Origin of the sequence: Polynucleobacter sp. UK-Kesae-W10, from assembly GCF_018881575.1 — a bacterium.
Classification (GTDB): domain Bacteria; phylum Pseudomonadota; class Gammaproteobacteria; order Burkholderiales; family Burkholderiaceae; genus Polynucleobacter.
On the sequence record NZ_JACVQB010000006.1, the window covers coordinates 57,672 to 114,912 of the forward strand.

A 57,241-nucleotide genomic window follows, 5' to 3' on the forward strand; every position below is an offset into this window, starting at 1 on the left:
CGGTGGTATTGGCTGCAAGCTACAAACTATTTCAGCGCAGCAAAACATAAAGCTAGCAATCTCTACCAGCTCAACGAAGCACTGTATTTTTTAATGTAGCTTGGTTTGGCTCTCGAGGGTGGCGATATGCTCACGAATATCGCTCGCATCTTCCGCCTCGGGCATCTCGCTGAGGTAGCGATGCATATCAGCGATTGCGGGCCGTAGGTATTCCAATTGCGCAAAAATCAAACCCCGATCACGCACTTCCTCAATTGAATCGGGCAGGAGGATAACCAAGCGCTCCTGAATGCCTAGCAGACGCTCCCAGCGCTCATGCTCGGAATAAATCATTTTCAGGTTGCGCAGGAAGCGCGAGAGAATTTCTCTTGAACTAGATGCGCGCAAGAAGACGTTTAGCGGTAGGCTCAACTCCCCGCGATAGCCTTTGGCATCTAGGTAAGGGTCAAGCATCTCCTGCAATTGATTCTTGGAGAGTGATTCACCTGTGAGCGGATCCATGATGACTTCGCCTTGCTGCAAGGAGATGCGCATCATGAAGTGATTTGGGAAAGAAACCCCCCGAATCTTTAAGCCAATTTGCTGACCCAGCTCCATCATCAAAATAGCTAATGAGATTGGGATGCCCCTGCGATTCTCGAGCACATAGTGCAAGTATGAATTTTCGGGAGCATAAAAATCATTTGGATTTGGACCAAAGCCCAATTCGTTATAAAAGAAGTGCTTCAGAATTTGTAAGCGCTGTACTGGAGAAGTATCTGGGGTGATGCGGGTTTTTAATTTGTTGCCAAGTTCGTCAAGCTGATCGAGTACGCCTTGCACGTCTAAATCAGGATAGGCATGTTGTGCTACAGCGATCGCAGCTTCCGTTAATGGAAAGTGCTCGTCTTCAGTAACTAGGGAAGTGAAGTAGTCGAGTTGTTGTGTTGGCATACACCCTATTTTGCATGACGCAAGAATTTTTGCCAGCGAATTCCAACCAAAGCCAGCGAACCAAAGTAAACCATTGCAGCAACTCCAAGCCAAAGGGCAACAAATCCAATGCGTGTCCAAGGCTGTGCTTGTAAAGCAATCCAATTATGTGCATGAGCGGCATAGAAAAGGACTGCGGAGAAGGGAATTAAAGCGAGTAGGAGCTGGCCCAAGTACTTGCTCCATGCGGCGTTCGGTAGGGCGCCACGTCGATTTAGGCCAAGCCACAGTAGGGCTGCGTTTAAGCAGGCACCAGTACCTACCGATAGTGCTAGGCCGGCATGTCCAAACAAGGGCACGAATATCAAGTTCGCCAATTGGGTTGCTACCAGTACGATCAAGCCAATCTTTACTGGCGTACGAATATCTTGACGTGAATAAAACCCGGGTGCCAAAATTTTGACCAAGATCAGGCCAATCAATCCCACGCCGTATGCGGCTAATGCGCGCTGTGTCATCAATACATCTAGGGCATTAAATTTACCGTAGTGATACAGAACAGCGGCCAATGGTTCGCCAAAAATAAAGAGTGCAATGGCCGATGGCGCCGCCAGTAAAAAAGTCAGTTGCAAGCCCCAAACCAAAAGCTCGCCTGCGTGCTCTAAATCATTCTTGGCATTGGCTTTACTTAGGCTTGGTAGGAGCACAGTTCCCAGTGCCACGCCTAAGAGCGCAGTTGGAAACTCCATTAAACGATCGGCATAGGAAAGCCATGACACGCTACCTGCTTGTAAGCGTGAAGCAATATTGGTATTGATGATGAGTGATATTTGTGCAACTGATACTGCAAACACTGCAGGCCCCATCAGTTTTAAAACACGTCTTGCATCGGGATTGGTGACGGCAGCCTTGAGAGCGCCAGGCAACAAACCAATGCGAGGCAAAAGACCCAGACGAGAAAGCGCCGGCACTTGAATGGCGAGCTGCAGAACGCCGCCAAGTAAAACGCCGATGCTCAGGGCGTAAATAGGTTGCTCTAAGTGGGGCGCTAAAAAGATGGCACTAGCGATTAATGCCAGGTTGAGCAAAACAGGGGTAAAGGCGGGGATGGCGAAGCGATGGTAGGTATTTAAGATCCCCGCGGAGAGTGAAACCATCGAGATCAGTCCAATATAGGGGAACATGATGCGGGTCATGACGACGCTAGCCTCGTAGGCTGGCCCACCACTAAAGCCCGTAGCAATGAGCAAAATGAGCAATGGAGCGCCGATAACCCCAAGTGATACCGTTAGCAGTAAAGCCCAAAATAAGAGCGTGGCGACCGCATTAATGAGGATTTTGGCCTTGTTTTGGTCCTGATTGGTAGAAATTTCTCCCAAAATGGGCACAAATGCCTGGGAAAAGGCCCCTTCGGCAAACAGCCGGCGCAGTAAATTGGGTAGCCTAAAAGCCACATTAAAGGCGTCAGTCCACTCTGAGGCCCCGAAACTACGGGCAATCAGGGTCTCCCGCAGCAGGCCCGTAATACGGGACAACATGGTGAAGGAGCTGACCTTGGCGGCGGCAGAAAGCAGGTTCATGAGCCGATTTTCACCTATTTATGGGTGGACTGGGCTTTTTTGCCCCTTTAAGGTAAAATCTTGGGTTTTGGCGAGCTTGCTTATGAATCTGGCAAGTCCGCGAGATTTTTAACTAATCGCATTTTGCAATTTATAGAGGCAAGGTTTAAAGATGGCCAATACAGCACAAGCGCGTAAGCGCGCACGCCAGGCAGTAAAACAAAACGAACACAATTCCAGTTTGCGTTCAAAGCTCCGTACTTCCATCAAGGCAGTTCGTAAGGCGATTGAAACTGGTGATAAAGCAGCAGCGGCAAAAGTATTTACAGCAGCTCAAGCAACAATCGACAAGATTGCTGACAAAAAGATTGCTCACAAAAATACTGCAGCTCGTCAAAAGTCACGTTTGTCTGCAGCTATCAAGGCGATGGCAGCGTAATTTAGTACAGGTTTTAGGCTGGTCGAATAATGCTTTCGACCTAAGCCCGCTCCTCACCAGAGCGGGTTTTTGTTTTTAGGGCTGGGTTTGGTTTTTGGGTTCAAACTCACAGGCCTCTTCAATCGGTAGGCTGTTGTCTTTGGCAAAGTTCATGACAAAGTCGAGCGCTCTTGGATCGAGGTCGCCTAGTCTGGTATCAATAACAACGCATTTCACTTTTGCGATAAGCACTGGTCTGACATAGGGCGAATAAGTGAAGCGGGGGTCTCCAGAATCACCTGGTGGACGGAAAGTAGCCATCACTCCGCACAGACGCTCCGCCCAATCGCTGGGTCGAAATGGTTTGCCAGAAGTGGTAATGCCTTGAATGAAAAGCTTTTTGTGGTTCAAGTTGGCGTTAAGAAGTTCGTAAGAATCAGTATTACTAAGCCCTCTAGCTTAACAGCCTGAGGTGGCCGTAAGATGGCTTTATGTTCTATTTTCGTGCAGTTGAATGATTTAAGAAAAAAATGCAAGCCAAAACTTTAGTAGAAAGCTCAACTATGACGTCTCTGGCAAAGCCTCAGGTGCCTGGACAGGTAAAGCACTACCTGCAGTTTTCCGACCTCACTCGGGAGGAATACGATTACTTACTCAAAAGATCTGCCTGGCTCAAGGCGAAATTCAAAAGTTACGAGACTTGGCATCCCTTGCATGACCGTACTTTGGCCATGATTTTTGAAAAGCATTCCACACGTACCCGCCTATCCTTTGAGGCGGGCATCCACCAGCTCGGTGGTCATGCGGTATACCTGAACACCCGTGACACGCAATTGGGCCGTGGCGAGCCTGTAGAGGACGCTGCGCAGGTGATTTCCAGGATGACTGACATCATCATGATTCGCACCTTTGGTCAGGAGATCATTGAGCGCTTTGCGGCAAATTCGCGTGTGCCCGTCATTAATGGCCTAACGAATGAATACCATCCTTGCCAAGTCTTGGCCGATATCTTTACGTTCGTCGAGGCGCGTGGGCCTATTCAAGGTAAAACAGTAGCCTGGGTGGGTGATGCGAACAATATGGCCTATACCTGGATTCAGGCGGCCGAGTGTTTGGATTTTCAATTGCGCTTCTCTGCACCCAGCGGCTATCAGTTAGATCCCGCCTTGTTGAGCAAGGGAGCGCAACAGCACTTAACGATTTGCGCTAATCCGGAACAGGCTTGTAAAGGCGCTGACCTGGTGACAACTGACGTTTGGACCAGCATGGGTTATGAAGATGAAAATACTTCTCGCATGAACGCGTTTAAAGAGTGGATGGTTGATGAAGAGTTAATGTCTCTGGCCAAGCCTGATGCTTTATTTATGCACTGTTTGCCAGCCCATCGCGGCGAAGAAGTCTCTGCAGGCGTGATTGATGGTCCTCAGAGCATTGTTTGGGAAGAAGCCGAAAATCGTTTGCATGTACAAAAAGCCTTGATGGAGTATTTGCTCTGCGGCCGTTTGGACTGATTGAGCAAGCGCAAGCAATAAAATATTGAGTAATTTACTGAATTAAGTTTTTAATTAATTTTTTGATTGAATAAGAAAACATGTCTGATATTAAAAAAGCCGTACTAGCCTATTCAGGCGGACTCGACACTAGCGTGATCTTGAAGTGGTTACAAGATACCTATGGCTGTGAGATCGTGACCTTTACAGCAGATTTGGGCCAAGGCGAAGAGCTTGAGCCTGCACGTGCTAAGGCCCTGCAGTTCGGTATCAAACCGGAAAATATTTTTATCGATGATTTGCGTGAAGAGTTTGTGCGCGACTTTGTATTCCCTATGTTCCGCGCTAATACAATCTATGAGGGTGAGTATCTATTAGGCACGTCTATTGCCCGCCCTTTGATTGCAAAGCGTCAAATTGAAATTGCGCGTTTTACAGGTGCCGACTCTGTATCGCATGGCGCTACTGGCAAGGGTAATGACCAAGTCCGTTTTGAACTCGGTTACTACGCGCTTGAGCCAGGAATCAAGGTAATTGCTCCATGGCGCGAGTGGGATTTGCTCTCGCGTGAAAAGCTGATGGCCTACGCTGAAAAGCACGGTATTCCAGTTGAGATGAAACATAAACAGGGCGGCTCACCTTATTCAATGGATGCCAACTTATTGCATATCAGCTATGAAGGTCGTCACCTTGAGAACCCAAATGCTGAGGCTGAAGAGTCTATGTGGCGTTGGACAGTATCTCCAGAGAAAGCTCCAGACGCAGCAGAAATTATTGAAATCGAATTTAAGGCTGGTGATCCTGTAGCGATCAACGGTAAAGCCTACAAGCCACATGAATTACTGGCTGAGCTCAATCGCGTTGGCGGTAAGCACGGCATTGGTCGTCTTGACTTGGTTGAAAACCGCTTTGTGGGTATGAAGAGCCGCGGTTGCTATGAAACTCCTGGCGGCACAATTTTGCTCAAGGCGCACCGCGGTATTGAGAGTATTACCCTAGACCGTGAAGTAGCGCATCTGAAGGATGACTTGATGCCACGCTACGCTAGCCTGATCTATAACGGTCTATGGTGGTCTCCAGAGCGTCTCGCTTTGCAAACCTTAATCGATCATACCCAGCAGATGGTTAACGGCGTAGTGCGCTTGAAGCTCTACAAGGGTTCTGTATCCGTGATTTCACGTGATTCAGCCAATACCTTGTTTGACCAAAATATTGCTACCTTTGATGATGATGGCGGCGCTTATAACCAGGCAGATGCTGGTGGGTTTATCAAGCTCAACGCCTTGCGTATGCGTATTGCAGAAATTGCAAAGCGTAAGCGCGTCACCAAATAATCCAAACTAGAACCAAACAAAATAGAAAGAACTCAGATGCAATTTGATCAAGTTTCAGTCGGCAAAAAAGCCAATGTATTTTTTGATGGCAAGTGTATTTCTCATACCGTCACGCTACCCAACGGAGTACGTAAATCTGTTGGCGTCGTATTACCAAGCACCTTGCGTTTTGACCTCAGCACCAAGGAAGTTATGGAAGTAGTCGATGGTGCTGCTTTTGTCAGCATTAATGGCGCACCTGAGCAAGAGTTCAAAGCAGGCCAAAGCTGGGAAGTAGAAAAGGGCGGATATTTCATTATTCGCGCTGAGCAACCAGTGCACTATGTTTGCCACTTTGAATAAGCACTGCATCGCTTAAAGAAAACGCAGACCTCGGTCTGCGTTTTTTATTGGTTCACTTGCTGGGGCTTAATAGGCTTTTGGTAAGCCAGTGATGCTGCTGCCTGGCACGATCACTCTTTCTGAGAACCATTGCTTATTCATTTCTAGCGCGTAACGTACCGCAGCTTTAGGGCAGTGGTTATTGGTAGTTTCAGCTTGCATCTCTTCAATATTCACAATCTTGCCATCGTCTGCAATAAATGCAATGGACAGAGGAATCTTGGTGTTGTTCATCCAGAAGCAATGCCCCGCTTTCTGTTCAAAGATAAACAGCATCCCCGAGTTGCTTGGCATGCTAGTGCGATTCATAAGGCCGACCTCTCTAGCCTTGGGCGTATCTGCTATCTCCGCCTGGATCCGATAGATGCCAGTCTTGAGCTCAACGGTAGGTAAGCCAACATTGACTTGAGCCCATGCAAGGGTGGCGCTGATCAGTAGGCTGATAGCGAATAATTGCTGAAGGAGTTTTCTGTGGATATACATGGTCACTATTTTAAGTGAGGCAATTTCTAGACGAAAAAAAACCCAGGAACAAGTCCTGGGTTTCTCATAATGATCTAAGGACTATTAAGCCGCTTGGATATTGGTAGCTTGCTTGCCTTTAGGACCTTGGGTAATGTCAAACGTTACCTTTTGGTTTTCCTTGAGGGTTTTGAACCCAGGCATAGTAATTGCGCTGAAATGCGCGAACAACTCTTCTTCACCATCATCAGGTTTGATAAAGCCAAAACCTTTTGCATCATTGAACCACTTAACAATTCCGGTCGCCATGCGAACTCCATTACATAAACTTAAAACAACCGTGATGAGGGTAAATACTTTTTAATCAGTCTCAATCCACAACACGCCTAAATAGAACCTCTTTTGAAGCCTACCCCCTGATTGTTTGCCCTTTTTGTAGGGGTGTCAAGGAGTTATATGCACTTACCCCCCAGTAATTACCCCTTTTTTTATCGAAAAATGCCCCAATATGGGTTAAACAGGGGTTTTTGCGTGTTTTTCGCAACAAGACCCCAGTTAAATCAAGTTTAGATATCTGTGTTTAGAATGTTTCTCATGAGTCGCACACCTAAGAATCCCACTACCGGCACCCCTGCCAATCCCTATGTTGAGGACACCCTCCTGCTCGAAAAACAAGTCGAACAGGTCAAGGCTCCATCAATGTACAAAGTTTTGTTATTGAATGACGATTACACGCCGATGGAATTTGTGGTGATGGTGATTCAGGAGTATTTTAATAAGGACCACGAAACAGCAACTCGCATCATGTTGCAGGTTCATTTAGTTGGCAAAGGCGTATGCGGAATATTTACTCGCGATGTCGCTGCAACTAAAGTGCATCAAGTAATCGAATTATCCCGTGAAGCGGGTCACCCACTACAGTGCACTATGGAGGAAGCATGATTGCCCAAGAACTAGAAGTGAGTTTGCATATGGCGTTTGTTGACGCACGGGCATCGCGACATGAATTTATTACGGTCGAGCATTTGCTTGCTGCCTTGCTTGATAACGCTACAGCGGTTGAGGTGCTGAAGGCTTGCGCCGTCAATATCGCAGAGTTACGTACGCAACTCAAAAACTTCATTAACGACAATACCCCAGTGGTACCAGGCAATGATGAGGTCGACACTCAGCCGACGCTGGGATTCCAGCGCGTGATTCAACGTGCCATCATGCATGTGCAGTCCACATCGAATGGCAAGAAAGAAGTGACTGGCGCCAATGTATTGGTTGCGATCTTTGGTGAAAAAGATTCGCACGCTGTGTATTTCTTGCAGCAACAAGGTGTAACCCGTTTAGATGTTGTGAACTTTATTAGCCATGGTGTACGCAAAGATCAAGCGGAGCATGTCAAGCCTGCGGATCCTGCGCAAGAGACTGAAGAGTCTGCATCCTCTGGAAAAGAGAGCCCGCTAGATCAATACACTCAAAATCTCAATGCCATGGCACGCCAAGGCAAGATTGATCCATTGATTGGGCGCGAGAGTGAAGTGGAGCGCGTGATTCAGGTGCTTTGCCGTCGCCGTAAAAATAATCCATTGCTAGTCGGTGAGGCTGGAGTTGGTAAAACCGCAATCGCTGAAGGCCTTGCCTGGAGAATCGTGAAGGGTGACGTACCCGACATTTTGGCTAACGCTACAGTCTATTCACTGGATATGGGTGCTTTGCTTGCTGGCACCAAGTACCGTGGCGACTTTGAGCAGCGTCTCAAGAGCGTCTTGAAGGCACTCAAAGACCATGCGCATGGCGTTTTATTTATCGATGAGATTCATACGCTGATTGGCGCTGGTGCTGCATCTGGTGGAACCTTAGACGCTAGCAATCTGTTGAAGCCTGCCTTATCAAATGGCCAGCTCAAATGCATTGGAGCGACTACCTTTACTGAGTACCGGGGTATTTTTGAAAAAGATGCTGCTTTGTCACGTCGTTTTCAAAAGGTCGATGTGGTTGAGCCAACCGTAGATCAAACAGTACAAATTTTGCGCGGTCTTAAATCTCGCTTTGAAGAGCACCACAGCGTGAAGTATGCTGCCGGCGCATTGGTTGCAGCTGCGGAGCTTTCTGCGCGCTATATCAATGATCGTCATTTGCCCGATAAAGCAATTGACGTAATTGATGAGGCTGGCGCTGCACAGCGCATCTTGCCAAAGTCCAAGCAGAAGAAGACGATTGGTCGCCCTGAGATTGAAGAAATTGTTGCGAAAATCGCGCGCATACCGCCTCAATCCGTGACGGTGGATGATCGCAGTAAATTGCAGACCCTGGATCGCGATATTAAGAGCGTGGTCTTTGGTCAAGATCCTGCGATCGAGGCCTTGGCGAGTGCTATTAAGATGACCCGTGCTGGTCTTGGCAAGATTGATCGTCCGATTGGCTCTTTCTTGTTCTCAGGCCCTACAGGCGTGGGTAAGACTGAGGTTGCCAAGCAGCTTGCATATATCTTGGGTATTGAGCTGTTGCGTTTTGATATGTCTGAATACATGGAACGCCATGCGGTAAGCCGTTTGATTGGCGCGCCTCCAGGTTATGTCGGCTTTGATCAAGGTGGTTTACTTACAGAGGCTGTGAATAAGAAGCCACATTGCGTTCTATTGCTCGATGAGATCGAAAAAGCACATCCAGATATTTTCAATATCCTCTTGCAGGTGATGGACCATGGCACTTTGACGGATAACAATGGTCGTAAGACTGATTTCCGCAATGTGATCATTATCATGACCACCAATGCTGGTGCTGAAGCAATGCAGAAATCCACCATCGGCTTTACCAACGCTCGTGAGTCAGGCGATGAGATGGCCGATATCAAGAAATTCTTCACACCTGAGTTCCGCAATCGCTTGGATGCCATTGTTTCCTTCAAAGCTCTTGATGAAACCATCATCATGCGTGTGGTCGATAAATTCTTGATGCAGTTAGAGGAGCAATTGCATGAGAAGAAAGTGGATGCCACATTCAGCCCGGCTTTACGTGCGCATCTAGCCAAGCATGGTTTCGATCCATTGATGGGTGCTCGCCCTATGCAGCGCATCATCCAAGACACCGTGCGCAAAGCGCTTGCCGACGAGTTACTCTTTGGTAAGTTGGCTCAAGGTGGGCATGTAGATGTTGATATTGACGAAGAGGGTAAAGTACAGCTCAACTTCGAAGCTCCAAAACTACCTGGGAAAGCTGCCAAGATTGATATAGCTCCAGCAGAAGAAATTTAATTAGCGATTTACCAACAAAAGGAAAATATGTCTCATCATCACGATAAATTACTCGAAGCTTTTGAAACTTATAAAGCGGAAAATGAAAAGTTCCAGGGCAAAGGAATTAAAGCTTCTGCTGCACGCGCTCGCAAAGCCCTCCAAGAAATTGCTGGTTCATGCAAAGAGCGCCGTAAAGAAATTACCGCTGAAAAAGAGTCTCGCGAGGGTGCTGGTGCAGGAATGTCGCAAGATGCTGCCCGTCACGCGCATGTTCGCAAGTAATCTAGTTTAAGATTCTGATGAAATAAAAAGGCCACCCTTGGGTGGCTTTTTTATTGAGTGAGATTTAGGCCCTCTGTCGATTCATAAATAATGCGTTGCATTCACTTTCGAGAATCCCACCCAATAGTTGGGTTTGACTAAAACCGCTACCTTGATTCATCTGATTGGCGCTGAAAGAAAAAATATCGATTCCAGATGCCTGAATTGTCTTGGCTGAGCTTCCATAGACAACCCCACCAATACCAGCCCAAATCAAAGCGCTCATGCACATGGGGCAAGGCTCGCCCGTTGTGTATAGGATGCAATCTCCCCAGTTTTTATTTCCTTGTTGGCTAACATAGTCGTTGATACAAACCATTTCTCCATGAAGAACGGGATTTTGAAAGGTTTGATTAACTCCCTTGCCGAGAATGGTTCCAGATACAGAGTTGGTAATCACTGCGCCAAAGGGGTAAGCCGCATTTTGTCTGCCCATCGCAATCGCTGTTCGCATTGCTAGTTCATGTTGCTTCCTGGGAATAGATGCAAGATCGGTTTTGGCAATCGCGCTACGACCCAGGCTTGCAAGCCCAATGCCGCATAGACAAATTAAAGCATGGCGGCGATTCATCATTTAGGCTCTGCCAGTGCTGCCAAAACCACCAGCGCCGCGACTGCTTTCTGTAAATTCTTCTACTACCTTCAGTTCTACTTGCTGCACGGGCATCACAACCAATTGCGCTAAGCGTTCCATTGGCTCAAGCTTAAATGGGGTGGAGCCGCGGTTCCAGGTGCTCACCATCAACTGACCTTGATAGTCTGAGTCAATCAGGCCCACTAAGTTGCCCAGGACAATCCCGTGCTTATGACCTAGGCCTGAGCGTGGCAGGATAAAAGCGGCATAACGCGGATCTTCGACGTAGATTGCTAAACCTGTGGGCACTAATACAGTTTGCCCTGGAGCAATTTCAATGGCTTGATCAATGCAGGCACGCAAATCAAGACCTGCGCTACCCGGAGTGCCATAGCTTGGTAACTGATCGCGCATACGTTCATCGAGAATTTTGACTTGAAGTGCTTGCATGAATGTTCCTAAAACGGGGAAATAGAAATCGAGAGACTTAAATCTTTTTAGCGAGCAGTTGAATCAACTGGCGAGCGAGGTGTAACTTTTCTGCTTTGGCAATTTTTTTACTACCAGCCGAGTCAATCACCAGTAGCTCATTGAGATCACTACCAAAGGTATCAGGGCCAATATTGCCCACAATCATTGGAATGCCTTTGCGCTTGCGCTTTTCATCCGCATACTTTTCTAATTCCGTTGATTCGGCTGCGAAACCGACACAGTATGGATGTGGCTTGCCACCTTTGGTTTTGACTGCTTTGGCAACATCGAGAAGGATGTCTGGGTTCGCTACAAATTCAATGCTAGGAGCAGCTGCACCCTGACGCTTCATTTTTTCTTTTGCGGGATTGGCGATACCCCAGTCGGCTACAGCTGCGACTGCAAAGAAAATATCGCAATCTATTGCAGCAAGGGTGGTGGCGTGCATTTCCTTGGCGCTGGTTACATCGGTGCGCGTAATCATACCGCTCGCCGCTAGCGGTGTTGGGAGGCCGCAGGGGCCTGCAATGAGGTGGACTTGAGCGCCAGCCTCTAATGCTGCGCGCGCAATGGCAAAGCCCATCTTGCCAGAGCTGTGATTAGTAATGCCGCGGACCGGATCAATGGCTTCAAAAGTAGGACCAGCGGTGATCAGTACTTTTTTGCCTGCTAAGCTTTTCTTCTGAAAAAAGGCGATGACTTGCTCGGCAATTTCTGCGGGCTCTAGCATTCTGCCCATACCGACTTCACCGCAAGCCTGGAAGCCACTGGCAGGGCCAAGCAATGTGACACCATCTTTTTGTAGTCGTTCTACGCTTCTTTGGGTTGCGCCGTGCTCCCACATTTGCTTATTCATTGCAGGAGCAAGTAATAGCGGGCAATCTCGCGCCAAGCAAAGCGTGCTTAATAAATCGTCCGCTAAGCCCAAAGAAAGTTTGGCCATCAGATCGGCGCTCGTAGGTGCAATCAAGATAGCGTCAGCAGCTCTCGATAATTCGATATGCGCCATATTGTTTGGAATGCTGTTATCCCATTGGCTGGTGTAGACCGGATTGCCTGTAATGGCTTGCATGGTCACCGGAGTGACAAATTGTCCTGCAGCTTCAGTCATGACTACTTGAACGGAAGCCCCTTCTTGGATGAGGAGACGCGCCAGCTCTGGTGATTTATAGGCTGCAATGCCGCCAGAAATGCCCAGAACGATTTTCTTATTCAAAAGTGATTGCATGGCGCCAGCTTAATGGGATTGAGGAGTTTTGCCAAATGACTTGCGTAATTCACCCCAAATAATGAGGGCGGCACCAATGCAGATGGCGCTATCTGCAATATTAAAGGCTGGCCAGTGCCAACTGCCGTAGTGGAAATCAATAAAATCGACCACTGCGCCATACATGAGCCTATCCAGAACGTTGCCTAAAGCACCACCTAAAATCAGACTCAGCGCTACGCAGAGTAAGTGTTCATTCTGATGCTTACGCAACATCAGAAGAATGTAGGCGCATGCCACTAATCCCAGAATTGTAAAGAACCAGCGTTGCCAGCCAGAGCTTTGGGCAAGGAATGAAAACGCAGCGCCAGGATTAAAAAGTAGCAACCAATTTAAAAAAGGGAGCACCGGCTCTGGAGCACCCATTTGCAAGCTGCTCAGCGCCAACCATTTGCTTGCTTGATCTAAGAGTAGGGTGATCGTAGCAATGGCTAGGCAGCGCAGAAAAGAAATGCTCATGAAGTATTCGCTTAGGCAAACAAGCGATGGTCACCATCGCCAAAGAGGTTGCTGATACAGCGACCACAGAGCTCTGGATGATCAGTATTAGCACCAACGTCTTTCGTGTGATGCCAGCAGCGACCACATTTTTTATATTGACTTCCGCGCACCAGAACCTCTAGGCCTGAATTGCTTAATTCAATATTGGCACTTGAGGTGATTGTGACAAATCGCAAGTCATCTTCTAGTGAATGCAGGATTGCAAAATCAACATCACCTAATTTAATAGTCAGCTCAGCCTGAAGTGATGAGCCAACATTGCCAGCCTCACGCTCAATCTCGATTGCCTTAGTCACTTCAGAACGGATTTCGCGGATTCGATTCCATTTAGCGAGCAACTCGCCAGCATCGGCAATTTGAGGGAAGGCGCCAAACTCTTCCATAAAGATGGATTCGGATGGCTTGCTGCCGGAGCCATGTGGAAAATCTTGCCATGCTTCTTCCGCAGTAAAGGAAAGGAAGGGCGAGAGCCATTTCAATAGATTGCGCGTAATGTGGAAAAGCGCGTTCTGTGCTGCACGACGATCTGCTGAATTAGGCGCGCTGGTGTAAAGACGATCTTTGAGGATGTCCAAATAGAACCCACCCAAATCTTCGGAGCAGAATGACAGCATGCGAGACACGGCTGGATGAAATTCGTATGCTTGGTAGTGCGCTTCAATCTCACCTTGTAGCTGATTGGCTAGAGCGACTGCATAGCGATCAATTTCCAACCACTGATCTGCAGGCATGGCATGCTTGCTAGGATCAAAATCTGACAGATTGGCAAGCAAGAAGCGCAAGGTATTGCGAATACGGCGATAACTTTCGGTCACGCGCTTGAGAATCTCGTCAGAGATGGTCATCTCACCGGAGTAATCGGTAGAGGCAACCCAGAGGCGAATAATTTCAGCGCCCAACTTATCGGCTACTTGTTGTGGGGCGATCACATTACCAACGGACTTACTCATTTTGCGGCCTTGGCCATCAACGGTAAAGCCATGCGTTAAGAGCGCTTTGTAGGGCGGCTTACCATCGAGCATGGCACCAGTCAGAAGGGAAGAGTGGAACCAGCCACGGTGTTGGTCCGAGCCTTCTAAATATAGATCGGCTAAGCGCCCATTGGGAGTTTGTGCGGCGGCAGTGAGTAGCTCATCGCGATGTGAACCGCGAATCACATGCCAGTGGGTAGTTCCGGAGTCAAACCAGACATCGAGGGTATCCCGATTCTTTTCATACTGAGCAGCTTCAGTGCCCAGTAATTCGGAGACCTCTAGTTGCTGCCAAGCTTCGATGCCACCCTGTTCTACGCGCTTAGCAACTTCTTCTAGCAACTCAACGGTGCGTGGGTGAGGATCACCAGTTTCTTTATGAACAAAGAAGGCCATCGGTACGCCCCATTGGCGTTGGCGCGAGAGAGTCCAGTCAGGGCGATTAGCAATCATGCTGTGTAAGCGTTGCTTACCCCAAGCAGGAAAGAAGTCGGTCTGATCAATACCAGCTAATGCGGTTTCACGTAAGCTGGCCTTGCCATCAGATGGTTGCTTGTCCATGCTAGCAAACCATTGTGAAGTAGCGCGATAAATAATCGGTGACTTATGGCGCCAGCAATGCATATAAGAGTGGGTGTATGTTTTGTCACGCAGCAGGCTGCCTGCTTCACGCATTGCTTCCACAATTTTGGGATTGGCTTTCCAAATATACTCATTTGCAAATAGCGGCAACCAAGAGGCATATACACCATTACCCATCACTGGATTCAGAATATCTTTATCTGCTAACTGATTGGCTTTACAAGATTTAAAGTCTTCCTCACCATATGCAGGTGCTGAGTGAACAATGCCAGTACCAGTATCGAGCGTGACGTATTCTGCAGGATAGATAGGTGATAAACGCTTGTAGCCTTCATGTAAGGATGCTAGTGGATGCCAGAAAGAAATATTCGCTAACTGCACACCTTGGCAGGTAGCAATCACTTTGCCTTCCAGGCCGTAATCTTGTAAACAGGTCTCAACGCGATCCTTGGCAAGAATCAAGAGCTTGTCGCCCACATCAACCAAAGCGTAGGTCAATTCAGGATGCACATTCATTGCCTGGTTGGCGGGAATAGTCCAGGGCGTTGTTGTCCAAATGACAATCTGTCCAGGCTTATTGGGCAACTCGCTAAGTCCAAATGCTTTTGCCAGTTGAGGGCGTTGCGCATCATCGAAGGCAAATCCAACATCAACCGTTGGATCGGTCTTGTCCTGATACTCCACTTCTGCTTCCGCTAGAGCCGAGCCACAATCAAAACACCAGTTCACTGGCTTTAAGCCACGGAAAACATAGCCTTTTTCCCAGATCTTGCCCAAGGCGCGGATTTCATCGGCCTCATTGCGGTAATTCATGGTGAGGTAAGGGTTGTTCCAATCCCCCAATACACCTAGACGCTCAAAATCTTTCTTCTGCTTATCCACTTGAACTTGGGCATAGGCGCGGGCTTTAGCCTGCACTTCAGCAGTTGGTAAATTTTTGCCAAATTGCTTTTCAATCTGAATTTCAATTGGCATGCCATGGCAATCCCAACCGGGTACGTATGCAGAATCAAATCCCATGAGCCAACGAGATTTAACAATCATGTCCTTCAAAATCTTGTTAACCGCGTGACCAATATGAATGTCACCATTTGCATAGGGAGGGCCATCATGAAGAATGAACTTCGGTTGATTGGCATGTGCTGCACGAATTTTTTCGTAGAGCTTATTTTTTTGCCATTGGGCAACCCATTGTGGTTCACGTTTAGCTAGATCTCCACGCATCGGAAAGGAGGTGTCTAATAAATTGACGGGATAAGAGTTTTCTTTTTCAGACATAAGCTTTTTTCTGGAAATAATTTCTGGCGTGCTCTGCATCTGCTGCAATAGCTTTGGTAAGGGTGTCGAGGTCATCATACTTGGCCTCATCACGAATTTTTTCTAAGAGCTCTACGGTGATAATTTTTCCGTAGACATCTTGTTGATAATCAAAAATATGTGTTTCTAGTAATACGCGACCTTCATCTTCTACCGTGGGCCGCACGCCCAGGCTAGCCACGGCCGGCAAGGCTTTATCACTCAGTCCCAACACTCGTGCAGTAAAAATGCCAGTGGTCGCTGGCTTGCGATGATGTAAATGATTAGCAACTGCTAAGTTCAATGTAGGAAAGCCTAACTGACGACCTAATTGCTGTCCATGAATCACGTGACCAGAAATTCCATAAGGGCGACCTAGTAATTTCTCAGCCTGTTTCATATCCCCATGAGCAAGTGCAGCGCGCAATGCTGAACTAGAAATGCGCTCGCCATCTTCTAAGATGGTTTGTAAGCTGGAAACTTCAAAACCATATTTTTCACCAGCTGCTTTGAGGCTAGCAAAATTGCCAGCACGTTTTGCGCCGTAGCAAAAGTCATCACCAATCAAAATCCACTTGGCATTTAGGCGCTTCACAATAATTTCAGAAACAAATGCTTCTGGAGTGAGACGCGCAAATGCGGTGTTGAAGTGTTCTACGACTACCCGATCAATTCCGATTTGGGCCAGCGCAGCTAATTTGTCGCGCAAGTTCAAAATGCGAGGAGGCGCCTGATCGGGGGAAAAGAATTCTTTGGGATGTGGCTCAAAGGTCATGACGCAGCTGACAAGATTGCGTTCCTTGGCGCCCTCTGCGAGTTGCGTCAGTAGGGCGCGATGACCCCTGTGCACGCCATCGAAGTTACCGATGGTTAGGGCACAAGCAGGTCCTGCAGAAAACTGGGTCGGGCCACGGAATACGTTCACAAAATCGCTTTCAGGGTAGCCATCAATTATATTGTGGGCATGCTTTCTATCGTTACCTTAATCTCAGGCCGCGGATCCAATTTCGAGGCCATCGTTAAAACTGCTCAAAAAGAGCAATGGCCAGTCAAATTTGCTGGGGTGATAGCCAATCACTCTGCGGCTAAGGGCCTTGATTTTGCTCGCTCGCAGGGTATTCCAGCCTTTGCTATTGAACACAAGGAGCACCCGAGTCGTGAATCCTTCGATGCCGCCCTCATTGCGAAAATTGATGAGTTGGGGGCTGATTTGGTTGTATTGGCGGGATTCATGAGGATTCTGACCCCCAGCTTTATTCGCCATTTTGAAGGCCGTTTGATCAATATTCATCCCGCCCTGCTCCCCGCATTCCCGGGTTTACATACGCATGAGCGCGCCTTGGAGGCCGGGGTCAAGGAGCACGGTGCTACCGTGCATTTCGTGAATGAGGGTGTTGATGAGGGGCCAGTGATTTGCCAGGCCTCTGTGCCAGTGCTCGCAGACGATACGGCCGACACGCTCGCTGCTCGTGTTTTGACTGCCGAACATCAGATTTACCCGCGGGCCGTAAAATGGTTCCTTGATGGACGATTGCGAATAGAAGGTAATCAAGTGAAGTTACAACCCCCAGAGTCGCAATTTTTTAAATTATGAGCGCAGAACGTCCGCCGCGGAAATCTGGCAACAGATTGGCTCCGCATAAAAGTTACGCAGCGAAATCGAGAGATCCTTTGCGTCGTCCTGAGCGACGCAATGCCAGTGGTAATTTGATCGCGCCTGAAGGTCAAAAGAATTTTTCAAATGCAAAAGCACTGCCTCAGCATGCGATTCACCTAGAGCGCTTACTGCCTGAGTTGCTCAGCTTTGAGCAGCCGGCTGATCGTGTAGTCAGTCGTTATTTCCGCGCAGAACCCCAGTTAGGAAATCGTGATCGCGCCTTAATTGCGGAGAGCGCTTTTGCAATTTTGCGTCGTAAAAATGAGTTCTCACAATTTGCCGTGAGCGGTGAAGGCTCCCAGGCTAGACGCTTAGCCCTATTGGGTTTGCTGTCTGCGCTCTCTGAAGGTGGCTTGGGCTCGGCTAACCGTCCTGAAAGCGCTATCGCTGATTTGGCGCACGTGCTAAAGGCAGGTGAATATGAGTGGTTGCAACGTTTTGCCACGATCGATGCTGCCGCATTAAATCCATTGGTGCGTAACAATTTACCCGAGTGGTTGTGGGATGCATTTGGAAAATATCCCGGCGAAGAGACACGCGAAGCGTTAGCAAAATCATTAATGCATCCGGCACTTTTAGATTTGCGTGCGAACACCATGAAAACTAATCGCGAAGATTTGCTTGCGCAAATGAATGCATTGGGTGGACGTTATCAAGCAATTCCAACTCCATATGCACCCGATGGTGTGCGCATTATGGGTAAGCCTGCATTGCAAAATACCGCCGGCTTTAAGGCGGGTATGTTTGAGGTGCAAGATGAGGGTAGTCAGCTGTTGGCTTACTTACTTGCCCCGAAGCGTGGCGAGATGGTGGTTGATTTCTGTGCTGGCGCTGGTGGCAAAACCTTGGCTATTGGCGCCTTAATGCGCTCCACAGGCCGTTTGTATGCATTTGATACATCTGAGCGCCGTTTGGCTAATTTGAAGCCAAGGCAGGCTCGTAGCGGTCTTTCAAATGTGCATCCGGTATGGATAGATAGTGAGAACGACGCCAAGATCAAGCGCTTGGCTGGAAAAATCGATCGCGTCTTGGTTGATGCCCCTTGTAGTGGCATGGGTACCTTACGTCGCAATCCAGACCTCAAGTGGCGCCAAACCCCCGCTGGGGTCCTTGAGCTGAACCAAAAGCAGATGAGCATTCTGGCTTCAGCAGCACGTTTACTCAAGCCAGGCGGTCGGCTGGTATATGCCACTTGCAGCCTATTACCCCAAGAAAATCAAGCAATTGCAGAGGATTTCCTGGCGAAACACCCGAATTTTGAGGCGGTTCCGGCTGCTGAAGTTCTTAAGCCATTGTTTCCAAAGGATAAATTGCCACTAGGATGTTCTGTTGACAATCCTTGGTGGCAGTTATGGCCCCATATTCATGGTACCGATGGCTTTTTTGGGGCAGTCTTCCAGAAAAAAGCGGCTACGAAGAGCGAAGACTCTGAAAAAGAGGCGGTAAAGACGGCAAAAGTCAAAACCAAGAAAGCTGCAGACGAACTAAAATAAGGGTTTAGACCTCTTTAGGGACTCCCTTTTGAATACAGCTTCAGGTTTTGATTTATTCCTCAATTGGCTAGCCAATGGTTATTTAGATTGGTCGTGGTGGCAAATCACCTTATTTACCTTGGCCGTGACTCACGTGACCATTGCTGCCGTCACCATATTTCTTCATCGTTGTCAGGCCCATCGTGCTTTAGACCTGCATCCGATTGTTTCCCATTTTTTCCGTCTTTGGCTGTGGTTAACCACCGGCATGGTGACAAAGGAGTGGGCCTCCATTCATCGCAAACACCATGCTAAATGTGAGACGGTGGATGATCCGCACAGCCCGCAAATTCTCGGTATCACTACGGTTTTATCGCGCGGTGCTGAGCTCTACAAACAAGAAGCGAAAAATCAAGAGACGATGGACAAGTTTGGCCATGGCACTCCAGATGATTGGCTTGAGCGCAATGTGTATTCCAAGTTTTCTTGGCAGGGTGTTGCCATCATGCTCATCATTGATGTGTTTTTGTTTGGGGCAGTTGGTTTGACAGTCTGGGCAGTACAGATGTTGTGGATTCCGATTACTGCTGCTGGAGTGATCAATGGTATTGGCCACTTCTGGGGCTATCGCAATTTCGATTGTGAAGATGCTTCAAGGAATATTTTTCCGTGGGGAATTTTGATTGGTGGCGAAGAGCTACACAACAATCACCACACCTTTGCCACGAGCGCTAAGCTCTCTAACAAATGGTACGAGTTTGATATTGGTTGGCTCTACATTCAGATGATGAGCACTGTAGGTTTGGCGACAGTGAAGAAGACGCCTCCTAAGCCCGTATTGAGTGATTTGCGTCCTGCTGATCAAAATACACTAGAAGCCATCATTGCGAATCGTTATGAAATCATGGCGCGCTATAGCAAAACCCTGCGCAATTTCTTTAGCAATGAAGTGCAGCACATGCAGGTACTTGCCACTCATTTGAGTGATGCACGTAGCTGGTTGGTAAAGGATGAATCTCGCCTGAGTCATGAGGAGAAAGCCAAGCTCGAAGAACTGATGGCGAGCAATGCCCAGCTGCGTAAGATGATTGAGATGCGTCGCGACCTACAGGCTATCTGGGGCCGCTCTAATGCAACGCGCGAGCAATTGCTTGCGCAACTTCATGCATGGTGTCAGCGTGCGGAAGATAGTGGCTTAACGAGCTTGCGTGAATTCTCATTACGGTTGCGTCGTTACGCATAAACAAATACGAGTTACAAGCGACCTGAAAGAAAATTGAGACAACAAAAAACCCGCTGATGAGCGGGTTTTTTTGTTTGCTACAAACAGGTATTGAATCAATACTTATTTGAGCTTGGTTTCTTTATAAGCAACGTGCTTGCGAATGGTTGGATCAAACTTCATGATCTCCATTTTTTCAGGCTTTGTACGCTTGTTTTTTGAAGTTGTATAGAAGTGACCAGTACCAGCTGATGACTCTAATTTGATTTTTTCTCTGCCGCCTTTAGCCATTTGTGCGCTCCTTAAATTTCGCCACGTGCACGAAGATCAGACAAAACAGCATCGATGCCATTCTTGTCGATAACGCGCAAACCAGCATTGGTTAAGCGCAAGCTAATCCAACGGTTTTCAGATTCAACCCAGAAACGACGGTTTTGCAAATTCGGCAAAAAGCGACGCTTCGTTTTATTGTTTGCATGGGATACATTGTTGCCAACCATCGGCTTCTTCCCAGTGACTTGGCAAACTTTTGCCATGACATAACTCCATTAATTGCGAAAAAAGAAGATTGTATCAGCCTAGGCCTATTTTGGGCTAGCCCTAATTGGCTTTAGTTTTGGGGCAATAGGCAAAAATGGGTAGAAATTGGCTAAAACGCCCTCAAAATAGCTATAAAGTTAGTAATTGCTATCATTTATTACCAATATTCATCAGGCCAGCCTCAGAAAAAGAGAAAAATCCGCTCTGACTAACGATGCAGTGATCTAAAAGGGGAATATCAACCAATTGAAGGGCGCTTTGCAGGGTCTTGGTTAACTCTTGATCTGCCTGGCTGGGTAGGGGGTTCCCGCTGGGGTGGTTATGGGCCACGATTAAGGCGCTGGCATTTCTGCGAAGAGCCTCTTTGAGGACTTCCCGGGGGTAGATGGCGGTCTGGGCAATTGAGCCCCTAAAAAGCTCGTGGCACTCAATCAGGTGCAGTCGGGAGTCAAGGTATAGGCACAGAAAGACTTCATGCGGCAGGCCGCCAATAGTGGTTTGCAAGAACTCTTTGACGTGACCTGGGGAGGAAAAAATAGAGTCCTGGGCAAGACTGTCTTCAAGGCTGCGCTTAACCAGCTCGTAGGCTGCTTGAATCTGCGCCCATTTCGAGAGTCCCATGCCATGAATGCAGATAAATTCCTCTGCGGGGCTGGCGAGTAAGCGCTGTAGGCTGCCAAAGTGATGGAGTAAATCGTGGGCAAGCGTGACGGCGCTTTTCCCTTGGATGCCGACCCGCAAAAAAATAGCCAACAATTCGGCGTCACTCAAGGCTTTAGCACCATACCTGCGGAGCTTTTCTCGAGGTTGCTCCATTTTGGGCCAATTTGGGATTGGGGATTCCATGATTGCCGTTGGCCTAGATACAATCACCTTATGACCAAGCTTACTGTTTTGCCTAACTCTTACTTGACCCTCAACTATCGGCTGACTTTGCCCAATGGGGAGGACTACATCAATACGTTCGTTGATCGTCCTGCGACGGTGTTGATGGGATCTGGACAATTTGCACCTTGCTTTGAAAAAGTATTATTGGGTTTAGGTGTGGGCGATAAAAAGAGTGCCTTACTTGCTCCGGATGAAAGCTTTGGAGAGCGCAAAGAAGATTTGGTGCAGTGGGTTTCTTTGAAAGCTCTCAAAGAAGGTCGTGATGACGATGTGGAATTCAATCCCGGTGATGTGATTGAATTTAATGCGCCCGGAGGCGCGCAATATGCTGGTGTACTGCAATCGATTAATGAGGAGGGCGCCTGGTTTGATTTCAATCACCCCTTGGCAGGTCGTGAGGTTACTTTTGAAGCGCAAATCGTTGCCATTTTGTAAAGCATGAGTACGCTTGATAACGCTGAAATCTTGATGGCTCAACCCCGTGGCTTTTGCGCGGGAGTCGATCGTGCCATCAATATCGTGAATGAAGCACTGGTTCGCTTTGGTGCTCCAATTTATGTGCGACATGAAATTGTGCATAACGCTTATGTAGTCAATGAATTGCGCAACAAGGGTGCCGTATTTGTAGAAGAGCTGCACGAGGTTCCTAAAGGCGGCATTGTGGTGTTTAGTGCGCATGGCGTTTCTCAGGAAGTGCGCAAAGATGCTCAGGAGCGTGGTCTGCAGGTATACGATGCCACTTGTCCACTGGTAACGAAGGTCCATCTTGAAGTGATCAAGATGTGCAAAGAGGGTTTTACGGTATTGATGATTGGTCATGCTGGTCACCCTGAAGTTGAAGGCACTATGGGGCAAGTCAAAGAAGGTGTTTTCTTGATTGAAAAAGTAGCGGATGTTGCCAAGCTCACTTTTCCAGCGGATGAAAAAATTGCGTTTGTTACACAAACCACTTTATCGGTTGATGAAACCAAAGAAATTGTGGAAGCGCTCACCAAAAAATTTCCAAGCATTGTTCAACCTCGCAAACAAGATATTTGTTATGCCACCCAGAATCGCCAAGATGCCGTGAAATTTATGGCACCTCAAGTGGAGCTTGTTATTGTGGTTGGTAGCGCAACGAGTTCGAACTCGAATCGCTTGCGTGAATTGTCTGAAAAGTTGGGCGTTCCGTCTTATATGGTCGATGCCCCAGAGCAATTGAAACCAGAGTGGTTTGTAGGAAAAAAACGCGTGGGCTTAACGGCGGGCGCATCAGCCCCGGAGAGCTTGGCGCAATCCATTGTGGCGCGTATTCAAGAATTCGGTCCACGGTCCGTGCGCGCTTTGTCAGGGGTGGTAGAGGATGTTACTTTCTCTTTGCCTAAAAATTTAGTCGACTGAAGTATTGATTCATAACAAAGGAGCTGTAGATGAGTAATTCAAAGGCGTCAAAAGTGATTTTTATGAAAACTGCTATCGCTTTATCTGTCACAGCCTTGATTCTGGCTGCTTGCGGTAAAGGTGACAACAAGTCTGCTGCCGTTGCTGCGGATGGCGTTGAAGTCAAGATTGGGCATGTAGCGCCACTGACTGGTCCAATCGCCCACTTAGGTAAAGACAATGAGAATGGCGCGCGTTTAGCGCTTGAAGAAATTAATAAAGCCGGACTCACTATTGATGGTAAAAAAGTGGTGCTTACTTTAGTTCCCGAGGATGATGCAGAAGATCCTAAGACAGCCACTCAGGTTGCGCAAAAATTAGTGGATGCAAAAGTGGTTGGTGTAGTTGGCCATCTGAATTCTGGAACCAGTATTCCTGCTTCAAAAATTTATAGTGATGCAGGCATTACCCAGATCTCTCCATCTTCAACAAATCCGGATTACACCAAGCAAGGCTTTAAAACGACTTATCGCCTAGTAGCGACTGACGCGCAACAAGGCCCAGCACTTGGAAATTACGTTGCTAAAACGCTCAACGCGAAGACGGTAGCCATCATTGATGATTCTTCTCAGTACGGCAAAGGTCTGGCTGATGAGTTTGAGAAAACAGTCAAAGCTGCTGGTGTGAAGGTTGTGACTCGTGAAGCCAGCAATAACAAGGCTACCGACTTTAAGGCGATTCTCACGAAGGTTAAGGGTAGTAAGCCAGATGTCATTATGTATGGTGGTATGGATGCAACCGGTGGGCCGCTAGTAAAGCAGGCTGCTGAATTAGGCATCAAAGCCAAAGTGGTTGGTGGCGATGGCATGTGCACTGAAAAATTGGCTGAACTGGCTGGTGATGCAGTCGTGAATGTGACTTGCTCTGAGGCGGGTAAGGCGCTCTCGAAGATGGCTCAAGGCGCTGACTTCCAAAAGCGTTACAAAGAGCGCTTTAACGCGGATGTTCAAATTTATGCTCCATTTACCTATGATGCTGTCTATGTCTTGGTAGATGCCATGAAGCGTGCAAACTCTACTGATCCAGCCAAGATTTTAGTGGTCATGCCAGACACCAAGATGAATGGTTTGATCGGTAATATTGCTTTTGACAATAAAGGCGATATGAAAGAAGGCGTGATTACTTTGTATGATTTCAAGGACAAAAAGAAAACGGTTCTTGATGTGATCAATATGTAAGAAACACTGAAAGAGCGCCGCAATTGCGGTGCTCTTTTTAAGTGCCCCTGCATTTAATTTACGAATGGATATTTTTCTTCAGCAAATCATCAATGGCTTAGTGCTCGGCAGCATCTATGCCTTGATTGCTTTGGGCTACACCATGGTCTATGGCGTGTTGGGGATTATTAACTTTGCCCATGGTGAAGTGCTGATGATTGGCGCCATGGTGTCGCTGTCATTGTTGCGTTTGATATTAAGCGTAACCAGCGATCTTCCTGGTTGGTTAACACTATTAATTGTTTTGCCGGTGACGATGGCAGTCTGCGCTGGACTGAGTTACTGGATTGAGCGAATTGCTTATCGTCCACTGCGCAATGCCCCCCGTTTAGCGCCTCTGATTTCGGCTATCGGCATGTCTATCTTGCTGCAAACCATTGCGATGTTAATTTGGTCTAGAAATCCCATGACCTATCCGCAGTTGCTACCATCTAGCCCCATTGAGCTTGGTACTACTGGTGCAACGATCACTGGCAAAGAGATCATCATCATTGTGGTGGCCTTGGCGGTGATGTGTGGCTTGTTATTTCTGGTAGAAAAAACCAAGCTTGGCAGAGCAATGCGCGCGACCGCAGAGCAAACCCAAATTGCTGCTTTGATGGGCGTAAATCCGAATCGCGTTATTTCGATTACCTTCATGTTGGGCGGGGCGCTCGCCGGTCTAGCTGGCGTCATGATTGCTAGCAACTATGGCAATGTCCATTTTTATATGGGCTTCATCCCGGGCCTAAAAGCATTTACAGCAGCCGTTCTTGGCGGCATTGGAAATTTGCAGGGCGCCATGCTCGGCGGTCTTTTGCTTGGCTTGATAGAGGCATTGGGCGCGGGTTATATCGGTGAGCTAACGGGTGGTGTATTTGGTTCAAACTATCAAGACATCTTTGCATTCTTAGTACTCATCTTGGTATTGGTATTACGTCCAACCGGCTTATTGGGCGAGAAGGTTTCTGATCGTGCTTAAGCGACTTCTTGCCAATCATCTCAATCGTTCTGCCTATCTTTGTTTAGGAGCTTTGGCATTGATGCTCCTTCCCTGGGTTGTTGGGGCGGGTGGTGGCAACTACTGGGTTCGCGTACTGGATTTTGCTTTGCTCTATATCGTTCTTGCCTTAGGTCTGAATGTTGTAGTTGGTTTTGCCGGTCTTCTTGACTTGGGATACATTGCCTTCTATGCCTTAGGTGCCTATAGCTACGCTTTATTGGCCTCCCCGCATTTGCCGCAGCATTTTGAAACGATTGCTGCTGCACTGCCTCAAGGCATGCATTTTTCACCTTGGGTGGTAGCTCTGTTTGCTATTTTGTTGGCCGCGCTATTCGGCATGATTTTGGGCTTGCCTACCCTGCAGTTACGAGGAGACTATTTGGCTATCGTGACTTTGGGTTTTGGTGAAATTATTCGCATCTTTATGAATAATTTGGATCGCCCATTGAATCTGACCAATGGCCCCAAGGGAATTACTGCAATTGACCCACTCCAATTATTTGGGATTTCATTTACCAAACCCCTGGACCTAGGATTTGTTCAGGTTCCCGGCTTGTATTTGGTGTTCTACCTCTTTCTGGCTTTAGCTATTGCCGTCACGATTGTGTGCCTGCATTTACAAAACTCTCGCATTGGACGGGCTTGGGTGGCCATTCGTGAAGATGAGATTGCTGCAAAGGCGATGGGTATTAACACGCGCAATATGAAATTGTTGGCATTTGCCATTGGCGCCTCTTTTGCTGGCGTTGCAGGTGTACTCTTTTCTGCTTTCCAAGGATTTGTTTCGCCAGAGTCATTTACTTTGTGGGAATCGATCGTAGTACTTGCGATGGTAGTGCTGGGCGGTATTGGGCATATTCCGGGCGTGATCTTGGGCGCAATCGTATTGGCAGTCTTCCCAGAGGTGCTGCGTGGCGTTGCCGAGCCAATTCAAAAGGCGCTGTTTGGTCATGTGATCGTTGATGTGGAAGTGATTCGTCAATTAATTTATGGTTTGGCATTGATTCTCATCATGCTGTATCGACCCGGTGGAATTTGGCAAAAGGGAGATAGCAAATAATGTCTACGCATTTGCTTCTTGATGTCACTGATGTTTCTAAGCGCTTTGGCGGCGTACAGGCTTTGGATTCAGTTGGGCTGCAGGTCCCTCATGGCGCCATTGTGGGCCTGATTGGTCCTAATGGGGCTGGGAAGACCACCTTCTTTAATGTGATTACAGGCCTCTATCCAGCAGACTCTGGAATATTCTTGTTTGATGGCAAAGGCTACTTCCCAGAGTCCGTATCGGAGGTAACCAAATCAGGATTGGCGAGAACCTTTCAAAATATTCGCCTTTTTGGTGAGATGTCAGTTCTAGAGAATGTGATGGTGGGATGCCATTGCCGATCGAAGGCTGGTGTTTTGGGTGCTATTTTTCGCTTTCCCTCTACTAGGTGTGAGGAGCGGGTGATACGGGAAAAATCTCGTGCACTACTGGCCTATGTTGGATTGAGTGAATATGCAGACATGCAAGCACGCAATTTATCGTATGGACATCAACGTCGTCTGGAGATAGCGCGGGCGCTTGCAACCGAGCCAAAGCTTTTGGCTTTAGATGAGCCTGCGGCCGGTATGAACGCTACTGAAAAGTTGGAATTGCGCGAGCTTTTATTGCGTATTCGCGCTGACGGCAAGACGATCTTATTGATTGAGCACGATGTCAGCTTGGTCATGGGGATTTGCGATCACTTGACGGTCTTAGATTACGGCAAAGTCATTGCCGCTGGAAAGCCAGCGGATGTTCGCGTTCACCCTGAGGTCATTAAGGCTTATCTTGGACAGGGGGCGGTGTGATGTCGTTGCTCCAGGTTCAAGATTTGAAAGTAGCTTACGGCGGGATTAATGCAGTCAAAGGCATTGATTTGCATGTCAACCCAGGAGAGCTGGTGGCCTTGATTGGCGCCAATGGCGCAGGCAAGAGTTCCAGTCTAAAAGCAATTGCCGGTTTATTAAGGCCTGCTGCTGGTGCGATTGATTTCTTAGGTCAGCGCACCAACCCCCTTCCTGCGTATGAGTTGGTACGCCTGGGCCTCGGCTTAGTTCCGGAGGGGCGCGGGGTATTTAAGCGCATGACAATCTTGGAAAATCTACAGATGGGCGCGTTCTTGAAAAAAGATCCGCAGGCCATTGCGCAAAAATTAGAAGAAGTCTTTCATTATTTCCCGCGTTTAAAAGAGCGTCTTTCGCAGTTAGCAGGAACGCTCTCTGGCGGCGAACAACAAATGGTGGCTATGGGTAGGGCAATGATGGCCGGGCCTAAACTCTTATTGTTGGATGAGCCCTCAATGGGTTTATCGCCCATGATGGTTGAAACCATTTTTGATGTGATTCGTCATCTCTCTGCTGCTGGCATGACGGTTCTGTTGGTCGAGCAAAATGCCAGACTAGCGCTGCAGATGGCTGATCGTGCTTACGTGATGGAGAGTGGATTGGTGACTCTTACGGGCTCTGGACAAGACTTGCTGCAAGATCCCAGAGTACGAACTGCCTACTTAGGTGAATAAGTAGGCTTAGTTGGCTGATTCGGATTGCTGTTTACACAGTCTGTTTGAGTAGCTCGCGCAGCATATTGCACATCTGACGAATTTCGTCATCGCTCACGTTCAAAGCTGGCATAAAGCGAAGTAAGTTTGGTCTTGGGGAGTTGATCAGCAATCCTTCTGGACCGCGATCACGGGCGAGCTCTACGAGCTTCGGGCCAATATCTTTGCCTAGCATGAGGGCACGCAATAAGCCTTCGCCACGCTCGCCTTCAAGATGAAATTCTGCGCATAACTTTAAGAGTTCTGACTTCAGCAGCTCACCTTTGGCTTTCACGCTGTCTAAAAATCCAGGTGCCAATAATTGCTCAATCACACTGATACCAACAGCAGTCATTAGAGGGTTGCCGTTATAAGTGCCGCCCTGATCGCCAGGCACAAAGCAGGCAACAGCATCTGTTGCCATTAGCGCAGCCAAGGGCACCCCACCACCAATACCTTTTCCTAAGGTCATGATGTCGGGCTCGATACCGTAATGCTGATAGGCAAAGAGGGTACCCGTTCGGCCGCAACCCGCCTGCACTTCATCTGCAATCAAGAGGATATTGTTTTCTTTGGTGAACTTACGCAGTTCACGCATGAATTCTTTTGTAGCGGGAATGACGCCACCTTCACCTTGAACAGGCTCTAGCATAACTGCAACTGTTTTATCGTTCACCAGCTTTTTCACTGAATCCAAATCATTCAGATCTGCTTTTGGAAAGCCGGGCACCTGCGGTGCAAACATCGTATCCCAGCCTGGTTTTCCAGAGGCGCTCATAGTTGCTAATGTGCGCCCATGAAAGCTATGGTCAAAGGTGATAATTTCAAAGGCACCGTTTTTATTGAGTTGCCCCCATTTACGTGCCAGCTTAATGGCACCTTCATTTGCTTCGGCGCCGCTATTAGCAAAGAAAACTTTATTAAAGCAGCTATTGCTAGTGAGTAAATTGGATAAGCCAATCATCGGCTCGTTGTAAAACGCAGGGCTAGGATTAATCAGCTTTTTTGCTTGTGCATTGAGCGCTTCAATCATTCCAGGATTGCCATGACCCAAGCAATTGACGGCCCATCCTTGTAGGAAATCTAAATAGCGCTTGCCATTGTTATCCGTTAACCATGAGCCTTGACCCTCAACCATCACCACATCTGGGCGTTGAGTAATGAACATTACTGAGTGGGTATCGATAGGGGCTGGCTGGCTCATGCTGGTTTTATGTAATAAGGGGCTGTTAAGGTTTCTATTATCCAACTGAATGCGTTTTATTTTCTAGGAGTTAATTGGCGACCAGATCTGCGGCACTGGTAAAGGAGTCGGCAAAGAATTCTTCCTCGGGCAGATGACATTTCGATGAAAAGTCATTTCTGGCGGCATTGACCATGACAGGCGCTCCGCAGGCATAAACCTGAAAGTCCTTGAGATTAGGATGGTCTTCCATGACGGCCTGATGCACAAAGCCGGTGCGGCCCTGCCAAGCATCCTCTGGCAGTCCATCAGAAATCACCGGAATGTATTGGAAGTTCGGGATGGCTTGCTCCCAGGTTTTACACAAATCATTTAAGTAGAGATCGCTTGGACGACGTCCGCCCCAATACAGCTTGATTGGTCGATCGATCTTCTTTGCCTGCATTTGTTCAATGATGGATTTGATCGGTGCAAAGCCGGTGCCAGCAGCTAAAAAGACGATGGGTTTTTTGGAATCCTCTCTCAAGAAGAAACTTCCCAGGGGGCCTTCAAAGCGCAAAATATCTTTTTCTTTTAATGCTGGATTGCTTACCCCAAATACAAAGTCGGTAAATAGTCCGCCGGGAAGATGGCGAATGTGTAGCTCTAGTGGGCCTTCTTGTTCGGGTGCGTTAGCAATAGAGTAGGCACGGCGCTGGCCATCTTTCAGGAGGAATTCGATGTACTGGCCTGCTAGGAACTGAAAGCGTTCTGCGGCTGGCAGTTGGAGTTTCAGAATAGCGACGTCATTACTAGGTTTGGCGATGGCGTTGACGCGACAGGGGACTTTACGAATGGCAATATCGCCTGCACCCTGAACCTCACGCGCTTCAATGAGTAGGTCTGATTGCGGGTGAGAGCAGCAAAATAAAATTCCGCCAGCCGTCTCATCAGCTTTACTCAGGGCGTTATCACTGTGTTGACCATGATTTACCTGGCCCTCTAGGACCTTGCCTTTGCAAGAACCGCAGGCACCATTTTTGCAGCCATAGGGTAAGTTAATGCCTTGGCGAAGGGCGGCCTCCAGGAGGGTTTCATCCTGGTTAACAGTAAATTGTTTGCCGCTCGTTTTGAGCGTGACTTGATAAGACACTCTCATTCCTTTCAATAAGTCGTTACGATGTTACTTATGCAATCTTTTGGTAAACCTTCAATTCTGATTATTGGCTGCGGCGACATTGGTTTGCGGGTGGCTCGACAGCTCTCTAGAAGCCATCGAGTTTTTGCCCTGACTTCTTCGCAAGGTCGCTTTCAGGAATTGAGGGGGGTCGGAGCGATTCCAATTTTGGGCAATCTGGATCATCCAGAAACCTTATGGCGCCTTGCGGGTTTAGCGCAAACTGTGATTCATTTGGCGCCACCCCAAAATCAAGGAAATCGTGACTACCGAACCCGTAACCTGCTCAGAATTTTAGCCCAAGGCTCAAATGCCGTCAGGCGCCTGATCTATATCAGCACTACAGGGGTCTATGGGGATCATCGTGGCGCCAAAGTGAGCGAGTCGACCCCGGTTAGCCCTCAAAGCGAGCGTGCGCAAAGGCGGGTGGATGCTGAACGTATTTTGCGTTTGTGGGGGCCTGCGCATGGAGTTGCTATTACCATCTTGCGAGTCCCCGGCATTTACGCGGCAGATCGTTTGCCTCTCGATCGACTGCATGCCCAAACCCCAGCTTTACTGCCAGAAGAAGATGCCTATTCAAACCATATTCACAGTGATGATTTGGCGCGATTGGTGTGTGCTGCGGTTTATCACGGCAAACCTCAAAGAGTGATCAATACCTGCGATGGTGGTGAAACTAAGATGGGGGATTACTTTGATGAGGTGGCAGACGCCTATGGCTTGAAGAGGCCACCCCGTTTGCCTGCGAGTGAGTTACAAAAAATCGTCAGTCCAATGCTTTGGTCGTTCATGCGCGAGTCTAGGCGAGTGAGCAACCAGCGACTGCATGAGTTGAAAACCCCGCTGCGTTATCCCAGCGTGGCCGATTTTTTGAAGGCTACTTCCAAGAATCCTTGAGGCCAACCGTCCGATTAAAAACAGGCTTGCCAGGTTGAGAGTCTGCCTTATCGGCAACAAAGTAGCCATGACGCTCAAACTGGAAACGATCCTCTGCTTTGGCATCTTTCATACAAGGCTCTAAGTAAGCGGTAAGTGTTTCTTTGGAATGGGGGTTGATTGCATCCAGGAAATTCTTATCACCACTATCTGGATGAGGATCATTAAAGAGGTGGTCATAAAGACGTACTTCAGCAGGGATTGCTTCAGCAGCGCTAATCCAGTGAATATTGCCCTTCACCTTGTAATTGTTGGAGCCTGGGGTGCCGCTCTTACTATCTGGGAAGTGTGTCACGTTGACTTGTGTGACATTGCCCTGCGCATCAGTCTCAAAGCCTGTGCATTCCACGACAAAGCCGTGGCGCAAGCGTACTCGACTGCCTGGCTGGTCACCAATTGGTGGATAAAGTCTGAAAAAGCCCTTGATCGGCTCTTTCATAAAATCATCCGCCTCAATCCACAACTCGCGTGTGAAATGAAAATCACGATTGCCCCATTCAGGATGCTGAGGGTGGCGTGGTGCTGAACAAGCTTCACTAGCAGAAGCATCAAAATTTTCTACCACCAACTTCAGTGGCTTAAGTACTGCAGTGGCGCGTGGTGCTTTCGCCTCAAGATCATCGCGCAAGGCTTGATCAAGGGTGCTCATATCAATCCAGCTGTCAGCCTTTGAAACACCAATGCGTTCGCAGAATAAGCGAATACTTTCTGGGGTATAGCCGCGGCGACGGATACCAACGATCGTCGGCATACGTGGGTCATCCCAGCCATCTACATGTTTTTCTTCTACGAGCTGCAACAGCTTGCGTTTGCTGGTGATGGTATAAGTCAGATTGAGGCGGGCGAACTCGTATTGATGGGGAACGGGATCTTTGAAGACGCCCAATTCCTTGAGTGCGTTCACAATCCAGTCATAGAGCGGACGATTGTTTTCAAATTCGAGCGTGCAAATCGAGTGAGAGACATTCTCTAAGGCATCAGAGATGCAATGGGTGAAGTCATACAGCGGGTAAATACACCACTTGCTGCCGGTGCGATGGTGGTCGGTATGGCGGATACGGTAAACCACGGGATCGCGCATCACGATATTCGGATGTGCCATATCGATCTTTAGGCGCAGTACATGCTCGCCATCTTTAAATTTACCATCGCGCATATCGCGAAACAGCTGAAGATTTTCAGCGGGGCTGCGATCGCGATAGGGGCTATTTTTTCCGACTTGCCCAAAGTTGCCGCGATTCGTATGAATGTCATCAGCACTTTGACTGTCAACATATGCTTTGCCATTCTCAATCAGAATTTCTGCGAACTGATAGAGTTGATCAAAGTAATCGCTTGCATGATAAAGATGTGTACCCCAATCAAAACCAAGCCATTTCACCGCATCCAAAATGCTGTCGGCGTATTCAACATCTTCTTTTACAGGGTTGGTGTCATCCAAGCGCATATTGCAACGCGCGCCGCCAGCTTGATTGTTGTAATCGGCCGCAAGGCCAAAGTTCAGGCAAATACTTTTGGCGTGGCCAATATGCAGGTAACCGTTTGGCTCTGGTGGAAAGCGCGTAATGATGGAAGGAATCGCTTCGCCCGCTAAATTGGTACGCTGAGCAAAGGCGCCACTTGCTAGGTCCTGATCAATGATCTGACGTAAGAAATTCGATGGTTCGGCGATTGCGCCAACAGCGGCTTTAGAGGGTTTGCTATCTTGGGACATAGCCACATTGTAGAGAAAACCCCGAGGTCCATAAAGAAAAAGCCCGCAAACTGCTGCGGGCTCGTTTCTGGGAAGGCTGGGACGATCAGTCTTCGACGAAGGCTTCTTCGCGAGTCTTCTTTACTGCTGGCAAGGTCACCATAACCACCAAGAGGGCTGACGCAATGAGTAAGCCAAGCGACAGTGGGCGGGTTAAGAAGGTTGTGAAATCACCGCGGGACAGCAATAAAGCGCGGCGGAAGTTCTCTTCCATCATTGGCCCCAAAACAAAGCCCAAAAGCAATGGAGGTGGTTCGCAGCCGAGTTTGAAGAAGAGGTAACCAATGATGCCAAAGGCGGCAGTTACATAAACGTCAAACACAGTGTTGTTTACGGTGTACACACCGATACAACAGAAAACCAAAATGGCTGGATACATAAAGCGATAAGGAATCTTCAAGAGTTTTACCCAAATACCAATGAGGGGTAAGTTCAAGAGAATCAACATCACATTACCAATCCACATTGATGCGATCAGACCCCAGAACAATGCTGGGTTGCTGGTCATTACCTGTGGACCTGGCTGAATGTTATGAATCGTCATCGCACCAACCATCAAAGCCATCACTGCGTTTGGTGGGATACCTAAAGTAAGCAATGGAATGAATGAGGTTTGAGCGGCAGCGTTGTTAGCGGATTCTGGGCCGGCAACACCTTCGATCGCGCCATGTCCAAATTCGTGGCTGTACTTAGAGGATTTCTTCTCAACAGAGTAGGCGCCAAAGGCGGCCAATGCAGCGCCACCACCTGGCAAGATGCCGAGGATAGAGCCAATCGTTGTACCGCGCAAAATGGAAGGAATCATGCGCTTCACATCTTGCTTGGTAGGGATCATGGTGGTCATCTTGTTTAAGAAGCCCTCATCCTCATCCTTCTTCTCGAGGTTACTCATGATCTCGGCAAATCCAAACACACCCATGGCCACTGCAACGAAACCGATGCCGTCGCTCAATTCAGGAATGTCAAATGCATAGCGAGAAACACCGGAGTTCACGTCGGTGCCAATCAAGCCCATGAGCAAGCCTAATACGATCATGCCGATCGCTTTAATCAGGGAGCCAGATGCTAGAACTACGGCACCGATCAAGCCCAAGACCATCAATGAGAAATACTCAGCGGGGCCAAACTTAAATGCGAGCTGTGAGAGTGGTGCGGCAAATGCGGCTAGTACTAAAGTCGCAACGCAACCAGCAAAGAATGAGCCCATACCAGCGGTAAAGAGCGCTACACCGGCTCGACCATTTCGGGCCATCTGATAGCCGTCGATCGCCGTGACGACCGAGGACGTTTCTCCCGGAATGTTGAGCAAAATTGCGGTTGTGGAGCCACCGTACTGTGAGCCGTAGTAAATACCGGCCAACATAATCAATGCAGCGATTGGAGGCAAGGCGTAAGTGGCTGGCAAGAGCATCGCAATCGTTGCAATTGGGCCAAGGCCTGGCAACACGCCAATCAAAGTACCCAATACACAGCCAATCAGGCAGTACAGAAGGTTTTGTAAAGTAAACGCGGTATCGAAACCGAGAGCTAAATTAGCAAATAAGTCCATTTTTTAGTATCCCGGTTCGTTATTGAAGAAAGAAAGGTAGTAATGGGAACTGAAGCTTGAGGCCCAAAACGAATACCGAGTATGTAAAGAAGATGAGGAAGGTGGCGTTAATTAAAGTGCCCTTCCAGCTGAATTCATGGCTAGCACTTGCAGACATGAATACCAAAACAAATACCGCCACGATGAAGCCCATGGTTGGCAATAAGATGCCGTAGAGGACAACAGAGCCAGTAATTAGGCCAATAATTCTCCAGTTAAATGGAGGAATCTTTTCAATGGCTGCTTTTGCGCTCATTGATTTAACAAGAATCAAGAGGCCTAAAGCCGTCATTACTAATCCCAGCCAGAATGGGAAATAGCCTGGGCCCATTTTGGCGGCGGTGCCCATTTGATACTGGGTGGCCATATAGGTAAAAAATAGGCCAATGACCATATACATCAGGCCGGCCCCAAAATCTTTTTGATTACGGATTTCCAAGTTGCGCTCCTTTTGTATCGGCTTTTTTGCCGACTTATTTATTGATGTTGTGGGATTGTAAGGCACTACGGGGGTGTCCTGTCTAGGGTTTGCCCTAGACAGGTGCCAATGCGATAATTATCAGCATGAAAGTCTCCCAAATTCGCCAGGCTTACCTGGATTTCTTTGCCCAAAAAGGCCACCAAATCGTTCCCTCCAGCCCAGTAGTGCCGGGGGATGACCCCACGCTGCTGTTTACTAATGCGGGGATGAACCAATTTAAGGATGTTTTTCTCGGCTTTGATAAGCGCCCTTATAGCCGTGCAACGACCGCCCAAAAATGTATTCGGGCGGGCGGCAAACATAATGACCTCGATAACGTGGGCTATACCGCACGTCACCACACCTTTTTTGAGATGCTGGGTAATTTTTCCTTTGGGGACTACTTCAAGAAAGATGCCATTCAATTTGCTTGGGACTTATTAACCCAAGTTTTCAAATTGCCAAAAGACAAACTATTGGTGACTGTCTATGCTGAAGATGACGAGGCATATGCTATTTGGAAAGATCAAATTGGTGTGCCTGCTGAGCGGATTATTCGTATTGGCGATAACAAGGGCGCACGCTACGCATCGGATAATTTCTGGATGATGGGGGATACCGGTCCATGCGGTCCTTGCACGGAAATTTTTTACGATCATGGTGAACATATTCCTGGCGGCCCTCCAGGTAGCCCAGAAGAAGATGGTGATCGTTTTATCGAAATTTGGAACAACGTCTTCATGCAATTTAATCGCGATGAAGCGGGCGTCATGCATCCACTGCCTAAGCCTAGTGTGGATACTGGCATGGGGCTTGAGCGCATTGCCGCAGTCTTGCAGCACGTTCACTCCAATTATGAAATCGACCTCTTCGTCAATCTCATTCAGGCCTCCAAGGATGCGGTAGATGGCGCGGGCGGTGAAAACTGTGATGCCGCAAGCCCTTCACTCAGAGTGATTGCTGACCATATTCGTGCGTGTAGCTTCATTGTGGTGGATGGTGTTATTCCCGGCAATGCAGGGCGTGGTTATGTGCTGCGTCGGATTGCGCGTCGTGCGATTCGTCATGGTTATAAGTTAGGTGCACGCAAACCATTCTTCTATCAACTAGTTCCGGCGCTCGTCAAAGAAATGGGCGATGCCTATCCGGAATTGCGTGCAGCACAAGATAAAGTGAGTGAAGTGCTCAAGCAAGAAGAAGAGCGCTTCTTCCAAACGATTGCCAATGGCATGGAAATTTTGGATGGTGCTTTAGCTGGTGGGGCAAAAATGGTAGATGGCGAAACTGCTTTCCGTCTCCATGACACATTTGGTTTCCCATTGGACTTAACTGCAGACGTTTGTCGTGAGCGTGGCGTCACCGTTGATGCCGAAGGTTTTGAAGTTGCGATGCAAAAGCAGCGGGATCAGGCCAGAGCTGCTGGCAAGTTCAAAGTGGCTCAAGGCCTCGATTACAAAGGCAAACCTACTCAGTTTCATGGCTACGATACCCTGAAGCATGAGGGCGCCAAAGTAACAGCGCTTTATGTTGATGGCTCTGAAGTGACCTCTGTGAAGGCGGGCGATGCTGCTGTAATCGTGCTGGATAACACTCCTTTCTATGCTGAGTCAGGTGGCCAGGTTGGCGATCAGGGTGAGCTGCGCAATGAGTCTGTCCGCTTTGCGGTTGAGGATACCTTCAAGATTCAGGCTGACGTATTCGGTCACCAAGGGGAAGTTCTTGAGGGCGAGATTAAGGTAGGTGACGCACTAAATGCCTTAGTGGATGTTCAACAAAGAACCGATACGATGCGCAACCATAGCGCTACCCATATCTTGCATAAAGCATTGCGGGAAGTCTTGGGCGATCATGTGCAGCAAAAAGGCTCTTTGGTAGATGCTACCAAGACCCGTTTTGACTTTACCCACAATGCACCGATTACGGCAGAGCAGATTCGCCGTATTGAAGACATTGTTAATGAAGAGATTTTGGAAAATACTGCCACCTCTGGCAAGGTCATGTCTTTAGAAGATGCGCAAAAGACAGGTGCCATGATGCTGTTTGGAGAGAAGTATGGCGACGAAGTACGTGTATTGGAAATCGGCTCCTCTAAAGAGCTCTGTGGCGGTACCCACGTAGGGCGCACTGGTGATATCGGCAGCTTGAAGATTGTTTCTGAGGGCGGCGTTGCAGCTGGTATTCGTCGAGTAGAGGCGGTGACTGGTAAGCATGCACTTCAGTTCTTGCAAGCGTTGGAAGATAAGGTCAACGAAGCTGCAACCATTCTTAAAACCCATCCTGGTGATTTAGTGAATCGTGTTGCGCAGTTGCAAGAGAGTCTGCGCCAGGCAGAGCGCGAATTGGATAAAGTAAATTCAAAGCTGGCGGCAAGCCAGGGTGATGAGTTAGCTGGTCAAGCAGTAGATGTCAATGGACTCAAAGTGCTCGCAGCGCGTCTTGATGGTGCTGATGCAGGTGTACTGCGTGAAACGATGGACGCCCTCAAAGCCAAGTTAAAGACCGCTGCCATTGTGTTGGCTTCAGTACAAGGCGATAAGGTGAGTTTGATTGCTGGCGTTACCGCGGACTCTATTGGCAAAGTTAAGGCAGGTGATTTGGTGAACTTTGTAGCCCAACAGGTGGGCGGCAAAGGTGGCGGCAAGCCAGAAATGGCAATGGCTGGTGGTAATGATCCAAGCAAGCTCGGTGCTGCACTAGCAGGCGTAAGAGATTGGGTGGCTAGCAAATGAGTGATGTAGCGAATATTGCTTTCAATGCCGAGGTCGATGCCATCGGGATGAATTGCCCTCTACCCATTTTGCGGACCAAAAAGGCGCTGGCAACGATGCAGTCTGGTGAAGTTCTTAAAATTAAGGCCACAGACTCTGGCGCTGCAAGAGACTTCCCTGCGTTTGCCAAGCAGACTGGCAATGAATTAGTTGGCAGTACTACGGAAGGCGATGTTTTGGTGTTCTTCTTAAAGAGAAGATAAGCGCAAGAGAAGGTCAGCGCCTTCTCTTGATCCTTATTTCAAAGGCCAGCTTTTGAGATACTCTGCAAAATCTTCGCCGACCTCTGGATGGCGCAAAGCAAAGTCCACCGAAGCCTTAAGGTAGCCTAGCTTGCTACCGCAGTCATAACGAACTCCATCGTATTCATAACCAAATACAGGCTCTTCTTTGAGTAGGGCCGCAATGGCATCCGTTAATTGGATTTCACCGCCGGCACCGGGTTTTACATTGCGAATGTGATCAAAGATTTTGGATGACAAGACATAACGTCCGACTACCGCAAGGTTAGATGGTGCATCGGCTGGCTTGGGTTTCTCCACAATGCCGTTTAAGCGATAGATGCCTTGACTAACTTCATCGCCAGAAATAATGCCGTAGGAACTGGATTTAGCAGGATCAATTTTTTCTACCGCCAAGACTGAGCCTGACTGCTCTTCATGAACTTTGAGCATCTGCGAAAGGACCGGTGGTTGACCATCCAAAAGATCATCGGCTAGGATGATGGCAAAGGGCTCATCACCAACCAATTTCTCGGCACACAACACCGCGTGACCCAAACCCAATGGCTCAGATTGGCGAATGTAGACACAATCTACATTATCGGGTTTAACGCTACGTACGAGATGAAGCAAATCTTGTTTGTTTTTTGCCTCGAGCGCCGCTTCTAATTCATATGCTTTATCGAAGTGGTCTTCAATAGCGCGTTTGCTGCGACCGGTGACGAAAATCAATTCAGTAATGCCAGCAGCAATCGCTTCATCCACTGCATATTGAATCAGCGGCTTATCGACGACATTGAGCATTTCTTTTGGACTTGCTTTAGTGGCAGGCAAAAAGCGGGTGCCAAAACCAGCAACTGGAAAAACAGCCTTGGTGACCTTTTTGGAGCTGAAATGCAATGCCATAGTGAATCCGATCTGTATTCTTTAGTAGAGATTATTTGAGACGTTCTAATTGTGCAACAAGCTTCTCATGATTTTGCTCAAAGCCCGCAAGACGTTGTTTTTCTTGGGCCACTACCTCTGCTGGGGCACGTGCTACAAAGCCCTCATTGCCCAATTTGCTGCGAGCTTTTGTGATCTCATTGGCAAGACGTTCAATTTCTTTGCCCAGACGAATGCGCTCAGCGGCGACATCCACCTCGATTTTGAGCAGGAGCTTAATGTCGCCCACTAGCGCAATCGGTGCTCCTGGGGCATCTTTTTCTAAAGCGGATTCATCGCTATAGATTTTGACTTCAGTCAGCTTGGCCAAAGCCATCAAGTAAGGTGTCGCTTTTTCTAGGAAAGCCTGTGGGCCATAAATCCAGAGTGGCACTTTTTGTGCTGGAGAAACTTGCATTTCACCGCGCAAATTGCGGCAAGCATCGACAATAGCCTTGACTTGGGTAACCCAAGCTTCACTTTGCTCATCAATCTTCTCGGGCTGTGCAATCGGGTAGGGTTGTAGCGCAATGGACTGCTTAGTTTGTTCTGCTAACGCTTTGCCAGATTTTGGCCCAACGGTTTGCCACAAGGTTTCCGTAATAAATGGAATCAACGGGTGAGCCATGCGCAAGATAGTCTCAAGTACGCGCAATAAGGTGCGACGCGTGGCGCGTTGTTGCGCAGGTGTACCGGTTTGCAACTGCACTTTGGCTAACTCTAAATACCAGTCACAGTATTCATCCCAAACAAACTGATAGATGCTGCTAGCAATATTGTCAAAGCGATAGTTCTGAAAGCCTTTGGCTACCTCCGCTTCAGTGCGCTGTAATTGAGAGACGATCCAGCGATCTGCTGGTGAAAAGTCTAGATATCCTTCTGGGCCGCATTGATTGTCACAGGGCGCCAAGCCATTGTCTTCGTCATTGCCAGGGCAGTTCATCAAGACAAAGCGGGTGGCATTCCAAAGTTTGTTGCAAAAGTTTCGATATCCTTCGCAACGCTTTTGATCAAAGTTGATGTTGCGACCTAGAGAGGCGAGCGAGGCAAAGGTAAAGCGCAGTGCATCGGTTCCAAAGGCTGGAATGCCATCCGGAAATTCCTTTTTGGTTTTCTTGGCGATACTCTCTGCTTGCTTTGGGTTCATCAAGCCAGTGGTGCGTTTACCCACAAGCTCTTCAATCTTGATGCCATCAATCAAATCAATCGGATCCAAAGTATTTCCTTTGGACTTACTCATTTTCTGACCTTCCGCATCACGCACTAAGCCATGAACATAGACGGTATGAAAAGGTACTTTGCCGGTGAAGTGGCAAGTCATCATTACCATGCGTGCCACCCAGAAGAAGATGATGTCAAAACCAGTTACCAGTACAGAGGATGGTAAGAAATGATTTAGCGCAGGCGTCTTTTCTGGCCAGCCCAAAGAGCTAAATGGCACCAGTGCAGAACTAAACCATGTATCGAGAACATCTGGGTCACGGTTGAGTGCGCCGGTATAGCCAGCTGCAGTGGCTTTAGACTTGGCTTCCTCTTCAGAGCGCGCTACAAAGATCTGACCATCATCGCCATACCAGGCAGGGATTTGGTGGCCCCACCAGAGTTGGCGTGAGATACACCAGTCCTGAATGTTTTCTAACCACTGGGTGTAAGTATTGATCCAGTTTTCTGGCACCAGCTTGATATCGCCCTTGGTAACGGCATCTAAGGCAGCGCCTGCAATCGATGAGCCAGGTTGATATTGGTTGTCAGGACTTGGCTTAGACATGGCTACAAACCACTGGTCTGTGAGCATCGGTTCAATAATAGTCTGCGTACGATCGCCGCGCGGCACCATCAATTTATGCGGCTGCACTTTTTCTAGCAAGCCTGCAGCTTCTAAATCCGCCACCACTTGTTTGCGCGCAGCAAAGCGTTCCATGCCTTGATAAGCAGCTGGTGCGTTCTCGTTGATCTTGGCATCCAATGTAAGGATGTTGATCATGGGTAATTGATGGCGTTGACCTACCGCATAGTCATTGAAGTCATGCGCAGGAGTGACCTTCACTACACCAGTACCAAAGTTCAAATCTACATAGTCATCTGCAATGATGGGGATTTCACGGTTGCATAAAGGCAAGTGAACGGATTTACCGATCAGGTGTATATAGCGCTCATCTTCTGGGTTCACCATGACAGCCACGTCACCCAGCAACGTCTCAGGGCGTGTTGTGGCAACTGTGAGGTGGCCAGAGCCATCGGCGAGTGGATAGCGGATGTGCCACATTGAGCCATCCTCTTCTTCGCTGACAACTTCCAAATCAGAAACGGCAGTACCTAAAACGGGATCCCAATTGACTAGTCGTTTACCGCGGTAAATCAGACCTTGCTCATGCAGTCGAACAAAGACTTCAACAACTGCTTTGGACATTTTGCTGTCCATGGTGAAATATTCTTTACCCCAATCAATCGATGCGCCCAGGCGACGAATTTGGCGGGTAATGGTGGAGCCAGAAGTTTCTTTCCACTCCCAAACTTTTTCTAAAAACTTCGCACGACCTAAATCATGGCGTGAGACTTTTTGTGCATCGAGCTGGCGCTCCACAACAATTTGCGTTGCAATACCGGCATGGTCAGTACCTGGTACCCACAAAGTGTTTTTACCCGACATCCGTGCATGACGAACCAGGCCATCCATGATGGTTTGGTTAAAAGCGTGACCCATGTGGAGGGTGCCGGTGACATTCGGAGGAGGGAGCTGAATGGAAAAATCCCCTTTACCTTCATCCATGCTGGCATCGGCAATGCCTCTGCGTTCCCACTCTGGGCCCCAATAGGCTTCAATCGGGGCGGGTTCGTAGGATTTGGCTAGTTCGTCTGCTGAACTGGCCGCTGGTGAATTAGGGGTATTTGAGGCATTTGGCATAAGAGGCAAATTATAATTGGGGCGATGTACTCAGACTTGCTCGCGAACCTCAATCCAGAACAGCGCGAGGCAGTGACCCTCCCGCCCGTTAATCCCAATGGCCAAGCCCAATCAGCCCTGATTTTGGCTGGGGCGGGGAGCGGTAAAACCCGCGTACTCACCACCCGTATAGCTTGGTTGATCCAGACGGGCCAGGTATCGCCTATTGGGGTCCTAGCAGTGACCTTCACCAATAAGGCAGCCAAAGAGATGATGGTGCGTTTGAGCGCCATGTTGCCAATCAATACTCGCGGGATGTGGATTGGTACCTTCCATGGCCTTTGTAACCGTTTATTGCGCGCCCACCACAAAGAGGCAGGCCTACCATCGACCTTTCAGATTCTGGATACCCAAGATCAGTTATCAGCCATTAAGCGACTTCTCAAGGGTTTAAAGGTCGATGATGAAAAATATCCGCCTAAGCAATTGCAGTATTTCATTGCGCATGCCAAGGAACGTGGTCAGCGCGCTAAAGATTTGGCGGTGGGTGATGATTTTCAGGCGAAGATGGCGCAACTCTATGCAGCCTATGACGAACAATGTCAGCGCGAGGGCGTCGTGGATTTTGCAGAGCTCTTATTGCGCAGTTATGAGTTGCTAAAACATAGTGAGCCGATTCGTACTCACTACCAAGAGCGCTTCCGTCATATTTTGATTGATGAGTTTCAAGATACCAATGCCTTGCAATACGCGTGGCTCAAATTACTCTCGGGCCATGATGCAAGTCGTGTCAATGTCAGCGGTATGGGCAGCAGTTCGGTATTTGCAGTGGGTGATGACGATCAAAGTATTTATGCATTCCGAGGTGCAGATGTGGAGAACATGCGCCTTTATGAGAAGCAGTTTCATCCATTATTGGTAAAGCTAGAGCAAAACTATCGTTCGCATGGCCATATTCTGGATACCGCCAATCATCTAATTGCTAACAATTCAGAGCGTCTGGGCAAGAACCTGCGAACCGATGCTGGGCATGGCGAGCCAGTCCGGATCTACGAAGCACCAAGTGATCACGCTGAAGCCGCTTGGTTGGTCGATGAAATTAAGGCGCTAGTCAATAGCGGTATCAAGCGCACTGAAGTGGCTTTGCTCTATCGCAGCAATGCGCAGTCACGCATCATTGAGCATGCCTTATTTTCAGCGGGTATTCCGTATCGTGTATATGGTGGTTTGCGATTCTTCGAGCGCGCCGAAATTAAACATGCGCTCGCTTATTTACGCTTGCTCGAAAATCCAAATGATGACACCTCATTCTCTCGGGTCGTGAATTTCCCAACGCGGGGTATTGGCGCAAGATCAATCGAAGCGTTGCAAGATGCCGCTAGAGATCAGCAATGTTCCTTATATGTTGCTGCCTCATCATTAGAAGGAAAAGCGGGTGCGGCATTGGGTGGCTTTATTCGCTTGGTCGATCATATGCGTGAAGCGACTCGTCACAACACCTTGCCTGAGACCGTTGAATTTGTCATTCAGCATAGCGGACTGATTCAGCATTACCTCTCTGAACGTGAAGGTCAGGATCGGGTAGAGAACTTGCAGGAATTGATTAATGCTGCCACTGCATTCATAGCGGAAGAGGGCTATGGCCAAGACGCAGCCGCTGCGATGTTGCCTGGCGAGAATGCGCCTGGAGTAGTCGAAGTCTCGCCATTGGCTGCCTTCCTATCGCACGCCTCTTTGGAGGCAGGCGATAACCAGGCTCAAGCTGGGCAAGATGCCGTCCAGCTGATGACAGTCCACTCTGCTAAAGGCTTGGAGTTCACCTCAGTCTTTATTACCGGTCTTGAGGAGGGGTTATTTCCTCATGAAAACAGCATTAATGAACAAAACGGTCTTGAAGAAGAGCGTCGCTTAATGTACGTAGCGATTACAAGGGCTAAAGAGCGCCTGTATCTGTCGCATACCCAGTCTCGCATGCTCCATGGTCAAGTGCGCTACAACATGCCTTCCCGCTTCTTGGAAGAATTGCCATCTGAATCGCTCAAGTGGCTGACGCCAAAAGCCAAGGATGCTCGCTGGGGTGGTGCTTCTCGCTCAGGATCTACCTGGCAGGATGGCTACACACGGCAACGTGAATATGAATCGAATGACTTCTTTGACTCCGGTAGCGAGAGACCGCGACCCGCTAAGCGAGTAGGCTCTGCTTCCATGGAAGTCAAGAGACTAGCCTCACCTCCACGTGGCGACTATCCTTTCAAGATCGGTCAAAATGTATTTCATACCAAGTTTGGTGAGGGCCGAGTAACTGGTCTTGAAGGTGTAGATGCTGATGCCCGCGCGCAAGTGAACTTTAAGCGTCATGGTGTTAAGTGGTTGCAGCTCAGCATTGCCAAGCTTGCAGCCATCGATTAAAAACCGCTTGCTTAATTAGCGGTAATTAAAGAACAACTTCATCTTCAGTAAAGCAGGCTTTCCACGTTGCGTAGAAAGAGCAGTGCATGACAGTGAGTCCGGCCATGGAGATGGGGGCGATGATGAAAGATGCAGCTTGTCCAAAATCCAGCGCATCAAGCACCATGCCAATGCTTAATGGAATCGCAATGAGAATTGCGCTCCAGATCGCCAAGTAGAAAAAGAAAGCAGCTTTATTAGTCCAGCAGGCCAGCCAGCTAGAAAAGAGGGCTTGGGGAATTGACATGTCTGCCCATGCAACCAAGATAGGCGAGAACCACATCAACATAGCGACCGGAATGTAGAGGATGGCGCCAAAAAATAAGACCAAATAGATTTGACGAATTGCCTCAGGTGTTACGGGTTTATCGCTCGTCATCAGCGGCAAGAGAGATTCAAAGTCAACTAAGAGGCTAAGAACAAAGCTCAGCGCCAAAATGAGTACGGTGTATATCAAGCCTAATTGCAAAATCCGCTTGCGAATCAGAATTCCAGATCGCAACGCAATCAAATAGACCATCGGACTAATACGTTCTTTTTGAATTCCTTGGCGGCAAGCAGTCATAAATCCAACGGATAACGCCGGCGTTAGGAGTAGTACGGCAAAGACGCCAATCACTGGAATAATCACTGCCAATTGTGCAGCGAAGACGTACATGAAGACGAGCATTAAAAATCCCAATGGATTTTGTTTAAATAACCAAATGCCCTGTCTGATCCAGGTATAGCCTTCTTTAGGTGCTACAGAATTGAGTTTCATAGGGTGCGACGACTGAGCAGAATTCGCTCAAAGTGTGTGGGATCGTGTGGGGTGAGCATTTGCGCATCACGTGGCAAGTAAAAATCCCATAGGCGCGATACCCAGAAGCGTAAGGCGGCAGCCCTCACCATGAGCGGCCAACTAGCCTGCTCCTCTTTGGTCAAAGGGCGTACTGCTTGGTAGGCTTTCATGAGAGCCTCAAAGCGAGCGGGATCTAAATCCTGTTTATTGTCAGCAAGACACCAATCGTTGACAGTCACAGCAAGGTCAAACAACCATTTATCCGTTCCGGCGAAATAAAAATCAAAGAAACCGCCCAAGCGATCATTGCTTGTATCGTTTGTACCTTTGGGGTCAAAGAGTACGTTGTCGCGGAAGAGGTCGCAATGGCTTGCTCCTTGAGGCAACGCATCGTAATTGCTTGAGGCAAAAAACGCTTCTTGCGTAGCGAGCTCGTGCGTTAGTAAATCTCGTTGTGCGAAATTTAAGTGCGGCAATACTGAAGGAATCGTTTGTTGCCACCAGCCAAGGCTGCGCAGATTTTCTTGTGACTTCGGAAAATCTTTCCCAGCTAAATGCATCTTGGCCAACATCTCACCTACCAATGCGCAATGACTTGCTTCAGGCTGCATGCGTGACAAACCAGGCAGTTTGCTCACAATGGCTGCTGGCTTACCCTTCAGTGAAAACAGTATTTCACCACGCTGATTTTCAATAGGCTTCGGTACGGGGATTCCCTTGTTTGCCAGGTGACGCATGAGCTCCAAGTAATAAGGTAGCTGCTGTGCAGACAGTCTCTCAAAGATGGTGAGTACGTATTCGTGCTTCTGACCATCTTTAATAGTGTCTAAGAAGAAATTGGAGTTTTCGATGCCACCATGAATGCCACGAATCTCGCTAGCACTGCCGATATCAAAATCTTGAGCAATCCACTGCGAGATATCGTCAAGTTCGATCGGGGTAAAAACAGCCATGAAGCAGCGACTCTACTGTTAGGAATTAATTGAGTGGAATGCTAATGCTCGGTACGCTCAAGAGGCTACCTTCACCGCTTGGTGCTCCTGGCTTCACAGAGTCCGGAGGAGACATTTCATAGGTGGTGTATTTTGTTTTGACTTGAACCTGAGTCGGGCTATTGGCATCTTTGTATTCAGTAATTTCGGTGCCCGTTACTTCTTTATGTTGAAAGCTCGGCTGACGCTTTTCCGGGTTGCTCAAGACGCCGGATGGGCTAACGGCAGGGGCTAGTGGCTGGTTATTAATTTGATTGAGTTCAGACTGGCTCAGGGCTTGGCTGGTATTCTGGGCTTGCGCTGAACCGACCCCAAAAAGGCCAAAAATCACCAAAAAGCTCGTCAGAGCAAGGCTTTGGCTGAAGAAGTGGCTAATTACATTCGTTAGAGCGTGCATCATTTTTCACCTTTTTAGGCCTACTCTCGGGTGGTTCCTTAACCAGACCTGTAGGCAGTTCACAACTAGATTGTACGATTGCGGTATGACTAAACATAGACTCTTGTTGGTAGACGGCTCTAGCTACCTGTATCGCGCCTTCCATGCCATGCCAGACCTCCGAAATGGGGCTGGTGAGCCCACAGGCGCCATTTATGGCATGGTCAATATGATGCGCCGCGCCCGTTCCGAGCTCAAGGCGGACCATATCGCCTGCGTTTTTGATGCTAAGGGCAAGACTTTCCGGGATGAGATGTACGCCGAGTACAAGGCCCATCGCTCACCGATGCCTGAGGATTTGGTCAAGCAAATCGAACCGATCCATGCCATGGTGAAGGCATTGGGCTGGCCTGTACTGATGGTCTCTGGCGTAGAGGCTGATGATGTGATTGGTACGTTGGCATGTCAGGCTACTCAGGCTGGATGGGAAACCATTATTTCCACGGGCGATAAAGATTTGGCGCAATTAGTCAATGAATCCGTCACGCTCATCAATACGATGACCAATGAAAAATTGGATATCAATGGGGTGGTTGAGAAATTTGGTGTACCACCAGAGCGCATTGTGGATTACTTATCGATCATTGGTGATGCTGTTGACAATGTTCCTGGCGTACCAAAAGCAGGACCTAAAACTGCTAATAAATGGTTAGCTGAGTTTGGTGATTTAGATAACTTGATGGCAAATGCAGATCAAGTGAAGGGCGTAGTCGGCGAAAATTTACGCGCTACTTTAGCGTGGTTGCCACAAGCACGTCAGTTAATTACTGTGAAAACAGATTGTGATTTGTCGCCACACCTTCCTGGTTTAGATGATCTACATGCTAAGCCTGAAAATGCGCCATTATTGCGAGAGTTATTTGAGCGTTACGCCTTTAAAACCTGGTTACGGGACGTGGAGAAGCAGCTTACAAGCCCGCAGGAAAAGGCTCTAGAGGCGACAGCATTTGATTTAGCCGGCACGCCCATTGCCCATACATCTGACGAGGATGAATCTAAAAAATCACGCGTGATTGCCAGCGCACCCACCAAAGCACTGTCACAAGATACAACGGATTTACAAGACGCTATCGAGCGTCATTACGAATGTATTACCGATGAAGTGGGTTTAGAAAAGTGGCTGCAAAAAATTGCGCAGGCAGAATTAACAGCAGTCGATACGGAGACGACTAGCTTGGATGCACTGGCTGCAGAGTTGGTGGGCATTTCTTTATCGGTCAAACCTGGTGAAGCTTGCTATATTCCGGTTGCACATCGCAATGGAGAAACGCAACTCAATCGCGAGCATGTGCTTGCGCGTATGAAGTCCTGGCTGGAAAGTGCAACTCACTTAAAGGTGGGGCAAAACCTAAAATACGACGCGCATATTTTTGCAAACTATGGAATCACCTTAGGTGGCATTGCCTTTGATACTTTGCTTGAATCCTATGTGCTTGAATCTCATCTGCCGCACAATATGGACAGCCTGGCTGAGCGCCACTTAGGCATGAAAACCATCCGCTATGAAGAAGTGTGTGGAAAAGGGGTTCATCAAATCGGCTTTGATCAAGTAGATTTGCAGATTGCGACCAACTATGCTGCTGAAGACGCCGACATCACTTTGCGCCTCCATTTAACGCTCTGGCCGCAAATTCAGGAGAGCCCTGGATTGCTTTATATCTACCAAAATATTGAAATGCCGGCCATGCGCGTCCTAGGAATCATGGAGCGTAATGGCATTCGAATTGATTCTGAGCTGCTGGGTAAGCAGGGGCAGCAAGTGGGTAAGCGCCTCCTGGAGCTGGAGGGTGAGATTCACCAGTTAGCAGGGCAGCCTTTTAATATTCAGTCGCCTAAACAAATTGCAGAAATTCTTTTTGTGCAATTAGAGTTGCCAGTGGTTAAGAAAACACCTTCGGGCGCGCCTTCCACTGACGAAGAGGTGCTCCAGAAATTAGCTGAAGATTACCCCTTGCCAGCGCGTATCCTGGACTACCGTAGCTTGGCGAAATTGATGTCAACCTATATTGAGAAGCTTCCCCGCATGGCTGATCCGAAGACCGGTCGGGTGCATACTAATTTCTCTCAAGCAACAGCGGTGACAGGTCGTCTCGCATCTAGCGATCCCAATTTGCAAAATATTCCGGTACGTACTGAAGAGGGTCGACGTATTCGTGAGGCATTTATTCCTGCGGCAGGTTGCAAGCTCTTATCAGCGGACTATTCACAAATCGAGCTGCGCATCATGGCGCATATTGCCGAAGATGAAAATTTGTTAGCGGCATTTCGGGATGGTAAAGACGTGCACCAAGCGACTGCCGCAGAAATTTTTGGCATCCCCTTGGAAGAGGTTAATTCAGAACAGCGTCGCTATGCCAAGGTCATTAACTTTGGCTTGATCTACGGCATGAGTGCTTTTGGTCTAGCAGGAAATTTGGGTATTGAGCGTGCTGCTGCGCAAAACTACATTGCGAAATACTTTGATCGCTATCCGGGGGTTGCGCAATATATGGAGCGTACCCGCCTTGAAGCTAGAGAAAACGGATACGTAGAAACAGTCTTTGGCCGTCGCTTATGGTTGCCGGAGATCAAGGGTTCGAATGGTCCTCGTCGTCAAGGTGCCGAGCGAGCTGCAATTAATGCGCCGATGCAAGGAACTGCCGCTGACTTGATTAAGTTAGCCATGATTGCAGTAGAAGATTGGCTGGAAAAGGAGCAGTTAAAAACCAAACTTCTCCTTCAGGTCCATGATGAGTTGGTATTAGATGTGCCCTTGGATGAAATCGACTTACTCCAAGCAAAGTTACCGGATTTGATGTGCAATGTAGCCCAGTTAAAGGTGCCTTTGGTGGTCAGTATCGGGATTGGCGATAATTGGGAAGAAGCACACTAGAGGCCCAGATGCAGCCTGGAGACAATGAATGAATAAAAACACACAAAACAGCAGAAGAGAGTTTATAAAGACATCCGCCGCTAGCGCTACTGCGCTGGGGACTTTGGGCGTTGGATTTGTTGCTGCTTCTGATCCAGTAGCTGCGGCAGCCATTGAAACGGATTTCAGGGGCATTAAAGCGGGCGAGCAAATGATTCCGGTTGGCAGCTTTCAGTTGCCTGCTTACGTTTCTCGCCCAGCAAATGCCAAAGGCAATTTGCCAGTCATCATCGTGGTGAGTGAAATATTTGGTGTTCATGAATACATCGCTGATGTCACCAGGCGTTTTGCCAAGCTTGGCTATCTTGCAATTGCCCCAGAGTTTTTTACGCGGGCAGGCGACCCTAATAATTACGGCACGATTGCTGATATTTTGACGAATGTAGTAGCCAAAACGCCCGATGCTCAAGTACTCAATGATTTGCAAGCTGCTCTAGTGTGGGCTGGTAAAAATGGCGGCGATTTAAAGCGCGTTGGTGTCACGGGTTTCTGTTGGGGCGGGCGCATCACTTGGTTGTCTGCTACTTTGCCTCAGGTCAAAGCAGGGGTTGCTTGGTATGGCCGTTTGATTGGCGAGAAGACCGAAGGCAATCCTCGTCACCCCGTTGATGTGGCGGCAGATTTAAAGGCCCCTGTATTGGGTCTTTATGGCGGGGCCGATGCCGGCATCTCTCTAGAAAGCGTAGAGCAAATGCGCGCTGCCCTGGCGCAGGCAGCGGCTAAAAATCCTGCTGCTAAAGCTTCTATGATTGAGGTCTATCCTGATACACCACATGCCTTTCATGCGGATTATCGAGAGTCTTATCGCGCAGGCCCTGCTAAAGACGGTTGGGAAAAGTGCTTAGCTTGGTTTAAGAAAAACGGAGTAGCTTAATTCAATGTCGGCTTTACAGAGCATCATCTTGATCACGGCTTTAGCAGGCGCCACTAGCGTGCTGATTGCCGCCAGTTGTTCGGTGACATTACTCTCCAGAATGATCAACAATATGGTTAGTTTGTCGGTTGGTATTTTGCTGGCGACAGCTTTATTACATTCTTTGCCGGAAGCATTTAGCATCGAAGGCACCAGCCCACAATTGTTATTTGCTACCTTGTTGGCTGGTTTATTGGGATTTTTCTTATTAGAAAAGATTGCCTTATTGCGCCATGATCACCATCACGAAGGTGATGGCCATCACCATCATCATGGTCACGATGCCGAAAATGCTGGACGTAGTGGGTGGATGATTTTGGTTGGTGATGGCATTCACAACTTCGTGGATGGTATTTTGATTGCTGCGGCATTTATGGCCGATTACCAAGTGGGTATTTTTACGGCGATCGCCATCATTGCGCACGAGATTCCCCAAGAGATTGGTGACTTCATTGTGTTGCTCAATGCCGGTTTTTCCCGTACCCGCGCCTTGCTCTACAACTTAATTTGCGGCTTGTCTGCGGTGGTGGGAGGGGTACTTGCCTACTTCTTCCTAGAGAAGGCTCATGCAGCAATGCCCTACTTATTGGTCATCGCTTCGAGTAGCTTTATCTATATTGCTGTTAGCGATTTAATCCCGCAAATGCATCGTCGCCCACACTGGGCTGAGTCTTTACGTCAAACCGTATTGATTGCTTGTGGCGTGGGATTTGTGATCCTTTTGTCCTTGTTGCACTAAAACTTAAGTCTCCACGGGTCTACTGGAGTCGGCGCACCATTCACTCCAGCTACCAGCATATAAACGCGAGCCTTTTAAGCCTGCAATTTCCATGGCCAATAAATTGTGACACGCAGTGACACCAGAGCCACATTGATGAATCACATCGCTTGGTTTGAGTGGGCCAAGAAATTCAACATACTCTTTAAACAGCTGTTCAGCTGGTTTAAAGGCGGTAGATAAAAGGTTATCTTTAAAGAAGTGATTTTTTGCACTGGGGATGTGGCCTCCAACCGGATCTAGGGTTTCATTCTGACCATGAAAGCGATCATTTGCGCGCGCATCGACGATGGTAAATTGCTGATTCTGTAAATTACTTACTACTTCATCTACCAGCACTAAGCCAACATAAGGTCTGGGCTCGATTGCCTGCTGTGCTGGGGTAGCTTGGCGCGGGACGCTACCCATCGGCCCATTCCAGGCATCTAAGCCACCATCTAAGACTTGCACTTTGGCATGCCCACTGGCCTTGAGCATCCACCAGAGGCGGCTGGCATAGACCGAGCCTTGTTTGTCATAGGCAACCACCAGAGTGTTTGGGGAAATGCCTAAGCGGGTTTTGGTTTTTGCCCACACCTCAGGGGCGGGCAGTGGATGTCGGCCATTGCTACCGTTTTTGGGACCGGAAAGATCGTGGTCTAAGTCAACATAAATAGCGCCAGGAATATGACTCTCTGCGTAGGCTTTTTTACCAGCAAGAGGATCAACGAGATCGAAGCGGCAGTCGCACAGTAATACCTGCTCACCACTATTAATGATTTCTTCTAATTGATTGGCAGAGATTAGAGGAGTCATGATGCTTCCTTATGAAGAGGCACAGCGTTTACTGAAAAAGAGTTTTAAAGCAAAAACACCTATCTAGATTATGCGCCTTGAAAATTCATCACGCGACGATACCATTCGTGGAAATGTTGCATACCATCTTCCATTGGGCTTTGATAAGGCCCAACTTCGTTAACGCCACGTGCAAGCAAAGCAGCTCTACCTTGATCCATGCGCTCAGCAATTTCATCATCTTCAATGCAGGTTTCCATGTAGGCGGCACGCTCGGCCTCTACAAATTCACGCTCAAATAATGCAATCTCTTCTGGATAGTAGAACTCCACGATATTGCGCGTCTTGTTCACGCCCATGGGGTGTAAGGTAGAAACGCACAAAACTCCTGGGTACCACTCCACCATCACATTGGGGTAGTAGGTGAGCCAGATGGCTCCGTGGCGTGGGGCTTTGCCGTCAAACTGACGCAACACGGCCTCATGCCAATTGCGGTATGTTGGTGAGCCTGGTTTTTGAAGATCTTTGTGAATGCCAACGGTTTGTACGCTATGCCAGTCACCGAATTCCCAATGCAAATCTTCGCAAGAAACAAACTTACCTAAGCCCGGATGAAACGGCACCACATGGTAGTCCTCGAGGTAGACCTCGATGAATGTTTTCCAGTTGTAATTGCAGTCATGTACTTCAACATGATCGAGCATGTAGCCATCAAAGCGAAGATCATTTGCAACACCCAACTTGGCAAGATCGGCGCGCACATCACGCGGACCTTCGAATAAGAGGCCTTGCCAATTTTGAAGCGGAGACTTGCCTAGATTTAAACAAGGCTTATCTTCAAAGTGTGGTGCACCCAATAAATTACCGCCTAAGTCATAAGTCCAGCGATGAAGTGGGCAAACAATATTGTCAGTTTTGCCTTTGCCGTTGAGCATGAGTGCTTGACGATGGCGACAAACATTGGAAAGGAGCTCAATCCCCTCATTATTGCGCACCAGAATGCGCCCTTCATTTTCAGCGCTTAAAGTTTGGTAGGAGCCTATTTCAGACACCATGAGTTCGTGGCCGACATAGCCAGGACCCTGCTTGAACAGCAGTTCAATTTCCCGCCGATACAAGTCAGCGTCAAAATATGCCGAAACCGGCAGTTGTAAGTTGGACGGCGCAAGCTTCTGCGCGGTAGCCAGATTAGTCATTCTCCCCACCCCCGAAAACGTCAGCCGAAGCTAAGCGGAATAACCAATCCAACCATCGACGGATCGATATTGGAAAGGAAGGGGTGGATTATACCCATCCAAAGGGCTTCTCGCTTTAAGATGTAGGGCTATTCGCACCGCAAATTGAAGGAAATTCGCTTATGCCAGCCAAGAAGTCAGAGAGTCAAAAACCAGGTCTTGAGGTCCAGATCGACCCAGATCTTCGCTATGAGCAAGCTGTCAAAGAGCTCGAAAAGCTGATTTCTGACATGGAATCTGGCAAATTTTCACTTGAAGAGACGCTATTGGCATATCAGCGTGGTGCCGCCTTACTCAAACATTGCCAGGGTGTTTTGGCACAAGTTGAGCAACAGGTTCGAGTATTCGAGGCCTAATGAACGCCGGTTTTCAATTTCAAGAGTGGCTTAACGCTCATTCTGAGCGCACTGAATCTGCGCTCGATCGTTTGCTCGACTCTGAGCAAACTACGCCACACCGATTGCATGAGGCTATGCGTTATGCAGCCCAAGGTGGGGGTAAGCGTATACGTCCATTACTAGTTTATGCAGCAGGTCAATTGGGCGAGCAAGATAGCCAAGACAACTCGCCATTATTAGATGGAGCAGCAGTTGCTATTGAGTGTATTCATGCCTACTCATTAGTGCATGATGATTTGCCGTGTATGGATGACGATGATTTGCGACGTGGTAGGGCAACAGTACACAAAGCCTACGATGAGGCGACAGCCCTTTTGGTGGGTGATGCGTTACAAACCCGTGCCTTTGAAATTTTGGCAAATGCTAAGGGTCCCGCAAATGATCGATTGCGCATGATCGCTGCCTTAGCTGCAGCCTCGGGATCCCGTGGTATGGCAGGTGGACAGGCGATTGATCTCGATAGCGTGGGTAAGAAATTAGATCTCGCAGGCTTACAGCAAATGCACGCCATGAAAACGGGCGCCTTACTTTCTTGTGCGGTGGAATTGGGCGGTATTGCCGCGAATCTCGATGCGGCGCAATTAAGTCAGTTAAAGCGGTATTCAACTGCACTCGGTTTGGCATTTCAAATTGTGGATGATGTGCTCGATGCCACTGCCGATAGTCAAACCCTTGGAAAAACAGCAGGCAAGGACGCTGCAGCAAACAAGCCGACCTATGTGACCTTGATGGGTTTAGACTATGCCCAGAAGCAGGCTAAGAATTTACAAGAAACTGCAATTAGCAGTTTGGATGGTTTTGGTAATAAAGCCAATGCTTTAAAAGATTTAGCCCTGTTGGTTGTCAATAGAGGTAAATGACAAAATTAGATGCAATGACTTTACATTCCGTTAATTCCCCTGATGATTTAAAGAAACTCACGCGTGAAGAGTTGCCCGTGCTCGCTGATGAGTTGCGTCAGTTTGTTTTGGATTCCGTTTCCAAAACTGGGGGACACCTGTCCTCGAACTTGGGTACGGTGGAGTTGTCGATTGCCTTGCACTATGTATTTGATACACCTCGCGATCGCATCGTCTGGGATGTGGGCCACCAGAGCTATCCTCACAAAATCCTGACCGGCCGTCGTGATCGGATGCATACCTTGCGTCAGTTCAAAGGCTTATCGGGCTTTCCACATCGCGCTGAAAGTGAATTCGATGCATTTGGCACAGGCCATTCATCGACCAGTATCTCTGCGGCGATGGGTATGGCGCGTGCTTTTCAAACTAAAGGTGAGCGTCAGGTCGCTGTAGCGGTCATTGGGGATAGCGCCATGACAGGCGGCATGGCTTTTGAAGCCATGAACAATGCTGGTGTGTATGACGACTTGCCGCTGGTGGTGATCTTGAACGACAACGACATGTCGATCTCGCCTGCAGTAGGCGCACTCAATCGTCACCTTGCTCGCTTGCTCAGTGGCAATATTTATTCAGCGACGAAGAAGGGTATTGATAGTGTTTTGTCGATTGCACCTCCGTTACGCGAGTTTGCAAAGCGCCTAGAGGATCACGCGAAGGGCATGGTTTCGCCATCCACTATTTTTCAAGAATTTGGCTTTAATTACTTTGGTCCGATCGATGGTCACGATTTAGATGCCTTGATCCCCATGTTGCAGAATGTGCGCCGCCTTGCACTTGAAGGACGCGGCCCACAGTTCTTGCATGTGGTGACTAAAAAAGGCCAAGGTTATGAATTGGCTGAAGCCGATCCGGTGCTGTATCACGGCCCGAGCAAGTTCAATCCGCAAGAGGGTGTTAAAAAGCCAGCCGCTAGTAAGAAGACCTTCACTCAAGTCTTTGGTGAGTGGCTTTGTGACATGGCGCATGCTGACCCCTTATTAATTGGCATTACCCCAGCGATGCGCGAAGGCTCTGGTTTGGTTGAGTTTGAGAAACATTTTCCAAAGCGCTATTACGACGTGGGTATCGCAGAGCAGCATGCAGTGACCTTTGCGGCTGGTATGGCCTGTGAGGGCATGAAGCCTGTAGTGGCAATTTATTCCACCTTCTTGCAGCGCGCATACGATCAACTCATTCATGATGTTGCCTTACAAGACTTGCCTGTCTTATTTGCCTTAGATCGTGCTGGCTTAGTGGGTGCAGATGGCGCAACCCATGCAGGCGCATATGACATTCCATTTTTACGTTGCATTCCCAATATGCTGGTGATGACACCCGCGGATGAAGCAGAGTGCCGTGATTTATTGACAACAGCGTTTCATCAATCTCATCCTAGTGCTGTGCGTTATCCACGGGGTGCCGGTGTTGGAACGATCCCATCAGCAGAATTGCGAACAGTGCCGCTAGGCAAAGGTGAAGTACGTCGTAAATCAAATGCACCTGCTGGTCAGCGAGTAGCGATTCTGGCATTTGGAACTTTGCTCTATTCTGCTTTGGAAGTTGCTGAGGGTATTGATGCGACAGTCGCCAATATGCGTTTTGTGAAGCCGCTTGATGTTGAGCTCATCAAAACCTTGGCTACTGATCATGATTATTTGGTGACCATTGAGGATGGCGCAATTCAGGGGGGTGCCGGTAGCGCTTGTCTTGAGGCGCTCTCAGCCTTGGGTATTCACAAGCCACTTTTGCAGTTGGGACTTCCCGATCAATTTATCGAGCATGGTGATTACAACCTACTAATGACCCAGTGCGGCCTTGATGTAGAGGGCATTACAAACTCCATCCAGCAGCGTTTTCCGGTGGTATTGAAGGCAAATTCAGTCATTTCAGGCAAATAAGCCTGTTTTGCTTGAAAATAGAGTCATGAATGATATGAATCCTGCCTTTCTCAAAGCTAGCGCAATGCCTGACGTGCAATCCACTTTGGATGAGCGCGCGTTGCCTATTGAGCAAGTCGGTATTCGGGGTGTGCGTCACCCCTTAACGATTCGCAGTAAGACCGGCAATTTTCCATCAGTTGGTAATTTTGAGATGGATGTCGCTTTGCCAGCGCACATCAAGGGAACGCATATGTCGCGTTTCATGGCCTTATTGCAAAAACAAGAGCAGGCAGTCGATAGCATGACGGTAGTGTCCCTGGTGCGTGAGATGTTGCCTTTACTCGATGCCAAAGAAGGGCATGTGCAATTTACGTATACACACTTCGTGAAAAAAGCGGCGCCGGTATCGGGTGTAGAAAGCTTGATGGATTACGAAGTAACTTGGATGGCCACTGCCAAGCAAAATACTACAGGTGCGATCGATGTGGAATTGGGTTTACGTGCGCAAGTCCCGGTGATGAGTTTGTGCCCTTGCTCAAAGGAGATCTCTGATTTTGGTGCACACAATCAGCGCTCTCACGTCACGATGACAGTGGTGTTGGATTCAAAAACCCAAATGACGGTTGAAGATTTGGTTGCTGCTGCAGAGAGCGAAGCTTCTAGTGAGTTGTGGGGCTTACTCAAGCGCCCTGATGAAAAGTGGGTAACAGAGCATTCTTATAGCAATCCGAAATTTGCTGAAGATCTCGTGCGCGATGTGGCTGGGCGCCTCAAGGCAGATGGACGTATTGCCTCTTTTGAGGTTGAAGTCGAAAACTTCGAGTCTATCCATAACCATAGCGCATTTGCCCGCATTAGCCACCAGAAATAAAGCGCGCTACAAACTATTTCAAGTTATTGCTTTGCAAATCCCAGCGGGGTTTGATATCAAAGGCTCCCGATGTTGTGGAGCCATTATTTTTTGCAAGCATGCGTAGTGCGCCAGCAAATGCAATCATGACGCCATTGTCAGTGCACAGTTCGAGTGGTGGGTAGTGCACCTCAAAATCATTGCGAGCAGCTTTTTCATTCAAAGCAGCGCGCAACTGAAGGTTAGCGCCAACGCCACCAGCTAAGACCAAATGTTTGCAGCCACTGTGCTTTAAGGCTTTCTCTGATTTGCTGACTAATACGGCAACAATGGCCTCGACAAAACTGCGCGCGAGATCCGCATGAAA

56 protein-coding genes (2 of these 56 only partly in view) are annotated in these 57,241 nt (G+C 48.3%); 29 read left to right on the plus strand and 27 right to left on the minus strand.

What is annotated here, in order from left to right; genetic code table 11:
- A protein-coding gene (locus ICN24_RS09290) for a VTT domain-containing protein (protein ID WP_216223301.1) crosses the window boundary here: on the plus strand, positions 1–50 show its 3' end. 595 nt of this gene lie to the left of the window's left edge; 50 of the gene's 645 nt are visible here — the last part of the coding sequence; its start codon lies off the left edge, out of view; the stop codon is at positions 48–50.
- A gap of 40 nt (positions 51–90) precedes the next feature.
- On the opposite strand, the gene ICN24_RS09295 is transcribed toward ICN24_RS09290, so the two are convergent.
- Together ICN24_RS09295 and murJ are read right to left on the minus strand one after the other, a co-directional pair.
- Complete coding sequence (locus ICN24_RS09295) at positions 91–933, minus strand: SirB1 family protein (RefSeq protein WP_216223305.1); 843 nt, start codon at positions 931–933, stop codon at positions 91–93.
- A 5-nt stretch (positions 934–938) separates the two neighbouring features.
- Positions 939–2,492 carry a murein biosynthesis integral membrane protein MurJ gene (gene murJ / locus ICN24_RS09300; RefSeq protein WP_216223307.1) on the minus strand — a complete coding sequence of 518 codons (1,554 nt, stop codon included), beginning with the start codon at positions 2,490–2,492 and terminating at the stop codon, positions 939–941.
- Positions 2,493–2,643: 151 nt separating this feature from the next.
- Between murJ and rpsT the strand changes: the two genes are divergently transcribed.
- A complete protein-coding gene (gene rpsT, locus ICN24_RS09305) occupies positions 2,644–2,910 on the plus strand; it encodes a 30S ribosomal protein S20 (RefSeq protein WP_128112660.1) in 267 nt (88 codons plus the stop codon).
- A 75-nt stretch (positions 2,911–2,985) separates the two neighbouring features.
- On the opposite strand, the gene ICN24_RS09310 is transcribed toward rpsT, so the two are convergent.
- On the minus strand, positions 2,986–3,300 hold the full coding sequence (locus ICN24_RS09310) for a DUF3579 domain-containing protein (RefSeq protein WP_216223308.1): 315 nt from the start codon (positions 3,298–3,300) through the stop codon (positions 2,986–2,988).
- A 152-nt stretch (positions 3,301–3,452) separates the two neighbouring features.
- On the opposite strand from ICN24_RS09310, the gene argF reads away from it, so the two are divergent.
- The 3 genes from argF (at position 3,453) to ICN24_RS09325 (ending at position 6,055) form a co-directional block, all read left to right on the plus strand.
- Positions 3,453–4,400 carry an ornithine carbamoyltransferase gene (gene argF / locus ICN24_RS09315; protein WP_216223310.1) on the plus strand — a complete coding sequence of 316 codons (948 nt, stop codon included), beginning with the start codon at positions 3,453–3,455 and terminating at the stop codon, positions 4,398–4,400.
- Between the two features lie 80 nt (positions 4,401–4,480).
- Positions 4,481–5,713, plus strand: a complete 1,233-nt coding sequence (locus ICN24_RS09320; RefSeq protein WP_216223313.1) for an argininosuccinate synthase — start codon at positions 4,481–4,483, stop codon at positions 5,711–5,713.
- Positions 5,714–5,749: 36 nt separating this feature from the next.
- Positions 5,750–6,055, plus strand: coding sequence for a pyrimidine/purine nucleoside phosphorylase (locus ICN24_RS09325; protein WP_216223315.1), 306 nt, complete (start codon positions 5,750–5,752; stop codon positions 6,053–6,055).
- Positions 6,056–6,121: 66 nt separating this feature from the next.
- On the opposite strand, the gene ICN24_RS09330 is transcribed toward ICN24_RS09325, so the two are convergent.
- Positions 6,122–6,577, minus strand: a complete 456-nt coding sequence (locus ICN24_RS09330) for a DUF192 domain-containing protein (RefSeq protein ID WP_216223317.1) — start codon at positions 6,575–6,577, stop codon at positions 6,122–6,124.
- A gap of 84 nt (positions 6,578–6,661) precedes the next feature.
- A complete protein-coding gene (locus ICN24_RS09335) occupies positions 6,662–6,865 on the minus strand; it encodes a cold-shock protein (protein WP_011903586.1) in 204 nt (67 codons plus the stop codon).
- 276 nt (positions 6,866–7,141) lie between these two features.
- Here ICN24_RS09335 and clpS point away from each other — a divergent pair, with 276 nt between their 5' ends.
- The 3 genes from clpS to ICN24_RS09350 are packed head-to-tail and all read left to right on the plus strand — an operon-like array spanning position 7,142 to position 10,065.
- Positions 7,142–7,498: an ATP-dependent Clp protease adapter ClpS gene (clpS, locus tag ICN24_RS09340; RefSeq protein ID WP_255532651.1), complete on the plus strand. Its 357-nt coding sequence runs from the start codon at positions 7,142–7,144 to the stop codon at positions 7,496–7,498.
- Positions 7,495–9,801 carry an ATP-dependent Clp protease ATP-binding subunit ClpA gene (gene clpA, locus ICN24_RS09345; protein WP_216223325.1) on the plus strand — a complete coding sequence of 769 codons (2,307 nt, stop codon included), beginning with the start codon at positions 7,495–7,497 and terminating at the stop codon, positions 9,799–9,801. The genes clpS and clpA overlap by 4 nt, the downstream gene beginning before the upstream one ends.
- A gap of 27 nt (positions 9,802–9,828) precedes the next feature.
- On the plus strand, positions 9,829–10,065 hold the full coding sequence (locus tag ICN24_RS09350; protein WP_216223327.1) for a hypothetical protein: 237 nt from the start codon (positions 9,829–9,831) through the stop codon (positions 10,063–10,065).
- A 64-nt stretch (positions 10,066–10,129) separates the two neighbouring features.
- Here the strand turns inward: ICN24_RS09350 and ICN24_RS09355 are convergent, their stop codons facing one another.
- Genes ICN24_RS09355 through ICN24_RS09380 form a run of 6 tightly spaced genes read right to left on the minus strand, consistent with a single transcriptional unit; the run spans position 10,130 to position 16,691 of the window.
- Positions 10,130–10,678 carry a nucleoside deaminase gene (locus tag ICN24_RS09355; protein WP_216223331.1) on the minus strand — a complete coding sequence of 183 codons (549 nt, stop codon included), beginning with the start codon at positions 10,676–10,678 and terminating at the stop codon, positions 10,130–10,132.
- Positions 10,679–11,128, minus strand: coding sequence for a dUTP diphosphatase (dut, locus tag ICN24_RS09360; protein ID WP_216223332.1), 450 nt, complete (start codon positions 11,126–11,128; stop codon positions 10,679–10,681). It lies immediately after the preceding gene.
- 37 nt (positions 11,129–11,165) lie between these two features.
- Positions 11,166–12,377, minus strand: a complete 1,212-nt coding sequence (gene coaBC, locus ICN24_RS09365; RefSeq protein WP_216223333.1) for a bifunctional phosphopantothenoylcysteine decarboxylase/phosphopantothenate--cysteine ligase CoaBC — start codon at positions 12,375–12,377, stop codon at positions 11,166–11,168.
- A gap of 9 nt (positions 12,378–12,386) precedes the next feature.
- Positions 12,387–12,875 carry a signal peptidase II gene (lspA, locus tag ICN24_RS09370; protein ID WP_216223334.1) on the minus strand — a complete coding sequence of 163 codons (489 nt, stop codon included), beginning with the start codon at positions 12,873–12,875 and terminating at the stop codon, positions 12,387–12,389.
- Positions 12,876–12,886: 11 nt separating this feature from the next.
- Positions 12,887–15,766, minus strand: coding sequence for an isoleucine--tRNA ligase (ileS, locus tag ICN24_RS09375; protein WP_370623130.1), 2,880 nt, complete (start codon positions 15,764–15,766; stop codon positions 12,887–12,889).
- The gene (locus tag ICN24_RS09380; RefSeq protein ID WP_216223347.1) at positions 15,741–16,691 is read right to left on the minus strand and encodes a bifunctional riboflavin kinase/FAD synthetase; all 951 of its coding nucleotides are present in this window, start codon (positions 16,689–16,691) and stop codon (positions 15,741–15,743) included. Before ICN24_RS09380 ends, ileS begins: the two co-directional genes overlap by 26 nt.
- Before the next feature lie 39 nt (positions 16,692–16,730).
- On the opposite strand from ICN24_RS09380, the gene purN reads away from it, so the two are divergent.
- The 3 genes from purN to ICN24_RS09395 are packed head-to-tail and all read left to right on the plus strand — an operon-like array spanning position 16,731 to position 20,138.
- The gene (gene purN, locus ICN24_RS09385; RefSeq protein WP_216223349.1) at positions 16,731–17,360 is read left to right on the plus strand and encodes a phosphoribosylglycinamide formyltransferase; all 630 of its coding nucleotides are present in this window, start codon (positions 16,731–16,733) and stop codon (positions 17,358–17,360) included.
- Positions 17,357–18,916, plus strand: a complete 1,560-nt coding sequence (locus ICN24_RS09390) for an RsmB/NOP family class I SAM-dependent RNA methyltransferase (RefSeq protein WP_216223353.1) — start codon at positions 17,357–17,359, stop codon at positions 18,914–18,916. Before purN ends, ICN24_RS09390 begins: the two co-directional genes overlap by 4 nt.
- Positions 18,917–18,944: 28 nt before the next feature.
- Positions 18,945–20,138, plus strand: a complete 1,194-nt coding sequence (locus ICN24_RS09395; protein WP_216223355.1) for an acyl-CoA desaturase — start codon at positions 18,945–18,947, stop codon at positions 20,136–20,138.
- A gap of 102 nt (positions 20,139–20,240) precedes the next feature.
- Here ICN24_RS09395 and rpmG read toward each other — a convergent pair whose 3' ends face one another.
- From rpmG to radC, 3 genes are all read right to left on the minus strand, one after another.
- A complete protein-coding gene (gene rpmG, locus ICN24_RS09400) occupies positions 20,241–20,408 on the minus strand; it encodes a 50S ribosomal protein L33 (RefSeq protein WP_015421876.1) in 168 nt (55 codons plus the stop codon).
- 11 nt (positions 20,409–20,419) lie between these two features.
- Positions 20,420–20,653 carry a 50S ribosomal protein L28 gene (gene rpmB, locus ICN24_RS09405; RefSeq protein ID WP_011903570.1) on the minus strand — a complete coding sequence of 78 codons (234 nt, stop codon included), beginning with the start codon at positions 20,651–20,653 and terminating at the stop codon, positions 20,420–20,422.
- Between the two features lie 154 nt (positions 20,654–20,807).
- Complete coding sequence (gene radC / locus ICN24_RS09410; protein ID WP_216223357.1) at positions 20,808–21,503, minus strand: DNA repair protein RadC; 696 nt, start codon at positions 21,501–21,503, stop codon at positions 20,808–20,810.
- A 30-nt stretch (positions 21,504–21,533) separates the two neighbouring features.
- Here radC and ICN24_RS09415 point away from each other — a divergent pair, with 30 nt between their 5' ends.
- The 7 genes from ICN24_RS09415 (at position 21,534) to ICN24_RS09445 (ending at position 27,706) form a co-directional block, all read left to right on the plus strand.
- Positions 21,534–21,980, plus strand: a complete 447-nt coding sequence (locus tag ICN24_RS09415; protein WP_216223358.1) for a peptidylprolyl isomerase — start codon at positions 21,534–21,536, stop codon at positions 21,978–21,980.
- Positions 21,981–21,983: 3 nt separating this feature from the next.
- Positions 21,984–22,925 (plus strand): 4-hydroxy-3-methylbut-2-enyl diphosphate reductase, encoded by a 942-nt coding sequence (gene ispH, locus ICN24_RS09420; RefSeq protein WP_216223360.1) that lies wholly within the window; start codon positions 21,984–21,986, stop codon positions 22,923–22,925.
- 62 nt (positions 22,926–22,987) lie between these two features.
- The gene (locus tag ICN24_RS09425) at positions 22,988–24,142 is read left to right on the plus strand and encodes a branched-chain amino acid ABC transporter substrate-binding protein (protein ID WP_370623131.1); all 1,155 of its coding nucleotides are present in this window, start codon (positions 22,988–22,990) and stop codon (positions 24,140–24,142) included.
- A gap of 64 nt (positions 24,143–24,206) precedes the next feature.
- A complete protein-coding gene (locus tag ICN24_RS09430) occupies positions 24,207–25,142 on the plus strand; it encodes a branched-chain amino acid ABC transporter permease (RefSeq protein ID WP_216223362.1) in 936 nt (311 codons plus the stop codon).
- A 52-nt stretch (positions 25,143–25,194) separates the two neighbouring features.
- Positions 25,195–26,223, plus strand: coding sequence for a branched-chain amino acid ABC transporter permease (locus ICN24_RS09435; RefSeq protein WP_255532640.1), 1,029 nt, complete (start codon positions 25,195–25,197; stop codon positions 26,221–26,223).
- Positions 26,223–26,996 carry an ABC transporter ATP-binding protein gene (locus ICN24_RS09440; RefSeq protein ID WP_216223364.1) on the plus strand — a complete coding sequence of 258 codons (774 nt, stop codon included), beginning with the start codon at positions 26,223–26,225 and terminating at the stop codon, positions 26,994–26,996. Before ICN24_RS09435 ends, ICN24_RS09440 begins: the two co-directional genes overlap by 1 nt.
- Entirely contained in the window at positions 26,996–27,706 is a 711-nt protein-coding gene (locus ICN24_RS09445) for an ABC transporter ATP-binding protein (protein WP_216223365.1), read from the plus strand. The genes ICN24_RS09440 and ICN24_RS09445 overlap by 1 nt, the downstream gene beginning before the upstream one ends.
- 31 nt (positions 27,707–27,737) lie before the next feature.
- Here ICN24_RS09445 and ICN24_RS09450 read toward each other — a convergent pair whose 3' ends face one another.
- On the minus strand, positions 27,738–28,928 hold the full coding sequence (locus tag ICN24_RS09450; protein ID WP_216223366.1) for an acetylornithine transaminase: 1,191 nt from the start codon (positions 28,926–28,928) through the stop codon (positions 27,738–27,740).
- A 70-nt stretch (positions 28,929–28,998) separates the two neighbouring features.
- Positions 28,999–30,039, minus strand: coding sequence for a 2Fe-2S iron-sulfur cluster-binding protein (locus tag ICN24_RS09455; RefSeq protein ID WP_216223368.1), 1,041 nt, complete (start codon positions 30,037–30,039; stop codon positions 28,999–29,001).
- 36 nt (positions 30,040–30,075) lie between these two features.
- Here ICN24_RS09455 and ICN24_RS09460 point away from each other — a divergent pair, with 36 nt between their 5' ends.
- Positions 30,076–30,963: an SDR family oxidoreductase gene (locus ICN24_RS09460; protein WP_216223674.1), complete on the plus strand. Its 888-nt coding sequence runs from the start codon at positions 30,076–30,078 to the stop codon at positions 30,961–30,963.
- Here the strand turns inward: ICN24_RS09460 and ICN24_RS09465 are convergent.
- The 3 genes from ICN24_RS09465 to ICN24_RS09475 form a co-directional block, all read right to left on the minus strand.
- Entirely contained in the window at positions 30,944–32,716 is a 1,773-nt protein-coding gene (locus tag ICN24_RS09465; protein ID WP_216223369.1) for a glutamine--tRNA ligase/YqeY domain fusion protein, read from the minus strand. The genes ICN24_RS09460 and ICN24_RS09465 overlap by 20 nt on opposite strands.
- Before the next feature lie 85 nt (positions 32,717–32,801).
- On the minus strand, positions 32,802–34,304 hold the full coding sequence (locus ICN24_RS09470; protein WP_216223371.1) for a tripartite tricarboxylate transporter permease: 1,503 nt from the start codon (positions 34,302–34,304) through the stop codon (positions 32,802–32,804).
- A 19-nt stretch (positions 34,305–34,323) separates the two neighbouring features.
- Positions 34,324–34,782 carry a tripartite tricarboxylate transporter TctB family protein gene (locus ICN24_RS09475; protein WP_216223373.1) on the minus strand — a complete coding sequence of 153 codons (459 nt, stop codon included), beginning with the start codon at positions 34,780–34,782 and terminating at the stop codon, positions 34,324–34,326.
- 125 nt (positions 34,783–34,907) lie between these two features.
- On the opposite strand from ICN24_RS09475, the gene alaS reads away from it, so the two are divergent.
- Positions 34,908–37,532, plus strand: a complete 2,625-nt coding sequence (gene alaS, locus ICN24_RS09480; RefSeq protein ID WP_216223380.1) for an alanine--tRNA ligase — start codon at positions 34,908–34,910, stop codon at positions 37,530–37,532.
- 14 nt (positions 37,533–37,546) lie between these two features.
- Positions 37,547–37,774, plus strand: coding sequence for a sulfurtransferase TusA family protein (locus tag ICN24_RS09485; protein WP_216223675.1), 228 nt, complete (start codon positions 37,547–37,549; stop codon positions 37,772–37,774).
- A 33-nt stretch (positions 37,775–37,807) separates the two neighbouring features.
- Here ICN24_RS09485 and galU read toward each other — a convergent pair whose 3' ends face one another.
- On the minus strand, positions 37,808–38,698 hold the full coding sequence (galU, locus tag ICN24_RS09490; RefSeq protein ID WP_216223381.1) for a UTP--glucose-1-phosphate uridylyltransferase GalU: 891 nt from the start codon (positions 38,696–38,698) through the stop codon (positions 37,808–37,810).
- A gap of 31 nt (positions 38,699–38,729) precedes the next feature.
- Positions 38,730–41,621, minus strand: coding sequence for a valine--tRNA ligase (locus ICN24_RS09495; protein ID WP_216223387.1), 2,892 nt, complete (start codon positions 41,619–41,621; stop codon positions 38,730–38,732).
- A 24-nt stretch (positions 41,622–41,645) separates the two neighbouring features.
- On the opposite strand from ICN24_RS09495, the gene ICN24_RS09500 reads away from it, so the two are divergent.
- Positions 41,646–44,009 (plus strand): UvrD-helicase domain-containing protein, encoded by a 2,364-nt coding sequence (locus ICN24_RS09500; protein ID WP_216223389.1) that lies wholly within the window; start codon positions 41,646–41,648, stop codon positions 44,007–44,009.
- Between the two features lie 25 nt (positions 44,010–44,034).
- Here ICN24_RS09500 and ICN24_RS09505 read toward each other — a convergent pair whose 3' ends face one another.
- Genes ICN24_RS09505 through ICN24_RS09515 form a run of 3 tightly spaced genes read right to left on the minus strand, consistent with a single transcriptional unit; the run spans position 44,035 to position 46,221 of the window.
- A complete protein-coding gene (locus ICN24_RS09505) occupies positions 44,035–44,808 on the minus strand; it encodes a BPSS1780 family membrane protein (protein WP_216223390.1) in 774 nt (257 codons plus the stop codon).
- The gene (locus tag ICN24_RS09510) at positions 44,805–45,782 is read right to left on the minus strand and encodes a homoserine kinase (protein ID WP_216223391.1); all 978 of its coding nucleotides are present in this window, start codon (positions 45,780–45,782) and stop codon (positions 44,805–44,807) included. The genes ICN24_RS09505 and ICN24_RS09510 overlap by 4 nt, the downstream gene beginning before the upstream one ends.
- Before the next feature lie 25 nt (positions 45,783–45,807).
- Complete coding sequence (locus ICN24_RS09515) at positions 45,808–46,221, minus strand: hypothetical protein (RefSeq protein ID WP_216223392.1); 414 nt, start codon at positions 46,219–46,221, stop codon at positions 45,808–45,810.
- 82 nt (positions 46,222–46,303) lie between these two features.
- Here ICN24_RS09515 and polA point away from each other — a divergent pair, with 82 nt between their 5' ends.
- Genes polA through ICN24_RS09530 form a run of 3 tightly spaced genes read left to right on the plus strand, consistent with a single transcriptional unit; the run spans position 46,304 to position 50,820 of the window.
- A complete protein-coding gene (polA, locus tag ICN24_RS09520; protein ID WP_216223393.1) occupies positions 46,304–49,129 on the plus strand; it encodes a DNA polymerase I in 2,826 nt (941 codons plus the stop codon).
- A 28-nt stretch (positions 49,130–49,157) separates the two neighbouring features.
- Positions 49,158–50,042: a dienelactone hydrolase family protein gene (locus tag ICN24_RS09525; RefSeq protein WP_216223394.1), complete on the plus strand. Its 885-nt coding sequence runs from the start codon at positions 49,158–49,160 to the stop codon at positions 50,040–50,042.
- Between the two features lie 4 nt (positions 50,043–50,046).
- Positions 50,047–50,820 carry a ZIP family metal transporter gene (locus tag ICN24_RS09530; RefSeq protein WP_216223396.1) on the plus strand — a complete coding sequence of 258 codons (774 nt, stop codon included), beginning with the start codon at positions 50,047–50,049 and terminating at the stop codon, positions 50,818–50,820.
- 3 nt (positions 50,821–50,823) lie between these two features.
- Here ICN24_RS09530 and ICN24_RS09535 read toward each other — a convergent pair whose 3' ends face one another.
- Positions 50,824–51,654 (minus strand): sulfurtransferase, encoded by an 831-nt coding sequence (locus ICN24_RS09535; protein WP_216223397.1) that lies wholly within the window; start codon positions 51,652–51,654, stop codon positions 50,824–50,826.
- Positions 51,655–51,722: 68 nt separating this feature from the next.
- The gene (locus ICN24_RS09540; protein ID WP_216223398.1) at positions 51,723–52,829 is read right to left on the minus strand and encodes an SRPBCC family protein; all 1,107 of its coding nucleotides are present in this window, start codon (positions 52,827–52,829) and stop codon (positions 51,723–51,725) included.
- 161 nt (positions 52,830–52,990) lie between these two features.
- On the opposite strand from ICN24_RS09540, the gene xseB reads away from it, so the two are divergent.
- The 4 genes from xseB to folE2 are packed head-to-tail and all read left to right on the plus strand — an operon-like array spanning position 52,991 to position 56,895.
- On the plus strand, positions 52,991–53,224 hold the full coding sequence (gene xseB / locus ICN24_RS09545; RefSeq protein ID WP_215365543.1) for an exodeoxyribonuclease VII small subunit: 234 nt from the start codon (positions 52,991–52,993) through the stop codon (positions 53,222–53,224).
- Entirely contained in the window at positions 53,224–54,126 is a 903-nt protein-coding gene (locus ICN24_RS09550; RefSeq protein ID WP_216223399.1) for a polyprenyl synthetase family protein, read from the plus strand. The genes xseB and ICN24_RS09550 overlap by 1 nt, the downstream gene beginning before the upstream one ends.
- Positions 54,127–54,140: 14 nt before the next feature.
- On the plus strand, positions 54,141–56,042 hold the full coding sequence (gene dxs, locus ICN24_RS09555) for a 1-deoxy-D-xylulose-5-phosphate synthase (RefSeq protein WP_216223678.1): 1,902 nt from the start codon (positions 54,141–54,143) through the stop codon (positions 56,040–56,042).
- A gap of 25 nt (positions 56,043–56,067) precedes the next feature.
- Entirely contained in the window at positions 56,068–56,895 is an 828-nt protein-coding gene (folE2, locus tag ICN24_RS09560) for a GTP cyclohydrolase FolE2 (RefSeq protein ID WP_216223402.1), read from the plus strand.
- Between the two features lie 13 nt (positions 56,896–56,908).
- Here folE2 and tsaD read toward each other — a convergent pair whose 3' ends face one another.
- A protein-coding gene (gene tsaD / locus ICN24_RS09565; RefSeq protein ID WP_216223404.1) for a tRNA (adenosine(37)-N6)-threonylcarbamoyltransferase complex transferase subunit TsaD crosses the window boundary here: on the minus strand, positions 56,909–57,241 show its end. 741 nt of this gene lie beyond the right edge of the window; the window shows 333 of its 1,074 coding nt (coding positions 742–1,074); its start codon lies beyond the right edge, outside the window — the gene reads right to left on this strand; the stop codon is at positions 56,909–56,911.

Bases quoted from the DNA above. Each gene is read 5' to 3' on its own strand.
- ICN24_RS09295 (WP_216223305.1), bottom strand. From the start codon at position 933: ATGCCAACACAACAACTCGACTACTTCACTTCCCTAGTTACTGAAGAC.
- murJ (WP_216223307.1), bottom strand. From the start codon at position 2,492: ATGAACCTGCTTTCTGCCGCCGCCAAGGTCAGCTCCTTCACCATGTTG.
- rpsT (WP_128112660.1), top strand. From the start codon at position 2,644: ATGGCCAATACAGCACAAGCGCGTAAGCGCGCACGCCAGGCAGTAAAA.
- argF (WP_216223310.1), top strand. From the start codon at position 3,453: ATGACGTCTCTGGCAAAGCCTCAGGTGCCTGGACAGGTAAAGCACTAC.
- ICN24_RS09320 (WP_216223313.1), top strand. From the start codon at position 4,481: ATGTCTGATATTAAAAAAGCCGTACTAGCCTATTCAGGCGGACTCGAC.
- ICN24_RS09325 (WP_216223315.1), top strand. From the start codon at position 5,750: ATGCAATTTGATCAAGTTTCAGTCGGCAAAAAAGCCAATGTATTTTTT.
- ICN24_RS09330 (WP_216223317.1), bottom strand. From the start codon at position 6,577: ATGTATATCCACAGAAAACTCCTTCAGCAATTATTCGCTATCAGCCTA.
- ICN24_RS09335 (WP_011903586.1), bottom strand. From the start codon at position 6,865: ATGGCGACCGGAATTGTTAAGTGGTTCAATGATGCAAAAGGTTTTGGC.
- clpS (WP_255532651.1), top strand. From the start codon at position 7,142: ATGTTTCTCATGAGTCGCACACCTAAGAATCCCACTACCGGCACCCCT.
- clpA (WP_216223325.1), top strand. From the start codon at position 7,495: ATGATTGCCCAAGAACTAGAAGTGAGTTTGCATATGGCGTTTGTTGAC.
- ICN24_RS09350 (WP_216223327.1), top strand. From the start codon at position 9,829: ATGTCTCATCATCACGATAAATTACTCGAAGCTTTTGAAACTTATAAA.
- ICN24_RS09355 (WP_216223331.1), bottom strand. From the start codon at position 10,678: ATGATGAATCGCCGCCATGCTTTAATTTGTCTATGCGGCATTGGGCTT.
- dut (WP_216223332.1), bottom strand. From the start codon at position 11,128: ATGCAAGCACTTCAAGTCAAAATTCTCGATGAACGTATGCGCGATCAG.
- coaBC (WP_216223333.1), bottom strand. From the start codon at position 12,377: ATGCAATCACTTTTGAATAAGAAAATCGTTCTGGGCATTTCTGGCGGC.
- lspA (WP_216223334.1), bottom strand. From the start codon at position 12,875: ATGAGCATTTCTTTTCTGCGCTGCCTAGCCATTGCTACGATCACCCTA.
- purN (WP_216223349.1), top strand. From the start codon at position 16,731: ATGCTTTCTATCGTTACCTTAATCTCAGGCCGCGGATCCAATTTCGAG.
- ICN24_RS09390 (WP_216223353.1), top strand. From the start codon at position 17,357: ATGAGCGCAGAACGTCCGCCGCGGAAATCTGGCAACAGATTGGCTCCG.
- rpmG (WP_015421876.1), bottom strand. From the start codon at position 20,408: ATGGCTAAAGGCGGCAGAGAAAAAATCAAATTAGAGTCATCAGCTGGT.
- rpmB (WP_011903570.1), bottom strand. From the start codon at position 20,653: ATGGCAAAAGTTTGCCAAGTCACTGGGAAGAAGCCGATGGTTGGCAAC.
- radC (WP_216223357.1), bottom strand. From the start codon at position 21,503: ATGGAATCCCCAATCCCAAATTGGCCCAAAATGGAGCAACCTCGAGAA.
- ICN24_RS09415 (WP_216223358.1), top strand. From the start codon at position 21,534: ATGACCAAGCTTACTGTTTTGCCTAACTCTTACTTGACCCTCAACTAT.
- ispH (WP_216223360.1), top strand. From the start codon at position 21,984: ATGAGTACGCTTGATAACGCTGAAATCTTGATGGCTCAACCCCGTGGC.
- ICN24_RS09425 (WP_370623131.1), top strand. From the start codon at position 22,988: ATGAAAACTGCTATCGCTTTATCTGTCACAGCCTTGATTCTGGCTGCT.
- ICN24_RS09430 (WP_216223362.1), top strand. From the start codon at position 24,207: ATGGATATTTTTCTTCAGCAAATCATCAATGGCTTAGTGCTCGGCAGC.
- ICN24_RS09440 (WP_216223364.1), top strand. From the start codon at position 26,223: ATGTCTACGCATTTGCTTCTTGATGTCACTGATGTTTCTAAGCGCTTT.
- ICN24_RS09445 (WP_216223365.1), top strand. From the start codon at position 26,996: ATGTCGTTGCTCCAGGTTCAAGATTTGAAAGTAGCTTACGGCGGGATT.
- ICN24_RS09450 (WP_216223366.1), bottom strand. From the start codon at position 28,928: ATGAGCCAGCCAGCCCCTATCGATACCCACTCAGTAATGTTCATTACT.
- ICN24_RS09460 (WP_216223674.1), top strand. From the start codon at position 30,076: ATGCAATCTTTTGGTAAACCTTCAATTCTGATTATTGGCTGCGGCGAC.
- ICN24_RS09465 (WP_216223369.1), bottom strand. From the start codon at position 32,716: ATGTCCCAAGATAGCAAACCCTCTAAAGCCGCTGTTGGCGCAATCGCC.
- ICN24_RS09470 (WP_216223371.1), bottom strand. From the start codon at position 34,304: ATGGACTTATTTGCTAATTTAGCTCTCGGTTTCGATACCGCGTTTACT.
- alaS (WP_216223380.1), top strand. From the start codon at position 34,908: ATGAAAGTCTCCCAAATTCGCCAGGCTTACCTGGATTTCTTTGCCCAA.
- galU (WP_216223381.1), bottom strand. From the start codon at position 38,698: ATGGCATTGCATTTCAGCTCCAAAAAGGTCACCAAGGCTGTTTTTCCA.
- ICN24_RS09495 (WP_216223387.1), bottom strand. From the start codon at position 41,621: ATGCCAAATGCCTCAAATACCCCTAATTCACCAGCGGCCAGTTCAGCA.
- ICN24_RS09500 (WP_216223389.1), top strand. From the start codon at position 41,646: ATGTACTCAGACTTGCTCGCGAACCTCAATCCAGAACAGCGCGAGGCA.
- ICN24_RS09505 (WP_216223390.1), bottom strand. From the start codon at position 44,808: ATGAAACTCAATTCTGTAGCACCTAAAGAAGGCTATACCTGGATCAGA.
- ICN24_RS09510 (WP_216223391.1), bottom strand. From the start codon at position 45,782: ATGGCTGTTTTTACCCCGATCGAACTTGACGATATCTCGCAGTGGATT.
- ICN24_RS09515 (WP_216223392.1), bottom strand. From the start codon at position 46,221: ATGATGCACGCTCTAACGAATGTAATTAGCCACTTCTTCAGCCAAAGC.
- polA (WP_216223393.1), top strand. From the start codon at position 46,304: ATGACTAAACATAGACTCTTGTTGGTAGACGGCTCTAGCTACCTGTAT.
- ICN24_RS09525 (WP_216223394.1), top strand. From the start codon at position 49,158: ATGAATAAAAACACACAAAACAGCAGAAGAGAGTTTATAAAGACATCC.
- ICN24_RS09530 (WP_216223396.1), top strand. From the start codon at position 50,047: ATGTCGGCTTTACAGAGCATCATCTTGATCACGGCTTTAGCAGGCGCC.
- ICN24_RS09535 (WP_216223397.1), bottom strand. From the start codon at position 51,654: ATGACTCCTCTAATCTCTGCCAATCAATTAGAAGAAATCATTAATAGT.
- ICN24_RS09540 (WP_216223398.1), bottom strand. From the start codon at position 52,829: ATGACTAATCTGGCTACCGCGCAGAAGCTTGCGCCGTCCAACTTACAA.
- xseB (WP_215365543.1), top strand. From the start codon at position 52,991: ATGCCAGCCAAGAAGTCAGAGAGTCAAAAACCAGGTCTTGAGGTCCAG.
- ICN24_RS09550 (WP_216223399.1), top strand. From the start codon at position 53,224: ATGAACGCCGGTTTTCAATTTCAAGAGTGGCTTAACGCTCATTCTGAG.
- dxs (WP_216223678.1), top strand. From the start codon at position 54,141: ATGACTTTACATTCCGTTAATTCCCCTGATGATTTAAAGAAACTCACG.
- folE2 (WP_216223402.1), top strand. From the start codon at position 56,068: ATGAATGATATGAATCCTGCCTTTCTCAAAGCTAGCGCAATGCCTGAC.